The organism is Cellulomonas wangsupingiae, assembly GCF_024508275.1.
Classification (GTDB): Bacteria; Actinomycetota; Actinomycetes; order Actinomycetales; family Cellulomonadaceae; genus Cellulomonas; species Cellulomonas wangsupingiae.
The window spans coordinates 3,099,087-3,156,339 of the sequence record NZ_CP101989.1 but is presented as its reverse complement, the minus strand read 5'-3'; the positions used below and the strand labels follow the sequence as shown (position 1 = coordinate 3,156,339).

Below are 57,253 nucleotides of genomic sequence, written 5' to 3'. Positions count from 1 at the left end.
CCGGGCGAGCGGCGTGCCGCGGGCCGGGCTGCCGGACGCGCCGTACATCACGTCGACGGCCGCCCGCACGAAGCCCGCGCGCTGGTACGTGTGCACCGCGACCGTGTTCTCCGCACCGGTGTAGAGGATGACCGTGCGCAGACCCCGGTCGCGCAGGTGCGCGAGCCCCAGCGACGTGAGCGCGCGACCCAGGCCGAGGCCCTGCGCGTCGGGGTCCACGCCGACCACGTAGATCTCGCCGACCTCCTCGCCCGGAGCGCCGTCCGGGGCGTCGCCGGGCGGGTGGACCTTCGTCCACACCGACCCGAGCAGCTGGCCGTCGCGCTCCACGAGCAGGAACCCGGCCGGGTCGAACCAGGGCTCCTGCTCGCGTGCCCGCAGGTCCGCGGACGTCATGCGGCCCTGCTCGGGGTGGTACGCGAACGCGCGGGCGTTCACGCGCCGCCACGCGTCCTCGTCCTGCCCGGGCACGAACGTCCGCACCTGCACGCCCTGGGGGAGGGCCGCGTCGGCGGGCGGGTGCTCCGTGAGGTCGAGCGCCATCCGCCACAGCTCGCGCACCACGGACATGCCCGCCGCGGCGGCCGTCGCACGGGCCGCGGGCAGGTCGCCGTGGGCCCACACCTGCAGGCGGCGCCCGGGGACGGCGGCCGCCTCGGTCGCCGCGTCGGCGAGCAGGGCCCTGGCGACACCGCGCCGGCGGTACGGCGGGTCCACGACGAGCTCGGCCCGCACCGTCGTCGAGCTGCCGACGTCGAGCTGCGCGTAGCCGACGAGCGGCGCCTGCCGGTCGTCGTCCGGCGGGTCGTCCGTCGCCCGGGCGAGCAGGTGCACGACGGGCGCCTCCTCGTCGGCGAGCCACAGCAGCGGCTGCTCCGACAGGGGCGCGACGCCGTCGCAGCGCGTCGCCGAGCGGTGCAGCGCACGCACGGCGTCGGCCTGCGCGGGTGGCAACGGCCCGGCCACGGCCGTGACCGACGCCGGCATCTCGAAGTCGGACATGCGCCCATCCCACCACGAGCACCCGACCGGCGGCCGCCCGGCCGGGTGATCCGCCGCGGGCGGTGCGCACGCGGGACCGGTCCGGGGCCGCGGACCGTCCGCGGCAGCGGGTAGCGTGGTCGCGTCATGGACCACCCTCCCGTCGCCACCGCAGCCTCGGGCGGGCGACGTGCGCGGCGGGGTCCGCGCGGGCCCCGGACGGTCGACGTCGACGTCGTCGTCATCGGGGCCGGCCAGGCCGGTCTGTCGACGGCCTACCACCTGCACCGCACGGGGCTCGTCCCCGTCGGGACGGCCGGGTGGGAGAGCGCGCGCGGCACCTTCGTCGTGCTGGACGCCGGGCCGCGCCCCGGCGGCGCGTGGCAGCACCGGTGGCGGTCGCTGACCATGGCGGACGCCCACCGGGTGCACGACCTGCCCGGCATGCCGTTGACGGTCGCCGACCCCTCGGAGCCCGCCGCGGACGCCGTGCCGTACTACTTCGCGCAGTACGAGGAGGCCTTCGGGCTCAACGTCCAGCGTCCCGTGGCGGTCACCCGCGTCGAGCGCGCGCCCCGGCCCGACGACGACCCGGGGTACCTCGTGACGACCCGGCACGTCGAGCACACCGACGAGGTCGTCGTGTGGTCCGCGCGCGGCGTGGTCAACGCGTCGGGGACGTGGGGCAAGCCGTTCTGGCCGGCGTACCCCGGCCGCGCGGTGTTCCGCGGTCGCCAGCTGCACACGCGCGACTTCCGGAGCGCGGCCGACCTGTCCGACGGGCACGTCGTGGTGGTCGGTGGGGGCACGTCGGCCGTCCAGCTGCTGCTGCAGATCGCGCAGGTCACGACGACCACGTGGGTGACGCGCCGGCCCCCGTCGTGGGTGGACGAGGAGCTGACGCCCGAGCTCGGCCGTGACGCCGTCGCCCGTGTCGACGAGCGGGTGCGCGCCGGCCTCCCGCCGCAGTCGGTGGTCTCGGTCACCGGTCTGCCGCTCACGCCGGCGTACCGCGACGGCATCGAGCGTGGGGTGCTGCGGGCGCGTCCCATGTTCACCCGCATCGTCCCCGACGGGGTGGTGTGGGAACCGTCCGGGGACGGGGTGCGAGGTGACGTCGGTGACGTCGTGGGCGGCGAGGGTGGTGCCGTCGGCCAGGTCGGTGCGGCTGGTGAGGGTCGTGCGGTCGGCGAGGGTGGAGCGGCCGGCGAGGGTGGTGCGGCTGACGAGGGTGGTGCGGCGGGCGAGGTCGGTGGCTGGGCGGACGGGCCGTCGGTCGTCGACGCCCGCACGATCCTGTGGGCCACCGGCTTCCGCGCGTCGCTCGACCACCTGGCGCCCCTGGGGTTGCGCAGCCCGGGCGGCGGCATCGCCATGGACGGCACCCAGGTCGTGGGCGAGCCACGGCTGCAGCTCGTCGGGTACGGCCCGGCCGCGTCCACGATCGGCGCGAACCGCGCGGGCCGCGAGGCGGCCCGCCGCCTGCGCCGCGCCCTGGGCTGGTAGCAGCCCGGCATGCCCGGCGCGCCCGCACACGATGACCAGTGGTCATCGCGGGGACCTGCTGGGTGACCAGTGGTCAGTTGGGGGGTGCTGTGGCGGCCGGGAGGGCTCCCAAGTGACCAGTGGTCATCGTGCGGATCTGCTGGGTGACCAGTGGTCAGTTGGGGGTGCTGTGTCCGCCGGGAGGGCTCCCGGGTGACCAGTGGTCATCGTGCGGGTCTGCTGGGTGACCAGTGGTCAGTTGGGGGGTGCTGTGGCCGCCGGGAAGGCTCCCAAGTGACCAGTGGTCGTCGTCAGGACCCCCCGGGATGACCAGTGGTCAAGGGCGTGTCAGGCGCCGGGCCAGACGGGTGCGCCCGGCTGCCGTGAACGTCGACGCGGCCAGCAGGTCGAGCCACGGCCGGACGCGTTCCGGGACGTGCTCCCGGCCCAGGGCGTCGTCGATGTCCCGCAGGACGCTCACCGGCCGGTCGCGCAGGTCACCCGACGCGTAGCCGCGCCGGGTCCAGCCGATCGACGTCAGCGCACGGTCCCGGCGCAGGTCGGCCGCGTGCTGCTGGGCGTCCCGGTGGACCGCGCCGTCGTACTCGTGGAGCGTCGTGGTCCCGGTGATCCACAGGTCGCCGCGCGCCACGAGCTCGCCCGACGCGCGGTGCACCGGGTGCTGCGGCACCACGTCGGCCCCGAGCGTGACGTGCATGAGGCGCAGCAGGGACTCCCAGGGGGACTCGCTGCGCCCGTCGGCGAGGGCGACGGCGCGGCGCAGAGCGACGACACCGCGTCGTCGGGGCGCGCACACCGCCTCGATGTCCGGCACCGTGCACCCCGATCGCAGGGCCGAGTCGACGAGGACGACGAGGTCGAGCAGCGCGAGGTCGCGCGCGCACGCCAGGAGCGTGTGCGGCGCCACCGCCACGCGGAGTCCGTCCCGCTCCAGGACGGGGACCGGTGAGGTGGTCCGCGTGACGCGGACCCCGGGTCGTCGTGTCCGGTGGTCGGCCTCGGCCTGGTCCACGAGCACCGGCAGGTCGGGCGGCACCTGCGGCAGCCACCAGCCGTGCAGGCCGGCGGCAGTGAGGTGGGAGAACGCCGCGGAGGCCGGCAGGACGTGCTGCCAGGCGTGCAGCGCGGTCAGTCCCGGCGGGTGGTGCAGGCCGCGCGCGACGGTGGTCCACCGTCGTCCTGGTCGACGCCCCGGGTGGACCGTGAGAGCACGGGCGGGCGGCAGGAGATCGCTCATCCCGCGACGGTGCCGGATCACGGGCCTCGGCGGCACCGGCGGGACCACGTCGGTGGAAGGAGTGCCCAGGAGAGGTGCCGGAGGGCGGCTCGACGCCGCACCGGCGTGCGCCACGCGTATCGGCCCCGCCCTCGGGGAGGGCGGGGCCGATACGGGTCCCGCTGTGGCGGGGGTCAGCGGCAGGCCACCGCCACGGTGCCAGTCGGTGCCGTGCCCGAGCCGATGAACCCGTAGGTCGTGGTCTGGCCGGCACCGAGGTTGCCGTTCCAGGCGGCGTTGGCGGCCGTGACCGCGCTGCCCGAGCCGCTGAACGTGGCGCTCCAGCCCTGCGCGACCGAGGCGCCGGCCGGCAGCGTGAACGACGTGCTCCAGCCTGTCAGGGCCCGTGCGCCGGCGGTCACGTCGACCGTGCCCTGGAACCCACCCGGCCACGAGCTGGCGACGGTGAGCCGCGCGGTGCAGGCGGCGCCCGGGGTGGGCGTCGGGGAGGCGCTCGGCGTGGGCGACACGCTCGGCGTCGGCGAGACGCTCGGCGTGGGCGACACGCTCGGCGTCGGCGACACCGTCGGCGTCGGTGTCACGCCGGAGAAGTACGTCGCCGTCCGGGCGGTCGCCTTGATGCCGTTCGCCCCGTCGAAGATCAGCCGTCCCCAGGCCGTCTTCTGGGCGGGGTCGAACGCGGTCACCATGTCGAGGTACTCCACACCACCGCCGTTCCCCGACCACGACCAGCCGTAGTAGCCGATGCCGCGCTCGACGGCCTCGCGCATGATCGTCGCCTCGTCGGGGTCGCCGTCCGAGTGGTCGTGACCGAACTCGCCGATGACCAGCGGCAGCCCTTGGGCCTCGAACGCGTCGAGGTACGCCGTGATGGTCGACGCCTGCGCGTACACGCCGTACATGTGGACCGAGAAGAGCGTGTTGCCCTCCGGGTCGGCGGCGGCGACGGTCGCGGCCGTGTCGCGCATCACGCCCTTCCAGTCCTGGCCCCAGTTCGGCGCGTCGACGACGATGTTGTGCCGCAGGCCGGCGGCGCGGACCTTCCTGATCGCGTTGGCGGTGTCGGTCGTCCACCCCGTGACCTGCGGCTCGTTGTTGCCCGTCGGCTCGTTCCCGATGTTGATCTGGATGAAGTCCTCGTTGCCCTGGAGCACGGACCTCAGCGAGATGAAGTAGTCGGCGGCCGTGTCCAGGCTCACGGCGCCCGACTGCTCGCCGTAGCCGGTCGTGTCGTGGTTCTCGAGCATGCAGACCAGCTGGTTGGCCTTGCACAGCGCGATGACGTTGGCGACGTCGGCCGCGTCGTTCCTGGTCCAGCGGTCGCCGCCGGACAGCACGACGCGCAGCGCGTTGGCGCCCGCGGCGCGGATGGCCGGGATGGCCCTGGGGGTCTCGGCCGTGTACCAGGTGTGGGCGTGGCTGACGCCGCGCGCGACGAACGGCGTGCCGTCCTGCTCGACCAGCCGGGAGCCGGAGATGTGCAGGCCGACGGGGTCGGCCGCCGCGGCGGCCGTGGCGGCGGCGGTGATGCCGCCGAGTGCCAGGAGCGCGGCGCCACAGGCGGCGGCCGCGCGCAGGGAGGTGCTCTTCATCGACGTCCTCGTTCCGCGAAGGTGTCCGGGCGCACCCGGTCCGGCGTCCGTGTGCGCGGCGGGTGCGGCCGTCAGACAACCAGCAGCCCCGGACCCCCTCCATCGGTGAAGCGTTTCGCCGCCGGATCGCCGGGAAGCGCTTCACGGGCGCACGAGGACGGCCCGGCGGCGGGTTCCGCGCCGGGCCGTCCTCGTGCGGTCGAGCTCAGTCCGCGGACACCGCGGCCGGCTTCGCCAGGCCCTCGGCGATCAGGTCCATGACGGAGGAGTCCGCGAGCGTCGTCGCGTCCCCGACCTTCCGGTGCTCGGCCACGTCGCGCAGCAACCGGCGCATGATCTTGCCGGAGCGCGTCTTGGGCAGCTCGGCGACGACCAGGATCTGCCGGGGCCGTGCGATGGGCCCGATCTCCTTGGCGACGTGGGCGCGCAGCGTGTCCTGCACGGTCGCCGCGTCCGCGTCGGCGGCCTGCGTCGCGTCACCGCGCAGGATGACGAACGCGACGACGGCCTGGCCGGTGGTCTCGTCCGTGGCACCGACGACCGCCGCCTCGGCGACCCACGGGTGCGAGACGAGCGCCGACTCGATCTCGGTGGTGGACAGCCGGTGGCCCGACACGTTCATGACGTCGTCGACGCGGCCCAGCAGCCAGATGTCGCCGTCGTCGTCCTTCTTGGCACCGTCACCGGCGAAGTAGATGTCCTTGAACCGGGACCAGTACGTGTCCTTGTACCGCTCGGGGTCGCCCCAGATGCCGCGCAGCATCGCCGGCCACGGCTCGGTCAGCACCAGGTAGCCGCCGCCGCCGTTCGGGACCGGCTTGGCGTCGTCGTCGACGACGTCGGCCGCGACGCCCGGCAGCGGCACCTGCGCCGACCCGGGCTTGGACACGGTGACGCCCGGCAGCGGGCTGATCATGATGGCCCCGGTCTCGGTCTGCCACCACGTGTCGACGATCGGCGTGCGGTCGCCGCCGATGACACGGCGGTACCACATCCACGCCTCGGGGTTGATGGGCTCGCCCACCGACCCCAGGACGCGCAGCGAGGACAGGTCGAACTGCCCCGGGATCTCCTCGCCCCACTTCATGCACGTACGGATAGCGGTCGGGGCGGTGTACAGGATCGTGACCCCGTACTTCTGCACGATCTCCCACCACCGTCCCCGGTGCGGCGTGTCGGGCGTGCCCTCGTAGATGACCTGCGTGGCGCCGTTGATGAGCGGCCCGTACACGACGTACGTGTGTCCGGTGACCCAGCCGATGTCGGCCGTGCACCAGTAGACGTCCGTCTCGGGCTTGAGGTCGAAGACGTTCAGGTGCGTGTACGCGGCCTGCGTCAGGTACCCGCCCGTGGTGTGGAAGATGCCCTTGGGCTTCCCCGTCGTGCCGGACGTGTACAGGATGAACAGCGGGTGCTCGGCCTCGACGTCGACGGGCGTGTGCTCGGACGACGCGACGTCGACGGCCTCGTGCCACCAGACGTCGCGGCCGGCGGTCCACTCGACGGGCTGCCCGGTGCGCCGCACGACGAGCACGTGCGCGACGCTGGGCGCCCCCTTCGCGAGCGCCTCGTCCACCGCGGGCTTGAGCGCCGACGGCTTGCCGCGGCGGAACCCGCCGTCGGCCGTGACGACGAGCTTGGCCTCGGCGTCGAGGATGCGTGAGCTGAGCGCCTCGGCGGAGAACCCGCCGAACACGACCGAGTGCGGGGCGCCGATCCGCGCGCACGCGAGCATCGTGACGACGGCCTCGGGGATCAGCGGCATGTAGATCGCGACGCGGTCGCCCGTCCCGACACCGAGGGCCGTGATCGCGTTCGCGGCCTTGGAGACCTCACGCTGCAGGTCGGCGTACGTCAGCGAGCGCGTGTCGCCGCCCTCGCCCTCGAAGTGCAGCGCGACCCGGTCGCCGCGGCCCTGCTCGACGTGCCGGTCGACCGCGTTGTACGCGGCGTTGAGGCGTCCGTCGGCGAACCAGCGCGCGAAGGGCGCGTCCGACCAGTCGAGGGTCTGCGTGAACGGGGTCGACCAGCTGATGAGGTCGCGCGCCTGGTCCGCCCAGAACCCCGGACGGTCGGCGTTGGCCCACGCGTACAGGTCGGCGGTCGCGTTGGCCTGGACGGCGAACTCCGGCGACGGCGGGAAGCGGCGCTCCTCCGACAGCAGGTTCTCCAGCCCTTGGGAGCCCGGGGCTGCCTCGGTCGACGTGGGGGCGGCAGACGAATCGGTCACGTTGTCTCCTACGCAGCGGCTTCGGTGCGACGGGTGGGGCTGACCAGTGCGGTCTTGGTGACGGACCTTAGTCCCGGTCGTGGTCCGCGCGCACCGTGCAGTCGTGCCGAGCCGCCGCTCCCGCCGTCAGGCCGCGCGGTTGCGCTCGCGGAACGTGCCCAGCCGGACGCCGTGCCGGCGGCCCAGGGCGATCGTGACGCCGGCCGTCAGGAGCAGCACGCCGGCGACGATCGTGGTGCCCGACGTCCCCGCGACCGTGACCTGCGTGACCGTGAGGTCCCACGCGTCCGCGTCGACGATCTCGAGCGTGGTGGCGCGTGCGACGCCGGGAGCGTAGAGCTGCAGCCCGCCGAGGACGCCGAGCAGCAGCCCCGCCGTGACGGGGACGGCCGCGGTCCACAGCCCCAGCAGGAGCAGGGCCGCGAGCAGCACGGCGCCGACGCTGACGAGCACGATGCCGAGCAGCTGGAGCGACGCGTCCCAGCCGTCGACCTGCACCTCGAGGATCCGGCTCTGGCCGACCAGCAGGACACCGACGGCGAGCGGGGCGAGCACGAGGCCCACGAGCACGCCGAGGACGTGCGTGCCGGCGTGGGGCGTGCGCGGCGCGTTCGGCTCGGGGAAGAGCTCGCCGTCGCCGTCTCCCGCAGGCGCCGTCCCGGTCGGGGCCGGGGAGTCCGCGCGCGTCGACGCAGCCGGGGAGGCGGCCGTGGACGCGGGCGTGGCGTGCCCGGCGGCCGGTCCCCGGCCGCCGTCGGACGCGTCGGGGGCGCCGGACGTCGCCGGCGCCACGACCGGATCCGGGGAGCGACGCTCCGGCCCGTGCCCCGTGCCGGCGCCGGTCTCGTCCGGCTCCGGCGGGGTCGGCGCGGGCCGCTGCACCGCGTGGCGGCCCGTGTCGGCGCCGGGCTCGCCCTGCTCCGGCTCCGGCGGGGCCGGGGTGCCGTCGCGCCCCGTCCCGTCTCCGGTGTGCTTCGGGTCCGTGGTGCTCACGCGTGCTCCTCGGGTCGCGGCCGCGCGTCGTGCGACGCCCTGCGAGGCCACGTTATTGCCCGGGTCGGCCGCCCGCCGTTCGGCGCGCGGCCCGTGCGTCAGCGCGGTACGGGAGCGGCCTGCGGCTGCGCGGGGAGCAGGGGCCCGGTGGACGGCCCCGGGCTCGTCGCGGTGGCGGCACCCGCGGTGGCGGCACCCGTGGCGACGTCGTCGCCCGCGACCGAGGCGACGGCGGAGCCGGCGCCCGGGCGGTGCTCGTCGGCGCCCGGCGCGGGCCGGGACCCGTAGGCGTAGGCCGCCCCGACCAGCAGCGCGCCGCCGATCGTGTTGCCGAGGCCGACCGCGGCCACGTTCCGGGCGAACTCCGCGACGGTCGCCTCGGGCAGCCCGGCGTACAGGCCGAGGGAGAACGTCGTCATGTTGGCGACGACGTGCTCGAAGCCGGAGGTGATGAAGACCAGCACGCACGCGAAGACGGCGACGATGCGGGCGGTCTCGCTGGTGAGCCGCCCCCAGCACCACACGGCGAGGCACACGAGCAGGTTGCACAGGATGCCGCGGACGACCAGCTGCAGCGTCGTCGCCTCGGCCTTGTGCGCGACCATGCGCGCGATCGCGTCGCCGCCCGCGGTGCCAGGGACCAGCAGGCCGGAGACGTGCAGCAGGCCGGCGAAGGCCATGGCCCCGAGCAGGTTGCCCGCGAGGCACGCGAGCAGCGTGACGGCGGCGCGGCCCCAGGTGATCCGGCCGAGCATGGCGCCCTGGGTGAGGATCATCATGGCGCTCGTGGCCAGCTCCGCCCCCGCGACGAGGACGATCGTCAGGGCGATGCCGAAGACGGCCCCGTTGACGAGCGGCGCCCACGGCGACCCGGCGGCGACGAGCGGCCCGCCCGCGGTCACCATGATGAGCACACCGATGCCGATGTAGGCGCCCGCGAGCATCGTGCGGACGAGGAACAGGCCGGGCGTGCGGGTCAGGGCGACCTTGTGCACGGCGCTGTCGGCCTGTGCGGCGACGGCTTCGGGGATGGTGAGCACGGTCTATGGTCTGCCCAGGCAGGGGCACCTGTCTGGGACGAAAGTTCCCCCTGCGCCGTGCAGTTGGCGTCGATCCGGTAACGACCGGATCGACCTCCTTGACCGGCGCGCGAGGGGCGCATAGCGTCCCGGCACATCGGCAGATGTATCGTTAATACTCGAACTTCGGCCGATGACCCGGAGGCTCTCGGCAAGGGTGTCGACGAGCCGCCGGGCCGGGCCGGTGACGCAGAGCAGCGGATCGCTCTACGGCGGCGGTGTTCGTCCCTATACTTCAGCGCCCGGGTCGTCGCCTGGGACGGATCTCGACGAGGAGAACCCTGATGGCACGTGCGGGAAATCTGGCAGGACGGCGGACGCGCAAGGCGCGCGCCGCGGGGGCGCTGACGTTGGTGGGCGCGCTCGCGCTCGCCGCGTGCGGCGGGGGCGGCGGCGAGGACACGGCCGCAGGCGACGGTGAGGGCGCCGAGCTGGAGTGCTCCGCCGAGAGCGTGGCGGACGAGCAGTGGAAGGCAGCCGAGCCGCGCGAGTTCTCGCTGCTGTGGACGGACTGGGCCGACTTCCCGATCAAGGACTCGTGGGAGTTCTTCGACGAGATCGAGGAGCGCACCAACGTCAAGCTCAACCTGACGAACATCCCGTTCAGCGACGCGACCGAGAAGCGCAGCCTGCTCATCAGCGCCGGTGACGCGCCGCAGATCATCCCGCTCGTGTACACGGGTGAGGAGCGCCAGTTCGCGGCCTCCGGCGCCGTGGTGCCGCTGAGCGACTACGCCGACTACATGCCCAACTTCCAGAAGTACGTGGACGAGTGGGACCTGCGCGACATGGTCGACGACCTCCGGCAGGAGGACGGCAAGTACTACATGACGCCGGGTCTCCAGGAGGTCTCCGTCCCGACCTTCACGCTGATCATCCGCAAGGACGTCTTCGACGAGGTCGGCGCCCCGGCGCCCGAGACCTGGGAGGACCTCCAGGAGGGCATGGAGCTCATCAAGGCCAAGTACCCGGAGAGCACGCCGCTGGCCGACGGCTTCGAGGGCCAGTCGATGATCAACTACGCGGCCCACGCCTTCGGCACGGTCGGTGGCTGGGGCTTCGGCGACGGCGCCTGGTGGGACAAGGACGCGAACGAGTTCGTCTACGCCGCGACCACCGACGGCTACAAGGACATGGTCACGTACTTCGCCGGGCTCAATGAGGCCGGGCTGCTCGACAGCGAGTCCTTCACGGCTGCCGACGACGGCGGCGGCACGGTGACCGAGAAGTTCGCGGAGGAGAAGGTCTTCGCGGCTTCGGGTGGCTCGTGGACCGTCCAGGAGTTCGCGACGGCGCTCGACGCCGCAGGTGTCACGGACTACGAGCTCGTCCAGATCGCGCCCCCGGCCGGTCCGGCCGGCGACTTCGTCGAGCCGCGCAACTTCTGGAACGGGTTCATGCTCACCAAGGACGCGGTGAACGACCCGAACTTCTGCGACCTGCTCCACTTCACGGACTGGCTGTACTACAACCCCGAGGCGCGCGAGCTCATCCAGTGGGGTGTCGAGGGTGAGCACTACACCAAGGACGCCGAGGGCAAGTACACCCTCGAGCCCGACTTCACGCTCGCGAACCTCAACCTGAACCCGTCCGGCACGATCGACCTCAAGAAGGACCTCGGTTACGCCAACGACGTCTTCGCCGGGTCGACCGAGTCGCGCGCGCTCAAGGAGTCCTACAACGTCCCGGCGTTCGTCGAGTACATCGACTCGGTGCAGTCGACGCGCACGCCGCGGGACCCGTTCCCGCCGCACCCGCTCGACGAGACCGAGCTCGAGCAGGCCTCGCTGCTGAGCACCCCGCTCAAGGACACGGTGGACACGGCGACCCTCGGGTTCGTCCTCGGGCAGAAGGACCTCTCGGAGTGGGACGCCTACGTGTCCGGGCTTGAGGGCCAGGGCCTGTCGAGCTACATGGATCTCATCAACGGCGCAGCAGAGCGCGCCGCAGGGAACGACGGCTGAGCCCAGGCTCGACGAGGTGCAGCGGGCCGGTCCCTTCGCGGGGCCGGCCCGCCGCACCACCGATCCGCCCACGAAGGAGTGACATGAGCGCGGCACACGCGACGGGTGACGTCCTCGGGACCTCGGTCCAGGCGTCATCCGGAGGGAGGGTTCCGTCGTCGGTCGACGGCGAGGACCCGGGTAGTAAGGAACGACCTCGAGCACGGAAGATCGGTTGGCGGCACACGCTGCGCCGCGACTGGGTGCTCTACGCGATGGCGCTGGTACCGGTGCTGTTCCTGCTGGTGTTCCGGTACGTGCCGATGTTCGGCAACATCATTGCGTTCCGGCGGTTCCGGGCGGGCGGCAGCATCTTCGGCGACGAATGGGTCGGGATGCGCTATGTCGAGCTGTTCCTCAACGACCCCAACTTCTGGAACGTCTTCGGCAACACGGTGATCCTCGGTGGGCTCACCCTGATCTTCTGCTTCCCCCTGCCGATCGTCCTCGCGCTCCTGCTCAACGAGGTGCGCAAGACGGCGTTCAAGCGAGTCATCCAGTCGATCTCCTACCTGCCGCACTTCCTCTCGGTCGTCATCGTGGTCGGCATGCTCATGCAGCTGCTGTCGCTGCAGGGCACGGTCAACCAGATCATCGAGGCGATGGGCGGGGAGGCGATCCCGTTCCTGCAGCGTGCCGAGTGGTTCCGCACGGTGTACGTCGGCTCCGAGGTCTGGCAGACCGTCGGCTGGGGCACGATCCTCTACCTCGCGGCCCTCACCACGGTCGACGCCTCGCTCTACGAGGCGGCCCGGATCGACGGCGCCAACCGGTGGCGCCAGACCTGGCACATCACGCTGCCGGGCATCCGCCCGACGATGATCACGCTGCTCATCCTCAACATCGGGCTGTTCCTCAACGTCGGGTTCGAGAAGGTCCTGCTCCTGTACAACCCGCTGACCTACGCCACGGGTGACGTCGTCTCGACGTACCTCTACCGCGTGGGTCTGGTTGCCAACAACTTCAGCTATGCGACGGCCATCGGACTGTTCCAGGCGATCATCGGCCTCGTGATGATCCTCACCGCGAACTTCGTGTCGCGCCGAGTGGTAGGAGCAAGCCTGTGGTGACTCAGAGCGCACTCACGTCGACGCCGTCGGTCGGCGGCGGTGTGTCCGTCGGACCGCGCGACTCGAAGAGCTACAGAGCGTTCACGTGGTTCAACGGCACGTTCCTCGTGCTGCTGTGCGGCTTCATGCTCTACCCGTTCGTCACGGTGCTGGCGCAGTCGTTCAGCAGCGCCGGCGCGGTCAAGGCCGGCATGGTCAACGTCTGGCCCGTCGGCTTCAACCTGACCACCTACAAGGTGGTCATCGAGAACGACCTCTTCTGGTCGTCGTACAAGAACACCGTCGTCTACACGCTCGTCGGCACGACGATCGCCATGGTGCTGACGACGCTGCTCGCCTACGTGCTCGCGAGGCGCGCACTGCGCGGGCGGAACGTCCTCATCGGCCTCGCCGTGTTCACGATGTTCTTCAACGGCGGCCTCATCCCGAACTACGTGCTCATCCAGACCCTCGGGCTGAAGAACACGATGTGGGCGGTGGTGCTCCCGGGAGCGATCTCGGTGTTCAACCTCCTCGTCATGAAGTCGTTCTTCGAGAACATGCCCACGGAGCTCGAGGAGGCCGCGCAGATCGACGGGCTCGGCTGGTGGGGGATCTTCCGGCGGATCGTTCTGCCGCTGTCGAAGGCGGTCATCGCGACGATGATCCTCTTCTACTCCGTGGCGATCTGGAACGACTGGTTCGCGGCGTTCCTGTACCTCGACAAGCAGGAGCTCTTCCCGGTGACGCTGTACCTGCGCAACATGATCGCAGGCGCCTCGTCGACGGCCTCCCAGGGTGCGGCGGCCTCCGGGTCCAGCACGTCGGAGATCGCCGCGAACATCCAGGCGGTCACGATGATCCTCACGATCATCCCCGTCCTGTGCATCTACCCGTTCGTGCAGCGGTACTTCGTGTCCGGCATCATGCTCGGCTCCGTCAAGGGCTGATCGCCGTCGTGGGCCACGGGTCGGACGTCCGACCCGTGGCCCACTGCTGTGTCCGCAGCGCGCGGTCGTGCGGTGGGCGTCAGGGCGTGCGGCGGCGCAGCGCGGCGATCTCGCCGGTCTCCGGGTGCGCCGTCGCGTGACCGGCCTCGGCCTCGGCCGCGGCACGCACCGCCGCAGCCACGGCCGTCGTCGCCTCGGCGTTGAAGACGCTGGGCACGATGTACGTCGGGTTGAGCTCGTCCGGGTGGACGACGGACGCGAGCGCGTGCGCCGCGGCCAGCAGCATCGACTCCGTCACGGTGCGTGAGCGCGCGTCGATCAGCCCGCGGAAGACCCCCGGGAACGCCAGGACGTTGTTGATCTGGTTGGCGAAGTCCGAACGCCCCGTGCCGACGACCGCCGCGTGCTGGGCGGCGTCGTCCGGGTCGACCTCGGGCCGGGGGTTGGCCAGCGCGAACACGACGGAGTCGGGCGCCATGCGCGCCACGTCGTCGCCGGTGATGACGTCGGGCGCGGAGAGGCCGATGAACACGTCGGCGCCGACGACGGCGTCGCGCAGCGTGCCGGTGACGCCGCGGTGGTTGGTCGCCTCGGCGGTCCAGCGCAGGGACGGGCTCAGGCCCGGACGGTCGCGGTGCACGACGCCCTCGACGTCGGCGACGACGACGTCACGCACCCCCGCCGCCAGCAGCAGCTTGAGCACGGCGGTGCCCGCGGCACCGGCGCCGGACATGACGACCCGCACGTCGCCGATGTGCTTGCCCACGACCTGCAGCGCGTTGCGCAGGGCGGCGACGACGACGATCGCGGTGCCGTGCTGGTCGTCGTGGAAGACCGGGATGTCGAGCCGCTCGCGGAGCCTGCGCTCGATCTCGAAGCAGCGGGGAGCCGAGATGTCCTCCAGGTTGATCCCGGCGAACGCTGGGGCGATGGCGACCACCGTCTCGACGATGAGGTCCACGTCGGTGGTGTCCAGGCAGATGGGGAACGCGTCGATGTCGGCGAACCGCTTGAAGAGCACGGCCTTGCCCTCCATGACGGGCAGCGCCGCCAGCGGGCCGATGTCGCCCATGCCGAGGACCGCGGTGCCGTCCGTGACGACGGCGATCGTGTTGCGCTTGATCGTCAGGCGTCGCGCGTCCTCCGGGTGGTCGGCGATCGCCTGGCAGACGCGCGCGACGCCGGGGGTGTAGGCCATCGACAGGTCGTCGCGGTTGCGCAGCGGCACCTTCGACTCGATCGAGAGCTTGCCGCCCAGGTGCATGAGGAACGTGCGGTCGGAGACGCGCTGGACCACCACGCCCTCGAGGCCCTCGAGCGCGCGCACGACGTCGGCCGCGTGATCGGTGTCGCGCGTGGCGCACGTGACGTCGACGGTCATCGTCTCGTGGAACGAGGCCGTGACGTCGAGCGCGGTGACGATGCCGCCCGCGCGCTCGATGGCGGTCGTGAGGTCCGAGACGGCGGTCGGCCGCGCTCGCACCTCCAGCCGGGCGGTGATGGACGACGAGACGGACGGCGCAGAGACCATGGGGGTCATTGTGGAGGTTGGGCCTGGTTGTCCGCCTTCCGGCGCGCGTAGCATCTGCGGGTGTCGATCCCCCCTTTCGTCCTGGCCCTGCGTGAACGCGTCGGGCACGACATGCTCTGGCTGCCCGGGGCCACCGCGGTCGTCCTGCGCGACGACGGCCCGCGTCCGCGCGTGCTGCTGGTGCGCCGGGCCGACACGGGGGAGTGGACCCCGGTCACGGGGATCGTCGACCCCGGGGAGGACCCGGCGGTCGCCGCGGTGCGGGAGGTGCGCGAGGAGGCCGACGTCGTCGCCGTCGCGGAGCGGCTCGCGCAGGTCAGCGTCATCGGCCCCGTCGTCTACGACAACGGCGACCGGTCGCAGTACCTCGACCTGACCTTCCGGTGCCGGTGGGTGTCGGGGGACCCGTTCCCCGCGGACGGCGAGAACACCGACGCGCGGTGGTGGGACCTGGACGACCTGCCCGCGATGTCGCCGTCGATGACGTCGCGTCTGCAGGCGGCGCTGCCGGCGCGCGGTGAGGCCGAGTTCGTCGCGTGAGCCGGGCACCGGCGGACGCCCTCGCGGGTCTGGCGGAGCTGCCGGGGGTCGGTGCGGCGGTGGACGCCGCGCGGGGGGCCTGCGAGGAGCTGCGCTGGCACGAGGCGTTCCGGCGCCGCTGGCGCGAGGTCCGTGCCGAGGCCGGGCTGCGCGCGGCCGCCGCGTCGGCCGCCCTCGACGGCGCGCCCGTGGGCGTCGAGGTGCTGCGCGCCTGGGCGACGGGGGGCGGCGCGCCCGGCGGGGGTGTCGACGCGGTGGCGGCGGGCGCCCTGCGCGCGCAGGCGGTCGTCGAGGCGCAGCTGCCGGACCTCGGCGCCCGGGGCGGGGGCGTGACCACACCGCTGCCCCAGGTGCTCGCGCGCGTGCACGCGGCGGCCGCAGCGGGGCTGCTGCCGGACACGGAGGTCGGCCGCCCGCGGACCGGTGCCCCGGGTGACCTGCGGGGCCTCGGGCCGGCGCCCGCGCCGGACGTGGCCGCCGGACGTGTGGCCGGTGTCCTGCGGGACGCCGCCGGCACGAGGGCGCCGGCGCTCGTCACCGTCGCCGTCGTGCACGCGGAGCTGCTGACCGCGCGGCCGTTCGCCGCTGCCAACGGCGTGGCCGCGCGCGCGACGGCCCGTCTGCTGGCCGCGCGCACGGGCCTGGACCCGACGGGCACGGTGCTGCCGGAGCCTGTGTGGCAGGAGACGCCGCAGGCGTACCAGGCCGCCGCGGCGCGGTACGCCACCGGGGAGGCCGACGCGGTGGCGGGCTGGGTCGTCGGCTACGCGGACGCCGTCGTGCGCGGGGCGGCCCGGGCACGGGCCGTCGCCGACGAGGTGCTGGCGGGCCGGCGCGCGGAGGGCGCGGGCTGAGTCCCGCCCCCGAACGCGAGCGACGGCGCCCTTGCGGACGCCGTCGCGCGTACCGACGACCGCGAGAGTGATCAGGCGTGCATCTCCATGGTCGCTCCGGGACCAGCCCGGTCGACCCGCCACTAGGGGGGTGATCCTGCGCGTGGGTGCTCTCGCGGTCGTTCGGCGTGGCAATGTCCTACACCCGCGTCGGCCGGCTGCGCAAAGCGAGAACGCATCGGCGCAGGGGACGTGGCCGGCACGGTCGCATGGTGAGAACCGGGGGTCGTCAGGCGGGACGGCGGCGGCGCCACCACCACAGGGCCGCGCCCGTGAGGGCGAGCACCGCGACGACGGCGCCCGTCGTCACCCGCACCTGCGTGTGGAGCCGACGCAGCGGGACCGGTCGGCGGAACGCCAGGACCTCCCAGCCGCGCTCGTCGGCCAGACGGCGCAGCGCACGGTCCGGGTTGACGACGTGCGCGCGCCCGACCGCGGAGAGCATGGGGGCGTCGGTCACGGAGTCCGAGTACGCGAAGCTCTCGTCCAGGTCGTACCCCTGGCGCGCGGCGAGCTCGCGGATCGCGACGGCCTTGTTCTCGCCGTAGGCGTAGAAGTCGATGGCTCCGGTGTACCGGCCGTCGGCCACGGCCATCCGCGTGGCGATGACCCCGTCGGCGCCGAGCATCTCGGCGATGGGCTCGACGACCTCCGCCCCGGACGCGGACACCACGACCACGTCCCGCCCGGCTGCCCGGTGGGCGGCGATCAGCTCGACCGCCTCGGCGTAGACCATCGGGTCGATGGACTTGTGCAGGGTCGCGCGGACCACGCCCGACACGGTCTCGACGTCCCAGCCGACGACCGTGCGGGACAGCTGCGCGCGCAGCCGCTCGGTCGCGACCTCGTCGGCGCCGCCCAGGAGGTACGCCAGCTGGGCGTAGGCGGTCGCGACCACCGAGCGGCGGGTCAGCAGGCCCTCGGCCAGGAAGCTGCGGGAGAAGGCCGTGGCCGAGGACGTCGCGATGATCGTCTTGTCGAGGTCGAAGAACGCGGCCGCACGCCGGCCGCGCGCGTGCGCGGCGAGTGACGGTGCGGCGGGCTGCTGGTCGGCCATGGGCTGCGCGGCTCCGGGAGGCGAGGACGCTGACCTGCGCGAGCGTAGCGGTGCGGTCCGACACCGCGCGCGGTCCCTCGTCAGCCCGGGGAGTCGTGGTCGTGGCCGCCCGGCAGGTCGGCGCAGTCGATCTCGGCCGGGGGGTGCGCCCGGAGGTAGTCGCGGGCGCCCGTGTCCCCGTGCAGCAGGCGGCGCAGCGGCGCCCAGTGGTCGCGGCCGATGAGGACGGGGTGGCCGGGGCCGAGGCCGAACGTCGCGCGCCGCAGGTCACCCGGTGCGACGGGCCCCGCGGTGACCCGGCGCACCGCGCGCGCGTCGAGCTCGGGGAGGTCGACGAGCGTCACGACGACCGCGACCGTGGGGGACGCGGGCGTCAGGCCGGCCAGCCCTGCGGCCAGGGACGCTCCCATGCCGCGCCGCCAGTCCGTGGCCACGACGACCTGCGCGGCGGGAGGCACGAGGGGGAGTGCCTCGTCCGCCGCCGCCCCGAGGACCACGCGCACGGTCGCGCACCCGCCGCCGAGCAGGGCGTCGTGCGCGCGGTGCAGCCACGGCACGCCGTCGCGCGTCGTGCACAGCGCCTTGGGGTGACCCATGCGGGTGCCCGCGCCGGCGGCCAGGACGAGCCCGAGCAGGTGCTCAGGCACGCCCCGCCGCCGGGCCGAACCGTGCCAGCACCCACTGCTCGAGGAGCTGGGCGATCGTGTAGAGCACGAGGGAGGCCAGCGTGACGACCACGACGAGCGCCCACACCTTGGTGTTCTGCGCGCGGCCCACGGCGGAGACGACGCCGTACCCGATGCCACCGCCGGTGGCGAGCCACTCGGCGATGAGCGCACCGGTCATCGCGCCGGGCACGGAGATGCGCACGGCCGCGAACACCGCGGGCAGCGCCGCGGGGAGCTGGACCAGGCGCAGCACGGTCCGGGGGCCGCCACCGAGCACGGTGACGACGTCGCGCATCTGGGGCGACGCCGAGCGGAGGCCCAGCACGATCGTCACCAGCGCGGGGAACAGCACGACGATGCCGCTCATCACCGCGACCGACGCGACGCCCCGGCCGACGAGCAGGACGATGACCGGCGCCAGCGCGATCAGCGGCACCGACCGGAACAGCATCGCGACGGGCATGATCGCGCCCTCGGCGCTGCGGGACAGCACGATCGCCGCGGCCAGCACGAGGGCGGCGAGCATGCCGGTGACGAACCCGATCGACGCGTCGGTGAGGGTCTGACCCAGCAGCGCGAGCACCTCGGTGCGGTGCTCGCCGGCGTCGGCGTCGGTGACGAGGTACTCCCAGACCTCGCCGGGGCCCTTGCCGACGTACGGGGAGACGTCGAGCACGGCGAGCAGGGTCGTCCAGGTGACCAGGACGACGACGGTCGTGACGAGCGCGTCGAGCAGCACGCGCCCGACGCGCCGCCACGCGAGGTGGGTGCGCCCGCGCGGGGCGCCGTCGGGGGCGCGTCCGGGGCTGTCGACGGCGAGGGCGGTGCTCACGACGCACCCCCGTCCTGGCCGGTGCGGGCACCGCCGGACGACCAGGGGGTGGCGACCCGCGCGAGCAGCGCGAACAGCCCGTACCCGGCGCCGGCGACCAGGCCGCAGACGAGCGCGATGCCCCACGCGCGCTCCGCGTTCATCGACTGACCCGCGTTGACCAGCGCCGGGCCGACGCCGCGGTCGACGCCGCCGATGTACTCGCCGAGGATCGCGCCGAGCAGCGCCGCGGGGGCGGCGACCTGCAGGGCGCCGATGATCCCCGGGAGCGCGGCGACCAGACGCACGCGGACCAGCTGCTGCCAGCGCCCGCCACCGAACACGCTGACGACGTCCAGGCTCGCGGGGTCGGCCGAGCGGAACCCGAGGACCGCCCCGACCACGGTGGTGAAGAACACCGACAGCCCCGCGAGGACGACGGCCGTGCCGGACGGCTCGCCCGCGGGCGGCGGGCCGATGACGATGTAGAGGATCGGGGTGATGGCGACCAGCGGCAGGCAGTAGCTGATGACGGCGACCTGCATGATCAGGCGCTCGAGCGCGGGCACGAGCAGCACGAGCGACGCCAGCGCGAGCGCCAGGCCGTTGCCGACGAGGAAGCCGCGCACGGCCTCCTCGAGCGTGACCGACAGGTGCGTGACGTAGAAGCCGATGCCGTCGCGGGCGAACCCCTGGGCGACGCCCAGGGGCGTGGGCGTGGTCGTGCCGGCGAGCACGGTGGCGGCCGCGAGCCACCACACGGCGACGATGCCGACGACGCCGAGCGCCCCGGGTGCCCAGCGGCGGGCGAGCCGGCCGACGGCGCGCGGCGCAGAGGCCGGGGCCGGGGCCGGTGCGAGGTCCGTCGCGAGGCTCATGCGCCCGGTCCCGCCGGCTCGTCGTCCACGCCCGCCGCCGTGCCGCCGAACAACAGCTCGGAGGCGTGGTCGTGCAGCGCGTGGAACTCCGGCGTGCGCATCATCTCCGGGGTCCGCGGGCGCGGCAGGTCCACCTGGACGACCTCCTTGACGCGTCCGGGCCGAGGGCTCATGACGGCCACCTGGTCGGACAGGAAGATCGCCTCGGAGATCCCGTGGGTCACCATGAGCGTCGTCGCGGGCTTCTCGGTCCAGATGCGCAGCAGCTCGAGGTTGAGGCGCTGGCGCGTCATGTCGTCGAGCGCGCCGAACGGCTCGTCGAGCAGCAGCACCGACGGCTGCACGACGAGGGCCCGCGCGATCGACACGCGCTGGCGCATGCCGCCCGACAGCTGCGCGGGCTTGGCCTTCTCGAAGCCCTCGAGCCCCACCAGCCGCACGAGGTCCGCCACGAGCGCGTCGTCGACGGGGGTGCCGGCCACCTCGAACGGCAGCCGGATGTTGGCCACGACGCTGCGCCACGGCAGCAGCGCGGAGTCCTGGAACGCGATGCCGAGCGCGTGCTCGGCCCGCAGCTCGACGGGGGTGCGGCCCTCGACGAGCGCCGACCCCGTCGTGGGCTCCTCGAGCCCGGCCAGGATGCGCAGGATCGTCGACTTGCCGCAGCCCGACGGTCCGAGCAGCGACAGGAAGCTGCCCTTGTCGGTGAAGAGCGTGGTGTCCTGCAGCGCGGTGACGTGGCGACGGCCCGTCGTGAAGGTCTTGCCGAGGCGGTCGAGGCGCACGCCGGTGCCCAGCGAGCCCGCGGGGGCTCGCCGGGCACCGGCGTCGTGCTTCACGTGGGTCACGGACGCGGCCTCACTTCGCCAGCTCGGGCTGCTCCTCGAGCAGCTCGGTGAGCAGGGACAGGTCGAACAGGTCCTCGGCCTCCAGCTCGATGCCGGCCGCGGCGAGCGTCTTCAGGTTCTGCTCGATCAGCGCGTCCGAGATGGTGAACAGGCCGTTCTTCTTCGTCTCGTCGGTGACGATGAGCGTCTCGGCCTGGATCGTGGCCTGCGCGATCTCCTTGGTGAGGTCGAGCTCGAGGTCCTTGCCGTACTCCTCGACGGCCAGGCGCGCGCCCTCCTCCGGGTCCGCGACGGCGTCCTTCCACCCGCGGATCTCCGCCTCCAGGAAGGCCTTCACCTTCTCCGGCTCGTTCGCGATCATCTCGTCGGTCGTGACCACGGACTCCGCCACGAACGGCAGGCCGTTGTCCGCGAAGAGCAGGTTGGTGACCGGGTTGCCCTCGGACTCGACCGTGATCGACTCGTTGGTCACGTAGGCGAGGAAGCCGTCGACCTCGCCGTTGACCAGGGGGGACGGGTCGTACTCGACCGGGACCTTCGTGACCTCGGCCGGGTCGATCTCGTTGATCGCGAGCAGCGCGTCGAACAGCGCCTCGTTGGGGCCGGCCTGCACGCCGATCCGCTTGCCCTTGAGGTCCTCCGGCGTCGCGATGTCGCCGCCGTCCTTCAGGGACAGGATCGTGAACGGGTTCTTCTGGAACGTCGTCCCGACGATCTTCAGCGGTGCGTCCTCCTCCGCGACGACCTGGCCCACCGACACCGCGTTCGACAGGCCGAAGTCGGCGCCGCCGGACAGGACGATCGACTCCGTGGCGCCCGGACCCGCGTTGAGCGTCACCGACGAGAAGCCGGCGTCGGCGAAGTACCCCTTGCTGTCCGCGAAGAACTCGCCCGCGAACTCGGCGTTCTTGATCCAGGAGAGCTGGACCGTGATGTCGCCGAGGTCAGCGGCGCCGTCCTCGTCCCCGCCGCCCTCGGCGTCGGCTCCCGAGGAGCAGGCGCCCAGGACGAGCGCGAGGGCGGCGCCCGCGGCGGTCAGCCCGGCGAGGCGGGTGCCGCGGGTGCGGCGGGGGTGCTGGGGGAGGGTCATCGGCACTCCATCTGGGGGACGGGCGCGAGCGGGTCGCGCGGTGCGTGAAACAGGTGTTGCGCGCGGTGACGCTACGGACGGGGCGTGTCGGGCCGTGTCGCGGTCTGTGTCCCGGGTGTAAACGCGCCGTCCCCGGGGTCACGGTTCGGTCTCGGTCAGCTGTCCAGGAGGCCGAACGGGTGGCGGGTCAGTACGCGGTGCGCGCGGTGTGCGTCAGCCAGGCGTCGAAGGGGTGCGTGGACTCCGGCAGCCGCAGCGCGGTCACGCGCGTGCGGTCCCACGTGACGCGGTCGCGCGCCAGGAGCTCGTAGAAGACCGAGTCGTCGAAGCCCCCGCGGCCCGCGTCGTGCCGGTCGGCGCTGAACACGACGCGGTCCACGCGCGACCACAGGCAGGCCGCGAGGCACATCGGGCACGGCTCGCACGACGTGTACAGCGTCATCCCGTCCAGCGCGAAGGTGCCCGCCGCGCGGCACGCGGCACGGATCGCCTGCACCTCGGCGTGCGCCGTGGGGTCGAGGTCCCGCGTCACGCGGTTCTGCCCCACGGCGACCTCGACGCCCTCCGCCACGACGACCGCACCGAAGGGGCCGCCGCCGTCGGCGACGTTGGCGGTCGCCAGGTCCACGGCACGACGCAGCCAGCGCGCGTCCGCGGGCGTGTCGGTGTCCGTGCGCGGGTCGGGAGCGGTGCGGGGGTCGGCCGGGGCGGCGTGCCGGCCGGCGGTGGCGACGGGGTCCACGACGATCGACATGGCAGGTCCTCTCGTTGTCCTGCCGTCGATGGTCCGTCCCGGCTGTTTCGCCACCGTTACCCCTGCGCGCCGGTTCTCGAAACAATCATTTCGTAACGTCGCGCTCATGCTCGACCAGGCCGCGGAGATCTGCCGCCGCCTCGACGCCGGTCAGCGCGTCGCGGCGGCGACGCTCGTGCGCGTCGAGGGCAGCGCACCGCGGGCCGTGGGGGCGTCGTTCGTCGTGGGCTCGGACGGCACCGTGGCCGGCAGCGTGTCCGGCGGGTGCGTGGAGGCGGACCTCGTCGAGCGGTGCCTCGCCGTGCTCGACGGCGGGCGGGCCCACGTCACGTCGTACGGGATCGGCGACGACCTGGGCGAGCCGGGCCTCATGTGCGGCGGCACGATCACCGTGCTGGTGCACGAGGTGTCCGCGCTGCCGGCGAGGGCGCTGCACCAGGTGCGCCGCGCGGCCGAGGGCCTGGACGCGTGCGTCGCGCTCGACGCCGACGGCGGCGTGTGCACCGACGAGCCGCTGGTCACCCTGCGGACTCCGGCTGCCCACCCGCTCCTCGTCGTGGGTGCCGGTGAGCACGCGGTCGCGCTCACGCACCTGGCCGCTGCGTGCGGGTTCGCCGTGACGGTGCTCGACCAGCGCCCCCTGTTCGCGACCAAGGAGCGGTTCCCCGACGCCTACGCCGTCGTCCGCGACTGGCCCGACCGGTGGCTCGGGGCGCACCCGCTGACGGCCGCGCACGCCGTCGTCGTCCTGACGCACGACCAGCGCGTCGACGTCCCGACTCTGGTGACGGCGTTGGCCTCGCCGGCCCGGTACATCGGGGCGATGGGCTCGCGCGCGACGCACGCCCGACGCGTCGAGGCGCTGCGGGCGGCGGGGGTGACCGACGCGGCGCTCGCGCGGCTGCGCTCGCCGATCGGCCTGGACCTGGGCGGGTCGACGCCGGCCGAGACGGCGCTGTCGATCCTGGCGGAGGTCGTGATGACCCGCCACGGCGCGACGGGCCGACCCCTGTCGACGACGGCCGGCCCGGTCCACGGTCGCTGACCCGCCGCGCCGGCCGCGAGACCGGGCTCAGGTCGCTCATGACGGCTCATCACCCACCTCAGCCCGGTCTCGCGGGGTGGCCGTCTCGCCATGTGGGCGGGCGGTCAGCGGAGGGTGTCGGCGGTCAGAAGGCGGCGGCGCCAGACGACGTCGAGGGCCGGATTGCCCGACGGGCTCGGGTCGACGCGCTCCACCGTGAAGCCCTCGCGCTCGTAGAAGGCCGCCGCCCGGGTGTTCGCGGCGACGTGCTCGACGCACAGGTCGGTGACCTCGGGCGGCAGCCGGCGGACGAGGCCGTCGATGAGCCGTGGCCCGAGCCCGTGGCCCCGGAACGCCGGGTCGACGTACAGCTTGTACACGACGTGGTCGGCGCCGTACCGCCCGCGCTGGCCGACGCCCACGCACGCACCGCCGACCTCGGCGACCACCACGCAGCCGGCCTCGACCCCGACGGCGACGTAGGTCGGGCTCCACCAGTCGCGGACCTGCGCGTCGGCCGCCTCGGCGCCGATCAGCGGGGCGTAGTGCGGCCGGACGTGCTCCTGGCCGAACGCGCAGATCGCCGCGACGTCCCCGGGACGCGCGTCGCGGACGAGGGGGACGGTCGCCGGGGGCGTCGACGGGCTCGTCACGGCGTCTCGACCGGCGCGACCGGCTGACGCAGGATCGTGCGCAGGCGTTCCGGCGCCGTGCGACGGGCGTCGCTCAGGTAGATCTCGTGGTGCTTGCCCGTCATGCGTAGGCCGTGCGCCGGGATGAACTCGTGGTGCATCGCGTCGAGCACCGGGGCCTCGGCGTCGTAGGGGCCGACGTGCAGCGTCTGCACCGCGAGTCCCTCGTCGAAGGGCTCCAGGCGGATCGCGTCGAGGACGGGTGCGCCGCCCTTGCGGGCCACGGCGGCGCGAGCGGTCTCGACGTGCTCGGCGGTGATCCAGTCGGGCACCAGGCTGAGCAGCGTCCAGTCCCACCGGGACTTGTCGCGCCGGTCGGTGAACGCGGCCATGTCGTCGGACCACCACAGGCCCTCGAGCGGCGGGACCCCGTAGTCGCGGCCGAGATCACGCTTGCTGAGGAACTTCAGGGTGTAGGCGAGCGGGTAGATCGACGTCAGGGTGTCGCGGTACGCGTCGGACGAGTTCGGGTCGCCGTGCCCGTCGACCATGAGGTACCGCAGGGGCGGGACCGTGACGACGTCGAACCGGCCGCGCGCCGCGCGGTACGTGGGTGTCTGCTTGACGAGGTCGACCTTCACGTGGGCACCTCCGCGTCCGGACGTCGTCGCGGGCCGGGTCAGGGACTGCATCCAACCCGGCAAACCGTAGACCAGGAGCTTGCAGACCGTCCGCTGCCGCCGGGACGGCGCAGATGCCCAGGACGTTCCTTCGCACGCAGGTGCCCGCCGCGAGGGCGGGGCGATGTCTCGCTGGGTTGGCGCTGGCACGGAGGGCGCAGTCTTCGCGGGCGGCTGTCATCCGAGGCGTGGGCAGTACCAGAGTGGCGTTGCCCAGGTCGGGTGAACCTCAGTGCACCTGCTCGCCGATGGGCTCGGCTCACCTCGCCTATGCCCCCCGCGCCAGACGCCAGACCCGGTCCTTCGTCATCGGGATCTCGTGCGGGCGGACGCCCAGGGCGTCGCGGACCGCGTTGGCCAGCGCGGGTGCGACGGGGTTGTACGGTGCCTCGCTCATGGACTTCGCACCGTGCGGGCCGAGCCCGTCGCGGGTGCGGGCGAGCAGGACGCGCGTCGGGGGGACGTCGGCCATCTGCGGGACGCGGTAGCCGCGGAGCGCGCGCGTGACCACGATCCCGTCGCGCAGCACCGTCTCCTCCAGCAGGGCCGAGCCGATGCCCTGCGCGACACCGCCCTCGATCTGGCCGCGCAGCTGCTCAGGGTTCAGCACGACGCCGGCGTCGGCGGCCTGCACCGACTGCAGGATCCGCACGGTGCCGGTCGCGGTGTCGACGGCGACGCGGAACCCGTGGACGTTGAACGCCACGGAGCGCGGGCTGCCGTGGTGCGAGCCGTCGGCGGATCGTGGGCCGAGCTCGGCGAACGTCACGAGCCGGTCGCCGACGCGCACCCCGTCCGGTCCGACGACGGGGGCGTCATGCGACGTCGGTGCGCGACCCGACGCGACCCCCGCCTCGTGGGCGCCCTCGACGATCCCGCGGGCCGCCGTCACCAGCTCCTCGCGCAGCAGCGCCGCCGCCTGGGCGACCGCGCGCCCGGCGACGACCGACCCCGTCGACCCGTACGCACCCGTGTCGTACCCCGCGCGGTCGGTGTCCGACTGCCGCAGCCGCACCCGGTCCGGCGTGGTGCCCAGGGCCGTGGCGACGAGCTGCACGTGCACGGTCGACGTGCCGTTGCCGAACTCGGCGGTGCCGACCGCGACCTCGTAGCAGCCGTCCGCGGCGACCGAGACGGTCGCCGTCGAGTGGTGACCGCGCGGCGGGATGGTCGCGATCATCGCGACCGCCATGCCCTCGCCCACGCGCCACCGCTCACCCACGGGCACCAGCGCGGCGTCGCCCGCCCGCGTCGTCGCCAGCGCGTCCTCGACGAGGTCGAGGCACTGCGTGAGCCCGTAGGACGGGGTGTCGTCGCCCGGCTCGACCAGCCCGTACCCCAGGTCCGTCGTCGTGTCGGCGTGGTTGACGAGGAACTCGTCGCCGGGGCGCACGACGTTGCGCCGCCGCATCTCGAACGGGTCGATCCCGACCTCGCGCGCCAGCTCGTCGACCGCCGACTCCAGCCCGAACATCACCTGCCCCAGCCCGTACCCGCGGAACGCGCCGGACGGCAGCTGGTGGGTGTACACGGCCTCGGCGTCCACGCGCTTGGCCGGGCACCGGTACTGCGCGACCGACTCGTGGATGCCGTGGAACAGCACGCCCGGCGCGTGGTTGCCGTATGCGCCGGTGTCCGAGAGGACGTCCAGGTGCATCGCGGTCAGCCGCCCGTCCGCGTCGGCGCCCAGCGTGACCTCGACGCGCATCGGGTGCCGGCAGGGCGCCAGCGCGAGCTCGTCCTCGCGGGTCATCTCGTACTGCACGGGCCGTCCGGTGCGCAGCACGGCGAGGGTCACGAGGTCCTCGGTGAGCACCTCCTGCTTGCCGCCGAACCCGCCGCCGACGCGCGCCGCGACGACCCGCACGCGCTCGCGGTCGAGCCCGAACACGTGGCACAGCTCCTCGCGCACGAGGAACGGCACCTGCGTGCTCGTGCGGACCACGAGCCGGCCGCCGTCGTCCAGCCAGCCCACCGCCGCGTGCGTCTCCAGCGCCGTGTGCGACACGCGGGCCGTGCGCCACGTGCCCCGCACCACGTGCGCCGACGCCGCCAGCGCGGCCGCCACGTCCCCGACCTCGCCATGGCTCGCGGCCACCACGTTGCGGGCCGGGTCGGCGATGCGGGACGCCGCGGCGTCCTTGTCGCCGTGCACCAGCGGGGCACCGGGGCGGCGTGCCTCCTCCGGGTCGAGGACTGCGGGGAGCGGCTCGTACTCCACGTCGATCAACGCGCACGCCGCCCGTGCGAGCGCCACCGAGTCCGCGACGACGGCCGCGACGCGCTGGCCGTGGAACCGCACGACGTCGTCGAGGACACGCGTGTCGTCGGGGTCGTCGGTGCGGTGCTGGTGGCGGCCCGTCGAGAAGAGCACGTCGGGGGAGTCGCGGTGGGTGAGCACGAGGTACACGCCCGGCAGCGCCTCGGCGCGGGTGGTGTCGATCGCGACGATGCGCGCGTGCACGTGCGGCGAGCCCAGCACGGCCAGGTGCAGCAGCCCGGTCGGCACCTCGTCGAGCGTGAACGGCTCGCGCCCGCACACGATCCGCCGCCCCGCGGGCACGGCCACCGGGTCCCCGACCCCGCCGTCGCGCACGACGTTCGCCTTGCCCGCCAGCGCGTCGCGCACCGCCCGGTACCCGGTGCACCGGCACAGGTTGCCCTTGAACCGGCGGACCAGCCCGTCCTCGTCGAGGTGCACGTGTCCGGCGTCGTCGGCCAGGGCCGTCGCGGTGACGACCATGCCGGCCGTGCAGAACCCGCACTGGAACCCCTGGGCCTCGACGAACGCCTCCTGGACGGGGCTCAGCGCGTCGGGCGTACCGAGGCCGGCGGCCGTCGTGACCTCGGAGCCGACCGCGCGAGCCGCGGGCAGGAGGCACGAGTGCCGCGCCTGCCCGTCGACGAGCACGGTGCACGCGCCGCAGTCCCCGGAGTCGCAGCCCTTCTTCACCGCGACGTGCCCCTCCTGGCGCAGGAACGTGCGCAGGCACTGGCCCGGTGCGGGCGTCGCGGTGACGTCCTGGCCGTCGACCCTCATGCGGTCACCTCCTCGACGACCTCGTGCGCGAGCAGGGTCGTCACGGCGCGCCGCCAGTCCGGGGCGCCGTGCACGTCGTCGTACCACTCGAGCCCGGCCAGTACCCCGCTGACCTGGGTCGACGTCGGCAGCGAGGCGAACCGGTGCTGGACCGGGCGCGGCGTCGCGGCCGTCACGGTGAGCGTCACGGTGCCGTCGGCGTCCCGCCGCGCGACCACCAACGACGCCGAGCGGCCGACGGCCGTCAGCGACACCTGCCGCACCGCCGCCCGCGCCCGCAGCGCGTGCCCGGGAACGTCGAACGCGCGCAGCACCTCACCGGGCGCCAGCGTCGTGCAGCCGGGGCCGACGACGAGGTCGGCGACGGCCGAGCGGCGCTCACCACCGTCCGGCGTCCAGACCACGGCGACCGCGTCGAGGGCCACCAGCAGCGCCGTCATGGCACCGGCGGGCAGCGCCATCGCGACGTTGCCGCCGACCGTCGCCTGCCCCTGGACCTTGAACGACATGAGCAGGGCGTCCGCGCAGGCACCGACGAGCGGCCACGCGGTCCACGCGGGGTCGGGGGTGTGCGCGGCCAGCTGCTCGACCGTGCACGTCGCGGCGACGCGCAGGCCGTCGCGGGTGCGCTCCAGCGGTTCCCACCCGAGCGTCGTCAGGTCGACGAGGCCCGTGACCCCGGGCTGCGGCTCGGAGAACAGCCAGGTGCCGCCGGCGAGCAGGCGCTCACCGGGCGCCAGGCGCAGGTCGGCACGCGTGCGGGCGGCCCGCAGGGACTCCACGGCGAGGTCCATCAGCGCGCCTCGACCTCTCCGAGCGTGCGGTACGCCGAGTCGATCGCGGCGACGCGCTGCTCACCCGTGCGTCCGCGCCGGGCCAGGACCGCGTCGGCGAGCGCGGCGACGACGGACGACGCGGCCGCGTACGAGTCGAACGCACCGCGGGCCTGCACCGGACACTCCAGCCACCACGTCGCGTGGGCCGCCAGGGCACGCGCGGTGGGGTCGGCCAGCAGGACGACGGGCGTGCCCGCGGCGTGCAGCCGCTCGGCCAGCGCGCGCACGCCCGGCGGGCGGCGGCGGAACGCGACCAGGACCACGGCGTCCTGCCCGGACAGGTCGACGACGTCCTCCGACCACGACTGCCCGGGCTGCGGCAGCAGCGTGACGTGCGGGCGCACCTGCGTGAGCTGCTGACGCAGGTGCAGCGCGACGGGGTAGCTGTTGCGCAGGCCCACGACGACGACGCGCGGCGCGTGCGCGAGCAGGTCGGCGACCGCGTCCACGTGCACCGCGAGGCTCGCCGCGGCCACGCGCACGGCGGCGCTCTCGGCGTCGGCGTGCGCGTCGAGGTCCGGCGTGGCGCCGAGCGTCACCGGCAGGCCGTGGCCGCGCAGGCGCCGCAGGTGGTCGCGGACCTGCGTGAAGTCGTCGAAGCCCAGGCTGCGGAACAGGCGGCTCATGGTCGCCTTCGAGACACCCGCGAGGGTCGCGAGCTCGGCGGCCGAGTACGTCGCGAGGTCGCCGAAGTGCTCGAGCAGCACGTCGGCGCCCTTGCGCTCCTGGGGCGGCAGGTCCGCGTAGCGGGCGACGACGCGCTCGTCGAGGCGCAGGCCGTCGAGGTCCGGTGCGGCCGGCGCGGCAGGTGCGGCAGGTGCGGACGGTGCCGGTGCGACGGCGGGGACCGTCGTCGTCACGCGCGTGCCTCCGCGTCGGCCTGTGCGGAACCGGCCCGGGCGGCGTGGGCCTGTGCGGCGTGGGCCGCTGCGGCACCGGTCCGCGTCGCGACGGTGCGCGCCGCGGCCGTCAGCGCGTCCAGCCCCGCGGCGACGTCGGCCTCGCGCACCGACTCGTCGGGGTGGTGGCTGATGCCGTCGCCGCAGCGTAGGAACAGCATGCCGACGTCCGTCACGGCGGACACGGCCATGCCGTCGTGCCCCGCCCGGCTCCACACGTCGAGCGGGTCGGTGTCACCGGTCGTCGCGACGCCGTCGCGCAGGGCGTCACGCAACCAGCCGGCGCACGGGGTGGCGGGGGCCTCGTACAGGTCGGTCACGCGCATCGTCAGCCCGCGCGCCGCGCAGACGTCGGCGATCCCGGCCAGCAGGGTGGCGCGCATCGCGTCGCGCTCGCCGTCGGTCGCGGCCCGCAGGTCGACGGAGAACACGGCGCGGCCGGGGATGACGTTGACGGCGCCGGGCTCCACGGCGACCTGCCCGACCGTCGCGATCGCCCCCGAGTCGCGCACCGTCCGCTCGATCAGCACGATCGCCTCGGCGGCCCCGACGAGGGCGTCGCGTCGCCGCGGGTACGGCGTCCCACCCGCGTGCCGCGCCTCCCCGACGACCTCGACGCGGAACCGCTGCGCACCCGCGATGGTCGTGACGACGCCCAGCGAGCGGTCCGCCTCCTCGAGCAGCGGGCCCTGCTCGATGTGCGCCTCCAGGTAGGCCACCAGCTCGCCGGGCCGACGCGCGGCCGTGCCCACCAGCGCCGGGTCGAGGCCGAAGTCGCGGGCGGCCTGCTCGAGCGTCGTGCCGTGCGCGTCGCGCAGCGCCCACCAGGCGTCGTCCCACGTGCCGGCCAGCGCGCGGGACCCCAGCAGCGCAGTGCCGAAGCGCGCGCCCTCCTCGTCGGTGAACCCGACGACCTCCAGCGCGCACGGCCACGCCGGGAGCTCGTCGCGCAGCCGCTCGGCGGCGGCGACGGCCAGCAGGACGCCGAGCATGCCGTCGTACCGGCCCGCGTCGGGCACCGTGTCGAGGTGCGAGCCGAGCAGCAGCGCCGGCAGGCCCGGCTCGCGTCCCTCGGCGCGTCCGCACAGGTTGCCGGCCTGGTCGCGCCACGTGCGCAGCCCGGCCGCGGCCATCCAGCCCTCGACCAAGCCCTGCGCCGCGGCGAGCGCGGGCGTCAGGTGCGCGCGGTCGAGGTGCTCCGCGTGCTCGCTGCACCCGGCGAGCGCGTCGCAGCGTCGCAGCACCTCGGCGGCGGACGTCACGCGGCGTACACCTCCTGCGCGGCGGTCACGCCGCCACCCGTCGGGACGGCCACGCCCTGCGTGCGCAGCACGTGCTCGAGCGCCGCGAGCGTGGTCAGCACCGCGTCCTTGCGCGCGTTGACGCCCATGGTCCCGATGCGCCACACCCGCCCGTGCAGCGGGCCGAAGGACGTGCCGATCTCGATCGCGAAGTCGTCGAGCATCGACGCGCGCACCGCGTCGGCGACGACGCCCTGCGGGACCTCCACCGCGACGACGTTGTGCATCTTGTGCGCGACGTCGCCGAACACGCCGAGCCCGAGGCCCTGCACGCCCGCGAGCATCGCCTCCCCGGCGACGCGGTGGCGCTCGATCGTCGCGTCGAGCCCGTCCTCGACGAGGATCCGCGCGCACTCGTGCGCCGCGTACAGCATCGAGGTCGCCTCGGTGTGGTGGTTGAGGCGGCGCGGGCCCCAGTAGTCGAGGAGCTGGGCGAGGTCGAGGTAGTTGGAGCCGATGACGGTGCCGCGCGGCTCGTCGTCGTCCGTGCGCAGGCCCTCCTCGACGTGCCGGCGCGCACGCACGGCGTCACGCGCCCGGTCCGACAGCGTGGCCGGTGCGCTGCCCGACGGCCCGCCCAGGCACTTCTGCAGCCCGGCCGTGACGACGTCGAGGCCCCAGTCGTCCGTGCGCACGTCGTTGCCGCCCAGGGACGCGGTCGCGTCGACGTACAGCAGCGCGTCGTGCTCGGCGCACACGGCGCCGAGGTCCGCGAGCGGCTGGCGCATCGTCGTGGAGGTGTCGCCGTGGACGACCGCGACGAGCCGGGGCCGGTGGGCGCGCACGGCGTCGGCGACGCGCTGCGGGTCGACGACCCGGCCCCACGGGGCCTCGACCGTCTCGACGACCGCACCGGCACGCCGGGCGATCTCGACGAGCAGGTGGCCGAACCGCCCGAACACCGGGACGAGCACGCGGTCCCCGGGCTCGACGAGCGACACGACCGCCGCCTCGATCGCCGCGCGGGCCGTGCCGTCGACCAGCAGCGTCGCGTCGTTGGCGGTGCGGAACACCTCGCGGTAGAGGTCCTGCGTGGCGTTCATGTACCCCGTCATCACCGGGTCGAACTGCCCGACCAGCGGTGCGGACATCGCGCGCAGCACGCGCGGGTCGGCGCTGATCGGGCCCGGCCCCATGAGCAGGCGGTGCGGGGGGTTCAGGGTCATGGGCGGCACGCTACGAAACGGCCGTTTCACCGAGGTTTCGGCCAGGTGCGCCCTGGGTCACGCGCGCCTCAGCAGCCGGCCGGTCCCGGCGGTCACGGCACCGTCCCGCACGACGACCCGCCCCCGCAGCACCGTGGCGGCGACCGAGGCGGACAGCTCGACGCCGTCGTACGCGCTGATCGGGTTCCGGTGGGCCAGCGTGCGGGCGTCGACGTGCCACGGGGTGCGCGGGTCGAGCACCAGCACGTCCGCGTCCGCGCCGGGTGCCAGCCGGCCCTTGTGGCCGAGCCCGACGAGGTCCGCCGTGGACGTCGACATCCACCGGCTGACCTGCGCGATCTCGATGCCGCGGGCCGCGGCGCCGTGCGCGACCGCCTGGAACCCGACCTGCAGGCCCGCGACCCCACCCCACGCCTGCTGCAGGTCCCCGTCGCCGCGCAGCTTCTCCTGCGCCGTCGCGGGGGAGTGGTCGGTGACGACGACGTCGATGACACCCGCGCGCAGGCCGTCCCACAGCGCCTCACGGTTGCCCGCGTCGCGGATCGGCGGGCAGCACTTGTGCGCCGGAGACGCGTCGGGGATCGCCCCGGCGTCGAAGGTCAGGTAGTGCGGGCACGTCTCGACCGTCACCGGCAGACCCTCGGCGCGCGCGTCGGCGAGCAGGTCCAGCGCGCGGGCGCTCGACAGGTGCAGGACGTGCACGCGGCAGCCGGTCGCGCGCGCACCGGCGACGACGCGGGCGATCGCGGCCGTCTCGGCCTCGTGCGGACGCGACGCGACGAAGTCCCGGTACGACCCGCCCGGCCGCACCGGGGCGCCCGCGAGCACGGTCGGGTCCTCGGCGTGGACGATGACCAGCCCGTCGAACGCCGCCACCGTCCGCAGGGCCGCCTCGAAGCCGGCGGGGCCGAGCGGCGGGAACTCGTCGACGCCCGACGGCGACAGGAAGCACTTGAAGCCCATGACGCCCGCGTCCCACAACGGACGCAGGTCGTCGAGGTTGCCGGGCACGGCACCGCCCCACAGGGCCACGTCCACCGACAGCTGCCCGGTCGTCGCGCGGCGCTTGGCGGCCAGGCCGGCCGTGGTCGTCGTCGGAGGGATGCTGTTGAGCGGCATGTCGACGAGCGTCGTGACCCCGCCGAGCGCCGCCGCCCGCGTGGCCGACGCGAACCCCTCCCACGCCGTGCGGCCCGGCTCGTTGACGTGCACGTGCGTGTCCACGACGCCCGGCAGGACGTACGCGTGGTCGGGGGCGGTGAGCACCGGGCCCTCGACGGGTGCGTCGTACGCGTCGACGGCCGACACCCGGCCGTCGACGACGCGCAGGGTCGCGGGGCGCAGCGCCCCGTCGACGAGCACCTGGCGCCCGCGGACCGCGGCGACCAGGTCACCGGGCGCGGGGCTGCTCGTCGCCGGCCGGCCGGCCGGGGCCGTCGTCGTCATCGAGGCCGCCTCAGACGAACCCGGGCACGGACGCCCACACGTGCGGCACCGGCGGATCGCCCTCGCGTCGCACGTCGGCCTCGATGAGGCCGTAGGGACGGTCGGCGGCGTAGAAGACCTCGTTCGGGTTGTCCAGGCCGAAGGGCTCGAGGTCGACGAGGAAGTGGTGCTTGTTGGGGCACGACAGCCGCACCTCGGCCACGTCGTCGCACGCCTCCAGGACGGCCCTGCCCATCTCGAAGATCGTGTGCTGCAGCGCCAGCGAGTGCACCTGCGCGAACGTCGCCAGCAGCAGGTCGCGCACCACGGGGTAGCGGGCCTCGAAGTCCACGTCCGGGTCCGCCCACCGCCACCACGCGGTCACCGAGGTCGCCAGGACGCGGTCCTTGGTCTCCGGCAGCGTCGTGTACGCGTCGCGCGGGAAGCCCCAGAACTCCGAGCCCGTCGACTTCAGCACCGTCGCCCCCGTGAAGCCCGAGACCACGTGGACGTCGTCGCCGTCGACCTGCACGACCGTGCGGCGCGTCTCGCGGCCCGTGCGGACGAACGCGTGGTCGTGCGGCTCGCCGTCCACCGCGATGCGGTCCCACGCGTGCACGTCGGCCGCGAACCGCCCACCCGTCACCTGGTCGAACCCGTCGACGAAGTGACGTGCCAGCCGCAGCAGGAACCGCTCGGGCGACCCGACGCCGAACTGCCGGGCGAACGCGTACACGGTGTTCTTCTGCGTGTCCGTGGCGACGACCTGGGCGTTGTCGCCGGTGGTGTGGCAGGCCGCGAAGTCGCCGCGCAGCTGCGTGGTGACCGTGAGGTCCTCGATCTCGTGCACCGGGGTGTCGCGCGTGACCCGCACGAGCCGCACCTCGGCCTTCCCGTACTGGTTCGATCCCAGCACGACCTCTCCCACGGCCATACGTCAGCTCCCTCGGTACGTCGTGCAGGCGAACGGGCTCAGCAGCAGAGCCAGGTGGTAGTGCGGCTCGGCGTCGTCGACGAGGACCTCGAGGTGGACCGCCGCGTGCACCGTCGCGACCCCCGCGGCCGCGAACCAGGCGGCCGTGGCGTAGCGCAGGACGTACGTGCCCGTCGCGAGCGTGGCGGCCCAGCGCACGCGACCGTCGTCGTCGGTGCGACGGCTCTCGAGGACCGTGCCCTCTGCGTCCAGGAGCGTGACGTCCAGGCCGACGGCGGGCCGGCCGGCCACCGCGTCGAGCACGTGGGTCGAGCAGGTGGTCATGCGACGGGCTCCGTGGCGCGCGCGTGGACGCCGTCGACGGCCGCGGCCGTGACCAGGCCCGTCAGGCGCAGCGCGGCGATCTCGCGCAGCTGCTGGGCCGTGACCTCCGCCTCGGTCAGGTCGTCGTGCGTCAGGCGCTGCTCGAGCAGCGCGAGGATCTCGGCGCTGCTGCGGCCGGCGGCACGCACGAGGTAGACGCGGCCGAACCGCTCCTCGTACCGCGCGTTGCCGTCGGCCAGGCGGGCGGCCACGTCCGCGTCAGACGCCTCGACCCCCGACTGCTCGCGTGCCGACATCGCGGCCGAGCGCCCGGCCGACCGGTGCCGCTCACCGATGCGCGGGTGGTCGGCCAGCGCCCGCTCCACGTCCGCGTGCGACCAGGCCAGCGCCTGCTGCGCGGCGTGCTCCCGCAGCGCCGCGACCGACCGGTACGGGCGCCCCGCCACGACCGCGTCGGCCCACCACGGCACGTCGGCGCACGCCCGCACGAGCGCCTGCGCGTCCGCGGACGGCAGCGTGTCGAACTCCTCCAGCAGCATCCACGTGTCCTCTCACCTGCGGCCGACCGTAGGCGGGCGATGTGTCACCGAGGGAAACGGTTGTTTCAGCAGCGTGAACATGTGCGCACCCGGTGGTCGGGGGCCGGCGTCCGCGACGTCGCGTCGCGCGGGCGCGGGTCACAGCCTGGCGGCGAGCTCGCGCGCCAGGGCGAGCAGCGCGCGGTCCCGGCCGGGTGCGGCCAGGAGGCAGGCGCCCACGGGGAACGGTGCCCGTCGCCCCGGCTCGGGCAGCGCCCCGCCCTCCGGTGCGTGAGAGGTCGACCCGGCCTCGTGGCGCGTGGGCAGGACGACGGCCGGCAGGCCGCCGAGACCCGCGACGCACGTCAGGCGCAGGGTGGCGGCGCGCACGGCCTCCAGCTCGGCCGGGACCGGCCGCGGGGCGACCGACGCGGCGGCCGGGACGACGAGCACGTCGTCGCCGAGGAGGTCGAGCACCTGCGCGCGGATCGCGTCCCGGCGCTCGCCGGCGGCCCCGCCCGTGGCGTCGTCGACGCGGGACGCCACGGCGAACCGGCCGGCGACGTCGGACCCCAGGGCGCCCGGGTGCGCGCGCACCCAGGCGCCGTGCGCCCGCCACGCCTCCCACGCCTGCCGCACGCGGAACACCTCGGCCCACGCGTCGACGTCGACGGTCCGCCACGCGTCGCTCGCCGTCGCCCCGGCGGCGGCGGCGAAGGCGCCCACCCGCGCGGCGACGTCGTCCTGCGCGAGCGCCAGCAGGTCAGGGCTGACGAGGAGGCGGGGCGACCAGGTGCCGGCGGCGAGGTCGGGCGGGAGGAGCACGTCGCCGACGGCGGCCAGGAGGTCGGCGTCGCGCGTCAGCCAGCCGACCGTGTCGAACGACGGAGCGAGGGGCACCACACCGGTCGTGGGCACGGCTCCGTGCGTCGTGCGCACCCCGTACAGGCCCTGGTACGACGCCGGGACGCGGACGGACCCGCCGGTGTCGGTGCCCAGCCCGACGTCCGCCTGCCCCAGCGCCACGGCTGCGGCGGAGCCCGAGGACGACCCCCCGGGCACCCGGCCGGGCGCCCGGGGGTTGGGCGGGGCGCCGGTGTGCGTGTTGGTGCCCGCGAGGGAGTACGCGAGCTCGTCGGTGCGTGCGATGCCGCGCACGTCGGCCCCCGCCGTCAGGAGGCGCGCGACCGCGGGGGCGTGCGCCGGCTCGACGTCCGCCCCGTCGAGCCACGTCGGGTTGCCGACACCGACGCGCTGACCGGCCACCGCGTAGAGGTCCTTGACCGCGACGGTGCGCCGCGCCAGCGGGCCGTCGGCGCTGCCCGTGACGAGGGGGTCGCCGAGGACGCGCCACACCCGGGGGTCGAACGCCGGCGCCGGCGCGTGCACGTGCGCGGCCGCCACCACCCAGCCCTCGGCGGTGCGCTCCCACAGCTGGGTCTGCTGACCCCGGCCGCCGCGCAGCAGCTCGGTCACCGCGACGACCAGCGCGTGGTCGTCGTCGGCCGTGCGCACGTGCACCTCCACGAGCCGACGCTCCGGCGCCCCGCCGCGCGCCCCGCGGAAGGCCGCGATCTCGTCGTGCCCGACCAGCAGACCGCCCGCGTCGCCCCGCAGCGTCTGCGGGCCGGGGGCGAACAGCCGGTCGAGGGCGTCCAGGTCGTCCGTGCCGAGGGCCCGCTCGTAGGCGCGGACGGCCGCGAGCAGGCCGGGCGGGGGGTCGGTCCTCATGCGCGCGTCCCCTCCGGCTCCTCGAGGTCGGCCAGCCGGATCCGCGCGTGGACGCCCGTCACCCGGTCGACCACCTGGGACACGTCGAAGTCCGTGGCGGCCGACAGGTACGCGAGCGCGTGGGCCCGGTCCATGCCGAACCGCGCCTGCAGCAGGTCCAGCGCGGCGCGCACGCACTTGCGCAGCGCCTCGTCGAGGTCCGCGTCGAGGCCCGTGGGGACGAGGTGCTCGGCCGTGCGCAGCAGCGGCCCGGTCAGGGGACCGAGCTCTGCGACGGCGTCGGGACGGGGGAGCAGGTCGAACCGCAACGTGACCCGCAGCGACGCCTCCAGCGCCGTCAGCGCCACCTCCCCGTCCCCCTGCGCGAAGTGCGGGTCGCCGACGTACGCGAGCGCGTCGTCCACCTGCACCGGCAGGTACAGCGTCGCGCCGGCCTGCAGCAGGTTGATGTCGAGGTTGCCGCCGTGCGCTCCCGGTGGCACGGAGTGCGGTCGCTCGTCGCCCGCGACGGCGACGCCCACGATCCCCGGGAACGGCGCCAGGGGGAACGACACGGTGCGGTCGCTGCCCGCCGCCCGGGGCATCACGGCCCGCGTCCCGCGCTGGTCCAGGCGGGCCAGGACGCTGACGACCTCGGCGCCGTCCTCGGGCATCTCGCCGGGCAGCGCACCGCGGCCGTGGCGGTTCGAGATCACCCCGTAGGGGACGCGCGGCAGGGTCTCGACGACCGTGACCGCGAGGACGTCGCCGGGCCGGGCACCGCGCACCGCGACGGGCCCGGTGACGACGTGAGGACCGTCGACGTGCGGATCGTGGGGGTGGTCGGACGCGGCGAGCGCGATCGCGTCGGCCAGGACGTCGGTCAGGCCGTGCGCACCGAAGAACGCGCGCGGGTCGCGGCCCTGGTCCTCCAGCAGGCCCTCGTGGCTCAGCGTGTCGATCGTGACCTCGGTGCCGGGGTCCACCGACAGGACGGGCGTGTCCGTGGCGCAGGGCAGCCGGCCCCACAGGACGTTCCCGGGGGTCGACGGCAGGTAGGTGGCGGCGCGGACGGGGCCGGTACCGGGGTCGAGCAGCATGGTCGGGGACTGTAGGGGGCCCGGGTGTCCGGCATGTTGCGCCGTCACCCGCCTGTGGACGCGGGAGCCCCGCGCGGCCGCGGACGCGTGCCGAGCCGTCCCCAGCCCTCCGCACGCTCGGCGCGTCCACAGATGTCGACGGTCGTCGCCCGCGGCCGGTCCCGGGACGACAGAGTCGGCCGACGCGGGGGTCCACCCGCGACGGACGGAGGCATGCCGTGGAGCGAGGTCGCAGGGCACTGGTGGTCGGGGTCGTCGGGGCGGCCGGCGGGGTCGGGGCGTCCACGCTGGCCGCGCTGCTCGCGCGCCACCTGTCGCGCACCACCTCCACCGTCCTCGTCGACCTCGACCGGGGCGCCGGCGGCCTCGACGTCGTCGTGGGCGTCGAGGAGGTGGACGGCGCGCGCTGGCCGGACCTGCGCGGCGCCGGCGGGGACGTCCGCGGAGCCGACGTCGTCGCGCTGCTGCCGCGCTGGGGCTCGTGCGCCGTGCTCTCGGCCGATCGCACCCGGCCCGCGCCCGTCGACGCGGGCGTACGTGTCGACGTCCTGCACGCTCTGGCCTGCGAGGTCGGGGCGTTGGTCCTCGACCTCGACCGGGGCACCGTCGTCGACGGCGACGCGCCCCTGGCCGCGTGCGACGCCGTGGCCGTGGTCGCACGCCCCGACCTGCGCAGCGTCGCCGGGGCCCTCGCCCTGCGGCCGCGCCTCGACGAGGCCGCGACGGCGTGCGGGCTCGTCGTGCAGGGGGGCCCGCGCGCCTCGCTGGCCGCGGCCGACGTCGCCGACGCCAGCGGGCTCGACGTCTGGCACGTGGCGCGTCGCGACCGTGCCCTGGCGACGCGCGCCGAGCGGACCGGACCGGGAGGGCGGGGTCCGGCGGCCCGCTCCGCTGCGGCCGTCGCCCGCCGGCTCGGGCTCCCGGCGTGAACGACGGGCTCGTGCGGGCGGGGGCGGCCGGCGTGGGCGGGAGCAGGGTCGTCGGCGGGCTGCGCAGCGCTGCGCCCGCCCGTCGTGCCGTGCCGGGGGCGGTCCTCGCGCGCGTGCGCGAGGCGCTGCGCACGCGCCCGCCCGACCCGGCGGGTCTCGCGGCCCTGGTCGACGGGGCCCTGCGCGCCCACGGCACCCTGCTGGGACCCGTGCCGCTCGCCGAGACGGTGCGCGCGGTCGCGGACGAGGTCTTCGGGGCGGGGGCGCTGCAGGAGTGGCTCGACGACCCGGCGGTCACGGACGTGCTGGTCAACGGGCCGTGCGACGTCTGGGTCGAGCACACGGGTGCACTCGTCCGCGTCGACGTGGACCTCGGGGGTCCCGCGGACGTCCGCGCGCTCGCCGTGCGCCTCGCGGCCGCTGCGGGACGCCGGCTCGACGACGCCGCGCCGACGGCGGACGCACGGCTGCCGGACGGCACGCGGCTCCACGCGGTCCTGCCTCCGCTCGCTGGGCCGTGCACGGTCCTGAGCCTGCGCGTCGTGCGGCCGCGCGCGTTCACGCTGCGTGATCTCACGGCAGCCGGTGCCGTCGCCCCCGCGCTGGTGCCCGTCCTGCACGGTCTGGTCGGCTCGCGCGCCAACCTGCTGGTGTCCGGCGCCACCGGAGCCGGCAAGACGACCTTGCTCGCGGCCCTGCTGTCGCTGGTCCCGCACGACGAGCGCATCGTGCTGGTCGAGGAGGCCGGCGAGCTCGTCGCGGACCACCCGCACGTCGTGCGCCTGACGACCCGGCCGGCGAACGTCGACGGTGCCGGTGGGGTCGACCTCGCGGACCTCGTGCGGCAGGCGCTGCGCATGCGGCCGGACCGCATCGTGCTGGGCGAGTGCCGCGGCGCCGAGGTGCGCGACGTCCTGGCGGCGCTCAACACGGGTCACGAGGGCGGGTGCGCCACGCTGCACGCCAACACGGCGGGCGACGTCCCCGCACGTCTCGAGGCCCTCGCCGCCCTCGCCGGCCTCGACCGCGGTGCGCTGGCGGCCCAGGCAGCCAGCGCCGTCGACGCGGTGCTGCACGTCCGCCGCGTCCGGCGGGCGCCCGACACGGGGCGCCGCTACCTGGCCGAGGTCGCCGTCGTCGACCGGCGGGACGACGGCGCCCTGCGCGTCACGACGGCCGTCGAGGTCACCGAGCACGGCGCCGTGCGCACCGGCGCGGGATGGGAACGGCTCGCGGCGCGTACCGGGGTGGGCGCATGAGGCGGCCGCGTGCCGGCGGTGGCCGGTGAGCCTGCTCGTCGGCGTGCTCGTGGCGCTCGCGGTGTCCGCGCTCGCCGGTCCGTGCCCGCGCCGAGGGGTCGTCCGGGGGTCGCGCGGCGGTGGGTCCGCGGGGCCGCCCGGGGTGCCGGTGCCGGTCGGTGACGGGTCCCGCCGGCGTCGGGGGCCACGGCCGTGGTCGCGCCACAGGGCGTCGGCCCCGTCCCCGGGCGACGACGACCTCGCCGGCCTCCTGCACGCGGTGGCGGCGCAGGTGCGCGCAGGGCTGCCGCCGGCGGCGGCGTGGCGCGCGGCGCTGGGTGCGGGCGTCGACGGTGAGGTCCCGGCCGCCGAGCTCCTCACCGCCGTCGTGGGGGACCGGGGCGGTGAGCGGTCACGGGTCCGGGCCGTCGTGGCCGGCGCGCACGTCGCCGCCGAGACCGGGGCGCCGCTGGCGGACGTGCTCGAGGACCTGGCGGAGGCAGTCGCCGCCGACGCCGAGCAGTCCGGCGAGATCGCGGCGGCGCTCGCCGGTCCGCGCGCCACCGCCCGCGTGCTCACCTTCCTGCCGGCGCTCGGCCTGCTGGTCGGCGCGGCGATGGGCGCCCGCCCCTGGCAGGTCCTGACGGACGGCGCCCTCGGCAGCGTCCTGGGCCTCGTGGGCGTGGGCCTGGTCGTCGTCGGGAGGCTGTGGGTCGGGGCCCTGCTGCGCCGCGCAGGTGCGCCGTGACGCCGCTCGTCGTCGGGGTCGTGGTCGCCGCGGCGCTCCTGGTGGCGCGGCTTCCCTGGAGAGCTGGCCGACGCGCGGTGCCGCGTGCGAGCATCCGCCCCGCGGCCGGTGGGCGCCCGGTGGCGGGCGGCTCGCAGCCGGCTGCGTCCCGTCGCCGGGTCCGTGCGCGCCGAGCGCCCGACGTCCTCGACCCTGCCTTCGTGCTGGACCTGTGCGCCGCCGCGGTCCGCGGGGGTGCCGCCGTGCCCGCCGCCCTCGCCGTCACGGGACGGCATCTCGGCGGCACGGAGGGCGACGCCCTCCTCCAGGTGGGGACGGCGCTGAGCCTAGGTGCGACGTGGGACTCCGCGTGGGCCGGTGCGCCGGCGTCCGTCGCCGCCCTCGGCCGCGTGCTCGGCGTGGGCCGCGAGGCAGGCGCGTCACCAGGTCCGCAGCTGCGCGCCGCTGCCGCCCGGCTGCGTCGTGAACGACGAGCGCGCGTGCGTGCGGCCGCCGGTGCGCTCGGCGTGCGGCTCACGCTGCCGCTGGGGCTGTGCTTCCTGCCGGCGTTCGTCCTGCTCGGGCTCGTGCCCGTCGTCCTCGGGCTGGCCGGGGACCTGCTCGGCGGCAGCGGGTGAGGGCTGCGCGGTGGCTGCCCGTCGTGGCGGGCGTCGGAGCGACGGCGAGCCGCCCACAGCGACCGGTCGTGTCGGCCCCGTCCCCCGATCCGTCGGTGCGGCCGTGCCGCGGGGCGCGCGACGGCGACGCTCGTGGTGGGCGCCGGACGGTGCCCCGGGCCCGCCACCGCGCGGGCCAGGTCGACGACGAAGGAGCAGATGACGATGGGACGAGCGGTGACACATCACGCGGCGGGCACGGCGCGGGTACGGCGGGCGTGGCAGCGGACGGTCGCGAGCAGCTCGCTGCCGCAGCGGCTGCGTGGCCTGAACGACCGTGCCGGCGACGCCGGCATGGCCACGGCCGAGTACGCGATCGCGACGCTCGCGGCCGTCGGCTTCGCGGGCGTGCTGGTCGTGGTGCTCAAGGGGAGCGAGGTGAAGGGCCTGCTCACCGGCATCGTGCGGCAGGCGCTCGGCGCGTGAGCCGGCGGTGCCGCGGTCGCGCCGCGCTCGCGGCTCGACGCGCGGGCGTCCTGGGCGACCGCGGCGCCGTCACCGCGGAGCTCGCCGTGGGTCTCGTCGCCGTCTCGGTGGTCCTCCTGGCGTTGCTCGCCACGGGTGCGGCCACGCTCACGCGGCTGACGTGCCTGGACGCGGCGCGTACCGCCGCGAGGGTCGCCGCGCTCGGGGAGCCGGACCCGGTGGTCGTCGACGCGGCCCGCCACGTGCTCGGCGACCGCGGCGGTGAGGTCGCCGTGCGGCGCGCGGACGGGTGGGTGACCGTGACGGTGAGCGCGCCGTTCACCGGGTGGTCCGCCGGGATGCGGGCGCGCGCTGCCGCGACGGCGTGGGCCGAGCCGTGAGCCGCCCGGGACCGGTGCGGGAAGGTCGACACCTGGCGGGTCGACGCCTGGCGGGTCGACGCCTGGCGGGTCGACGCCTGGTCGGTCGACGCGGTGGCCGGCGCGACGAGCCGCACGACGCCGGTGCGGGATCCGTCCTCGTGCTGGCCGTGATCGCGGTCGCGGGGACGCTCGTGGTCGCCGCGGCACTGGTCGGCTCCGCCCATGGCGTGGCGGCACGCGCTGCCGTCGCGGCGGACCTGGCCGCGCTCGCGGCCGCGCAGCACGCCGCCGACGGGGACGGCGCCCCCTGCGCCGCCGCCGGGGAGGCTGCCCGCCGGAACGGTGCCGTGCTCACGTCGTGCGTGACCGGCGCCGGCGGGGTGGTGACGGTCGAGGTGCAGGTCGCGGCGGCCGCCGGAGCCGTGAAGGACAGCGCACGGGCCGGGCCGCGGCCAGCCGCACCCGCCGGGCGGCGCCCCTCAGGAGGGCGCCGCGTCCGCGGCATGGCCCAGCACCGTGGTGAGCAGCCGCAGCGCCCCGGACTTGTCGAGCGGCTCGTTGCCGTTGCCGCACTTGGGCGACTGCACGCACGCCGGGCAGCCCGTCGCGCACGGGCAGGCCGCGATGGCGTCGCGCGTCGCCGTCAGCCAGACGGGCCCGAGCTCGAAGCCGCGCTCGGCGAAGCCGGCGCCCCCGGGGTGGCCGTCGTGGACGAAGACCGTCGCGTGGCCGGTGTCGGGGTGCACGAGCGTGGACAGGCCGCCGAGGTCCCAGCGGTCGCACGTCGCCAGCAGGGGCAGCAGACCGATCGACGCGTGCTCGGCCGCGTGCAGGGCGCCCGGGGCGACCTCGAGCGTGACGCCCGCCGCCTCGAGCACCTCGGGCGGTGCGGTCCACCAGACGGCGGTCGTGCGCAGCGTCCGCGCCGGCAGGTCGAGCTCGTGCGTCGAGAGCACCTGGAGGTCCGGGATGCGTCGGCGCTGGTAGCCGACGACCTGCGTCGTGACGTCCACCTGCCCGTAGCACCAGGTGACGGGCCCCCACGGGACCTCGCGCTCCACGTCCACCACCGTCGTGGACGTGATCCAGCTCGCCCACGTGCCGTGGTCGACGTCGCGCCGTGTGGCCAGCGCGACGCCGTCGTCGAGGTGCAGCGCGTCCACGACGTAGGTCGCGCCGAGGTGCACGTACACGGCGCCGGGGTGCACCTTCGCGTCCGCCGACGCGGCGTCGACGGTGCCCAGCAGCCTGCCCGTCGCGGTCTCCACCACCCGCACCGGGTCACCGCCGGCACCGCGCAGGTCCGTCATCCGGCTCGCCGGCTCGGCGTGGGTCCAGTACCAGCCCGACGTGCGCCGACGCAGGATGCCGCGCTCGGTCAGCTCCGTGAGCAGGTCGAGGGCGCGCGGCCCGAACAGGTCGAGCTCGTCGGCGCGCAGCGGTCGCTCGGCGGCGGCGGCGCACAGGTGCGGCGCCAGGACGTACGGGTTGCCGGGGTCGAACACGGTGGCCTCCACGGGGGCGTCGAGGGCCGCCTCGGGGTGGTGCACGAGGTACGTGTCGAGCGGGTCCTCGCGGGCGACGAGCACGACGAGCCCGTCGGCGCCGGCGCGTCCCGCGCGCCCGGCCTGCTGCCACAGCGAGACCCGGGTGCCCGGCCACCCGGCGATGAGCACGGCGTCCAGGCCCGAGATGTCGACGCCCAGCTCGAGCGCGCTCGTCGTCGCCAGCGCACGCAGGTGACCCGACCGGATCGCGCGCTCGAGCGCGCGGCGCTCCTCCGGCAGGTACCCGCCGCGGTACGACGAGACGAGCGGCGGCAGCGTGGGGTCGACCGCCGCGAGGTGGTCGCGCGTGGCGGCGGCGACGGACTCGGCGCCGCGCCGCGACCTCGTGAAGGCGAGGACCCGCGCGCCGGCGGCCACCAGGTCCGCGAGCAGGTCCGCGACCTCGGCCGTCGCGGTGCGACGGGGACGGTCCTGCGGGACCGCGACCAGACGCTCGCCCGTGCCCAGCGGCCCCGAGCCCTCGGGGCGGGCACGCGGGCCGGCCTGCCCTCCGTCAGCTGCGGTCGGGTCCGTCTGCGCGTCCTCGGCCGTCGCCCCGTCGCCCCGGGCGGCGTCGTCACGGGGCGGCACGGCCACGACGGTCGCCCACGGGTCCTCGGCCGGCAGCAACGAGGCCCACGGTCCGTCACCCCCGGGCAGCTCCGGCGGTTGCCACAGCACGACGGTCTTGCGCCCCGCGGGCGACGTGTCCGCGGTCACGGCGTGCACCTCGTCGGCGGGCACCCCCAGCAGCCGCGCTGCGCTCGCCGCGGGGTCGGACGTCGTCGCCGACGCCAGTACCACCACCGGTGACGCCCCGTACGACGCGGCGAGCCGCCGCAGCCGCCGCAGCACCAGCGCGACGTGCGCACCGAAGACCCCGCGGAAGGCGTGGCACTCGTCGACCACGACGAATGCGAGCGACGCGAGCACCCGTGACCACGTCGCGTGGGCGGGCAGCAGCGCGAAGTGCAGGAAGTCCGGGTTGGTCAGCACGACGTCGGCGTGCTCGCGCACCCAACGGCGCTCGTCACGCGAGGTGTCACCGTCGCACGTCGCGACGCGCACGTCCCGCGTGCCGGCGGCCCCCAGCAGGCGCTCGAGCCCGGCGAGCTGGTCGGCGGCGAGCGCCTTCGTCGGGCTGAGGTACAGCACCGTCGGCCTGCGCCGTACGGACTCGATGGCCCCCGGGTCCGGCACGGCGCCCGTGGCCCCGCGGCGGACCGCCGAGAGCGCGGGCAACCAGAACGCGAGGGACTTGCCCGAGCCCGTCGACGTCGCGAGCACGGTGTGCCGGCCGGACCAGGCGGCGTCGGCCGCGTCGACCTGGTGCTCCCACGGCCGCTCGACGCCGAGCGCCCGGTACCCCCGGACGAGGTCCGCGTCCGCCCACGCGGGCCAGTCCGCCCGGGTGCCGTCACGCCCCGGCAGGTGCCGTACGTGGGTCGCGCGCTCCGCCCGCCGACCACCGGCGAGCAGCACGTCGAGCAGCTCGCCGGGACCCACCCCCCGATCCTCCCACCACCCCCGGGTGCGCCTCACCCCGACGGGAGCTCGCGTCGGGTGCCACGAGGTCGATGCCTCCTGGTGGAACCCCCGGAGGAGCCCCGGTGGGCGCCGTCCGCACACCTCTGCTCGTGAGAGGTCGATCCGGCAGGACCGGACTGCTCTCTCGCGGCGGGGGCGGACTGGATCGTTCTCTCGCGGCGGGGGCGGGGTGGGGTGGGTGACTGGATTGCTCTCTCGCGCGGGGGGTTGGCTGGGTGGGTGACTGGATTGCTCTCTCGCGTGGGGGTGGGTGGGGGAGGATCGGGGGGTGGGTGTGATCGACCTCAACGCGGACCTCGGCGAGGGTGACGGGCCGTGGCGGCTCGAGCCGGCGGCTGACGACGCGCTGCTCGAACTCGTGACCAGCGCGAACGTCGCCGCCGGGTACCACGGCGGTGACGCGACGACCATGGCGCTCACGTGCGCCGCCGCGGTCGCCCGCGGGGTCGCCGTCGGCGCGCACCCGTCGTACGACGACCGTGCGGGCTTCGGGCGTCGGCACGTGGGCGTGGCACCGGAGGTGCTGCGCGCGCAGGTCGCGTACCAGGTGGGGGCGCTCGTCGCGGTGGCGCGGTCCGTCGGGGCGCGCGTGACGCACGTCAAGCCGCACGGTGCCCTGTACAACGCGGTCGTGCACGACGAGGGGCAGGCCCGGGCCGTCGTGCAGGCGGTGCTCGCGGTGGACCCCGCGCTGACGGTGCTCGGCCTGCCCGGGTCGCGGGTGCTCGCGCTCGCGGCCGCGGCGGGCCTGGCCACCGCCACCGAGGCGTTCGTCGACCGCGGCTACCGGCCGGACGGCACCCTCGTGCCGCGCGACCGGGTCGGGGCCCTGGTCACCGACCCCGACGAGGCCGCCGACCGGGCGGTGCGGATGGCCGTCGAGGGCACGGTGACCGCGGTCGACGGGGCCGTCGTGCGTCTCGCGCCGCAGTCGCTGTGCGTGCACTCGGACACCCCGGGCGCCGTCGCGATCGCGACGGCGGTGCGGGCGGCGCTGGCGGCGGCGGGCGTGGACGTCCGCCCTTTCGGCGGTGCCTGACGTGCCACCCCGGCTGCTGCCCTACGGTGACGACGGCATGCTGGTCGAGGTCGACGACCTCGACGCGGTCCGGTCGCTCGACCGGGCGCTGCGCGCGGCGCTCCCGCCGGGGGTCGTGGACGTCGTCCCGGCGGCCCGCACCGTCCTGGTGCGTGGCGACGCCCGGCGACGTGCCGCGTGGTCGGCGGCCGTCGCCGCCCGCGCGACCTCCGGTGACCGGGGCAGCGGGACCCGCCCGGACAGGGTCGTCGACGTCCCCGTGGTCTACGACGGCGAGGACCTCGAGGACGTCGCACGCGTGACGGGCCTGTCCGTCGAGGAGGTCGTGGCCCGGCACGTCGCCGGGGGGCCGAAGGGCTACCGGGTGGCGTTCGGCGGGTTCGCACCGGGGTTCGCCTACGTGGTCGGCCTGGACCCGCGGCTGCACGTGCCGCGCCTGGCGACGCCGCGCACGCGGGTGCCTGCCGGTGCCGTGGCGGTGGCCGGCGAGTTCACGGCGGTCTACCCGGCGGCCTCGCCGGGCGGGTGGCGGCTGCTGGGCACCACGACCGTCGTGATGTTCGACGCGGTGCGCGGCCGCGACGCCGCGGCACGGCTCGCACCCGGGGACGTCGTGCGGTTCGTCCGCCACCGGGCGTCGGCGGTCGTGGGTGCCGCGCCACCCGCCCCGCTCGCACCGGACGCGGACGCGGGCTCGGCGGTAAGGACGCGTGGCGAGGTGGCGGCCGGCGGCCCGGCGGGCCGGTCCCCAGCCGTCGGAGGCGGTGTCAGCGTGCTGGCCACGGGCCCGCTCGTGCTGGTGGAGGACCTGGGTCGCCCGGGGCTCGCCGACGTCGGGGTGCCGCGCTCGGGTGCTGCCGACCCGGCCGCCCTGCGGCGCGCGAACCGGCTCGTCGGCAACCGCGCGGACGCGGCGGGTCTGGAGGTCGTGCTCGGCGGGCTGGTGCTGCGCGTCGAGGTGACGACGGCGCTGGCGGTCACCGGTGCGCACGCCGCTGCGGACCTCGACGGGGTCCCCGTCCCGCACGGTGCGGCGATCCGCGCACCGGCGGGTGCGACGCTGACGCTCGCCCCGCCGCGCAGCGGGCTGCGCTCGTGGGTCGCGCTGCGCGGCGGCGTCGGCGTGCCGGCGGTGCTCGGGTCGCGGTCCGCGGACGTGCTGTCGGGGCTGGGGCCGGCGGCCGTGCGCGCGGGTGACCTGCTCCCGCTGGGACGGGACGTCGACGGCTTCCCCGAGCTGCCGGTCCCGGACGGTGCCGCGGCTGACCCGGCGGTGGGCGGGGTGGCGGGGCACCCGGGTCCGGTGGTCGTGCTCCCCGCGCTCGACGGACCCCGGCTGGACCGCCTGGACGCACCGGGCCGCGCCCGCCTGTGGTCGACGGTGTGGGCCGTGTCGCCCGCGAGCAACCGGGTCGCGGTGCGCCTCGCGGGTGAGCCGTTGACCCGCGGCGTGGCCGACGAGCTCGCGTCGGAGGGCCTCGTGGCCGGGGCCGTGCAGGTGCCGCACGACGGCCGACCCCTCCTGTTCGGGGCCGACCACCCCGTCACGGGCGGCTACCCGGTCGTGGCGGTGCTGACGACGGCCGGCCGCGCGCTGGCCGCACAGCTCCAGCCGGGACAGCGGGTGCGGCTGACTCGAGCGGTGTGACGCTCCGCCGGTGGGCGTCGACCTGCGAGGCGGTCGGGCTGCTCGACGGCCGCGAGCGCCTGCTCGACGCGCGCTGACGCCCGTCCGATTCACCCGGTGGACGGGACCTAGGTCCGTCTCTTCCTGCCTCCTGCGCGCTGAGGCGTGGCAGATGTGGGCGTGTCGCGCGTGTTGGGCACAACATCTTGTGTCGTGCGCTGTTCTCTGGTGGTCCACTCGCAGGACGCAGAGACGTGAAGGAGCGCACGCATGTCGCAGCAGGACCGGCCCGCCAGCCCCGTCGTCGTCGAGGTCGCCCCGACGATCGACGAGTACCTCGACCGCAGCGACTGGCGGGTCAACGCCAACGCCAACCAGGGGTACTCGCTCGGCGGTCTGATCCTCAACACGGCCGGCAAGGTCGTGGCCAACTACTGGCTGAGCGAGGTCTACCCGCCGGAGGTGGGACGCGCGCACCGCGACGGCGACCTGCACATCCACGACCTGGACATGCTGTCGGGCTACTGCGCCGGCTGGTCGCTGCGCACCCTCCTGCAGGAGGGCCTCAACGGCGTCCCCGGCAAGGTCGAGGCGCGCCCGCCCAAGCACTTCAGCGCCGCGATCGGGCAGATCGTGAACTTCCTCGGCACGATGCAGAACGAGTGGGCCGGGGCGCAGGCGTTCAGCAGCTTCGACACGTTCATGGCGCCGTACGTGCGGCTCGACGCCCTCACGTACACCGAGGTGCGCCAGGGGATCCAGGAGCTGATCTACAACCTCAACGTGCCGTCGCGGTGGGGCACGCAGACGCCGTTCACGAACCTGACGTTCGACTGGACGTGCCCGGCCGACCTCGCCGACCAGACGCCGTTCGTCGCCGACGAGCCGTGCGACTTCACGTACGGCGACCTGCAGGCCGAGATGGACATGATCAACCGCGCGTACATGGAGGTCATGACCGAGGGCGACGCGTCGGGTCGCGTCTTCACGTTCCCGATCCCGACGTACAACATCACGAAGGACTTCCCCTGGGAGTCGGAGAACGCGCAGCGGCTGTGGGCGATGACGGCCAAGTACGGGCTGCCGTACTTCCAGAACTTCATCAACTCCGACATGGAGCCCGGTGACGTGCGCTCGATGTGCTGCCGCCTGCAGCTGGACCTGCGCGAGCTGCTCAAGCGCGGCAACGGCCTGTTCGGCTCCGGTGAGCAGACCGGGTCGATCGGCGTGGTCACGATCAACTGCGCGCGGCTCGGGTTCCTCCACCCGGGCGACGAGGCGGGTCTGCTGGCGGACCTCGACCGGCTGCTGGACCTCGCCCGCACGTCGCTGGAGCTCAAGCGCGCGACCATCCAGGGGCTCATGGACGACGGGCTGTTCCCGTACTCGCGGCGCTACCTCGGCTCGCTCGACAGCCACTTCTCGACGATCGGCGTCAACGGCCTGAACGAGATGATCCGCAACTTCACCGGCGGTCTGGACGACATCACCGACGAGCGCGGGCACGCGATGGCGCTGCGCGTCCTCGACCACGTGCGGGCCCGCATGGTCGAGTTCCAGGAGGAGACCGGCAACCTCTACAACCTGGAGGCCACGCCCGCCGAGGGGACGACCTACCGGTTCGCCAAGGAGGACCGCAAGAGGTTCCCGACGATCCTGCAGGCCGGCACGCCCGACCACCCGTACTACACGAACTCCTCGCAGCTGCCCGTGGGCTTCACCGACGACCCGTTCGAGGCCCTCGAGCGCCAGGACGACCTGCAGACGCGGTACACCGGCGGCACGGTGCTGCACCTGTACATGTCGGAGCGCATCTCGACCCCCGAGGCCTGCCGCGAGCTGGTCCGGCGGGCCCTGACGCGCTTCCGGCTCCCGTACCTGACCGTCACGCCGACGTTCTCGATCTGCCCCGCGCACGGCTACCTCTCGGGCGAGCACCCCCTGTGCCCGACGTGCGAGGAGGACGGCGTCGTCACGACGTGCGAGGTGTGGACGCGCGTCATGGGCTACCACCGCCCGGTCAGCTCCTTCAACATCGGCAAGCAGGGCGAGCACGCCGACCGCCTGCCGTTCCTGGAGCCCGCGGGGGCGCGGGCATGACGTCCGACGACTGCAGGGACGCCGCGGCGGCGTCCCTGCAGATCGCCGGGCTCACCGCGCTGTCCACGGTCGACTGGCCGGGCCGGCTGGTCGCCACGGCGTTCCTGCAGGGCTGCCCGTGGCGGTGCACGTACTGCCACAACAGCGCGATCCTCGACCCGTGCCTGCCCGGCGTGGTGCCGTGGTCGACGGTCACCGACCTGCTGTCGCGTCGACGCGGTCTGCTCGACGGGCTCGTGCTGTCCGGCGGCGAGCCCACGCGCCAGGCCGGTGTCGTCGCCGCGGCGCGCGAGGTGAAGGACGCCGGCTTCCTCGTCGGGCTGCACACCGCCGGCGCCTACCCGGCGCGGCTGCGCGAGCTGATCCCGCACGTCGACTGGGTCGGCCTGGACATCAAGGCCCCCGCCCGCCTGTACCGGGCCATCACGCGGGCGGGTAGCGGCACGACGGCCGCCGACAAGGCGTTCGCGTCGCTGCGGATCGTGCTCGACAGCGGCGTGGACGTCCAGGTGCGCACGACCGTCGACCCGACGGTGCTCACGCGCGGCGAGGTCGCCGAGCTCACGGCCCTGCTGGCCGACCTGGGCGTCCGCGACCACGTGCTGCAGGACGTGCGGCCCGACGGCACGACCGACGAGTACGCCCGGGCGCTCGCGCGCGTGCCGCGTGAGCGGCTGCACCGGGGCTGAGGCGCGTCAGCCCAGGGACACCGGCCACGGTCCGTACAGCAGGTGGACCTCGGGCCGGCCCCGGTCGGGACCGTCCGTCCCCTCCGGCTCGGCGAGGAGCAGGTCCACCGCGACCCACACCTCGTACCGGCCGACGGGCAGAGGCTCGTCGATGCCGTCACCGCACTGCCGCGGCTCGACCGTCTTCTCCCAGGTGATCGACGCACCGGGCGCGAGAGTGGCGTCCCGCGCGTCGTCGGTGCGCACGGGCACGGAGACGACCCGGCCCCCGCGCGTCAGGAGCACCGTCGGGTCGCCCGTCGAGCCCGCCACGGTGGCCGTGCCCTCGTTGGTCGCGGTGACCGTGAGGCGCAGCGGCTGGTCGGCGGCCACCCGTGCGGGCACGTCCGCGTCGAGCGTGACGGGGAACGGGTTGCCCGTGGGGCCGGAACGCGGCACGAGCATCGCGGCGTCGGCGCCGCACGCCTCGGGCGCGGGGACGGACGCACCGTCGTCGGCGACGTCGAGCGTCGTCGTCGCCGACGTCCGCGCGGTGCGGACCGCGCCCGCCGGGTCGACCCACTCGACCGTGTGCGTGACGACCGCGTCGTACACGCCCGCGGGCACCACCGGGTCCCCCTCCCCGATCGGGTAGGAGCCGCAGGACACGAGCTCGACGCCCAGGTCGACCACCAGCGGGAACGGTGAGACCTCGGTGGGCGCCCCGCCGGCCTGCGGCACGCGGGCGTCGCTCTGGACGGCGACCACCTCCCCGCCGCGCACCAGCGAGACGTCGGTGGCCACGAGCCGGCCCTCGGTCGCGACGTCAGGGGCCACGGACACCACGGAGGTGAACCGCCACGACCGGTCGGAACCCACGTCGGCCCCGGGGTCCACCGCGGCCACGGCGGCCGCCGCCGGGTCCGTCGTCCCCAGCCAGGTGTCCGCGGGGCCGTCGTCGACCCGCACGTCGTCCGGGCGCAGGCCGCACCGCACGAACTGCGGGGGCCAGTCACCGGCGGGCGCGGCCACCGGGACGGCGGTGCCCTCGAATGCCTGCGGTGCCAGCATGGCGACCGCCCCCAGGGTCACGAGCACCACGCCGCCTCGTGCCGCCGCCCGCGCACGGCGCCGCCGGCGCACGCGGGCGCGGACGCCGTCGACGGGCACCTCGTACGTCGCGGCCTCGCCCTCGTACTCCTCGAGCGCACCGTCCAGGGGATGCGGCTGCCGGTCCGTGCTCATCGTGACCCCCGTGAGTCGACGGTGACCTGCTCGTCGTCGTCGGGCACCGGCCCCAGCCGCTCCGCGAGCTTGGCCGTCGCGGTCGAGAGGTACCGCTTGACCGTGCCGTCGGCCAACCCCATGCGGGCCGCGACCTCCGGCACCGTGAGGTCCTCGACGTGCCGCAGGACCACGGCCACCCGCTCCTGCGGCGCCAGCGTGGCGAGGGCGGCGTGCACCGCGGAGCCGGTCGCGACGGACGGCGCCGGGTCGCGCGACGTCTCGTCGCCCGGCACGTGCAGCAGGTGCCGCACCGCGCTCCACCGCTGCCGCCGTCGCCACGTGTCGAGGTGCCCGCGCAGGATCGCGGCACGGACGTACGCCTCCGCGTGCGTGACGTCGGTGCCGGCGCGGACCCGGGTGAACGTGCGCACGAGGGCGTCCTGGACGAGGTCCTCGGCCGTGCGGCGGTCGCCGCACAGCAGGTACGCGTAGGCGAGCAGCGCGCGGCCGCGCTCGCGCGCGAGCAGGCCCAGCGTGTCGCCGTCCGCGTCCTGCGCCACAGCCACGCCTGACCTCCCTGGTCGCCGGCTCGCCCGGCTGGTGACGGGGGAGCCCCGTCACCAGCCTCGACGCGCGAGAGCCCGGGAACGTTGTACCGGTGGGCCGTCGCGAGGGGCCGGCGACGCGCGGTCGCGTCAGGACGTCGGCGTCAGGACGTACACGACCGACGGCTCACCGTCCGCCGCCTGCGACGCGATGATCCGCACGGACCACCCCGGCACCTCCACGCCGACCCCCCACAAGGGCTCCCCGAACGGCGGGCCGAGGAGCTCGCCGGCGTCGTCCGTACGCAGCGCGACGCGCTCGAGCAGCCCGGCCGCCACGTCGACCCGGTCGTCCCCGGGCGTGACGACCTCGGCGGTCCACCCGTCGCCCTGCCGGTGCGCCGCGACCAGCCGGCCGTCGACCAGACGGACCCGGCCGGGGAAGTCGTCCGGCAGCTCGTCGACCGTCGGCGTGTCCGGCGCGACCGTGACCTGCCACGGGCCGGACGAGCCGCGCACGGTGCCCTGGGAGTCGACCGTGGTGGCCCACACGTCGTACGTCCCGGCCGTCAGGGGCCCGGAGCCGTCGCAGGCCGCGAGGTCGAGGGCGACGGCCTGCACGGCACGCACGGTGCCGTCGGTGCCGTCGAGCGCCTTCCACGTCACGTCCGCCGCGGGTACCAGCCCGTGCACCGGCCGGTCGTCGACCGGCACCGACGGGTCCAGGTCGGCGAGGCGTGTCCGCAGGACCTCGTCGGTCGTCGTGGGGGTCGCGGCGAGCGGCTCCTGCGCGGTCCCGACCACGACGTCGTCCTGCGCGACGAGCAGACGGAGCCGCGACGGCGCCGTCATCCCCGCGGGCACCTGCGTGATCGCGACCCGCAGGTCGGCCGTGCCGCCCTGCCACGTGCCGAGCCCGACGCCCGCGGCCGGGTGGACCGACGACACCCCCGTCGCGTCCCGGTACCCGAGCTCGACGTCGAGCACGTCCTCGCCGTCCGTGGGCAGCGTCGTCACCGACGACGCGCACGTGCCGGGCGCGGCCTGGGGGTCGGCGGCCGGGACCACGTCGAGCGCCAGCTGCGGCCCCACGACCGCCACCGCACCGACCGTGCCGGCCGCGACCGCGGCGGTCGTGGCGGCGCGCGCCGCACGCCGACGGCGCACCCGCCCTGCCAGCCGCTGCACCGTCGCGGGGCCGGTCGTGGCGCCGAACGACGTCGCGTCGCCGGCGGCGTCCGCGATCTCCTGGAGCGCGAGATCGAGCCGTGTGCTCATCGTGACCTCCGGGCGGTGACCAGGACGTCGTGGTGGGTGACCTCGTCCTCGTCGCCGGCCAGCGGCCCGAGACGGGCCTCCAGCGTGCGCGTGGCGTCGGACAGGTAGCGCTTGACGGTCCCGACCGACAGCGAGAGCGCGTCGGCGACCTGCGCGACCGTCATGTCCTCGAAGTGGCGCAGCACGATGCAGGCGCGCTCGCGGGGCGGCAGCACGGCGAGCGCCTGCTGCACGGCGATCCGCGTGGTGACCACGGGTTCGGGCCCGGCGTGCGGCCCGTCCGGCGGTGTCGGTTCGGGGACCGCGGCCAGGTGGCGGATGGAGGCCCAGTGCCGCCGCCGACGGAAGCCGTCGACGTACGTCGTGAGGATCGCGCGCCGCACGTAGGCCTCCGCCGAGGCGATCTCGCGCGTGCCCCGGCCGCGCGTGAACGTGCGGACCAGCGCGTCCTGGACGAGGTCCTCCGCCTCCCGCGCGTCACCGGTCAGCAGGTACGCGTACCCCACGAGGGCGCGACCACGGGCGCGGACGAGCTCGTCCAGCGCGTCCTGCCACGGGGTCACGGGGCTCCTGTCGTCGGGCGGACGGCGGGGACCGGTGCCGCCTCACCCATGGTGACGGACGAGGAGCCCGAAAGGTTGGGGTCCGAGCCCTGGTCCGCACGACGGGACCCGAGGGCCGGGTCCCCGACCACCCCAGCGCGGGATGCTTGAATGCACTGCAGACGTACACGCAGGGAAGGGATCGATGGACGTACAGGTGAGCGTGGAGGACGTGGGGACGCGGGCGGTCGTGCACGTCGCGGGCGAGATCGACGTCTCGTCGGCCGTCCGGCTGCGCGAGCGGCTCTCGCTGCTGATCGCCGAGCAGCACACCGACCTCGTCGTCGACCTCACCGGCGTGACGTTCATGGACTCCACCGGGCTGGGCCTGCTGGTCGGCACCCTCAAGCGGGTGCGGATCGCCGGTGGCCGGCTGGTGCTCGTCGTGGCCTCGGAGCGGCTCCTCAAGGTCTTCCGCATCACCGGCCTGACGCAGGTGTTCACCATCCACGACACGCTCGAGGCCGCGCTCGCCTCCTGAGGGCGGCGTCGCACCGCGCCCGCGAGCCCCGCGGCGGGCCGCCGGGAGCAGACGTGCCGTCGCCGCCCGCACCGACGACCGCTGACGCGCGACCGTGTGGCGGACGGGTGCGACCTGCGTCACACCCGCCGCTAGACTCACCGGGTCGTCGGCAACGGGGCCGGACGACGGGCGTGCTCAGGGGGATCGCGCCGGTGTGTCGAGGAGGATGCATGGAGCTCGGGACCACGAGCATCACGATCGTCGCGGTGATCGCCGTGATCGGACTGGCAGCCCTGGTCGTCGCGGCGGTGCTCCGGCGCCAGGTGCTGGCGGCCGGCGAGGGCACGGCCTCGATGCAGCAGATCGCCCAGGCGGTGCAGGAAGGCGCGTCGGCGTTCCTCAGCCGCCAGTTCCGCACGCTCGCGCTGTTCGCGGCGATCGTCTGCGCCCTGCTGTTCCTGCTGCCGGGGGACAGCGGGGTGAAGATCGGGCGGTCGATCTTCTTCCTCGTCGGGGCCGGGTTCTCCGCGGCCATCGGGTTCCTCGGCATGTGGCTCGCCACGCGCGCCAACCTGCGCGTGGCCGCGGCCGCGTCGCAGCCCGGTGGGCGGGCGGAGGGCGCCAGGATCGCGTTCCGCACCGGTGGCGTCGTCGGCATGGCCGTCGTCGGCCTGGGGCTGCTGGGGGCCGCGCTCGTGGTCCTCCTCTACCGCGGCGAGGCGCCGGCGGTGCTCGAGGGCTTCGGCTTCGGCGCCGCGCTGCTGGCCATGTTCATGCGCGTCGGCGGCGGCATCTTCACCAAGGCCGCCGACGTGGGCGCGGACCTGGTCGGCAAGGTCGAGCAGGGCATCCCCGAGGACGACCCGCGCAACGCCGCGACCATCGCCGACAACGTCGGCGACAACGTGGGCGACTGCGCGGGCATGGCGGCCGACCTCTTCGAGTCCTACGCGGTCATGCTGGTCGCGGCGCTCATCCTCGGGCGTGCGGCCTTCGGCGAGGAGGGCATGGTCTTCCCGCTCATCGTCACCGCCGTGGGGGCGCTCGTCGCGGGCCTCGGCATCGCCATCACGCGGGTGCGCGGCGAGGAGAGCGGCCTGACGGCCATCAACCGCGGCTTCTACGTCTCGGCCCTCGTCGGCGTGCTGCTCGCCGCCCTCGCCGCGTTCGTGTACCTGCCGGCGTCGTTCGCGACGCTGACGGGAGGCACCGCGGGCCTCGAGAGCCACGGGGGCGACCCCCGGCTGATCACGTCGGCGGCCGTCCTCATCGGTGTCGTCCTCGCCGGGGTCATCCTGTGGGTCACGGGCTACTTCACGGGCACCACGAGCAAGCCGACGCTGCACGTCGCCCGGACGACGCTGACGGGTCCGGCCACGGTCGTCCTGTCCGGCATCGGCGTCGGGTTCGAGTCGGCCGTCTACACCGCCGGCATCATCGCCGCCGCGATCTGCGGGGTCTTCCTCCTCGCCGGCGGCTCGGTGCCGCTGGCGCTGTTCCTCATCGCACTGGCCGGCTGCGGGCTGCTGACGACGGTCGGCGTCATCGTCGCGATGGACACGTTCGGCCCCGTGAGCGACAACGCGCAGGGCATCGCCGAGATGTCGGGCGACGTGTCGGCCGAGGGCGCGCAGATCCTCACCGACCTGGACGCCGTGGGCAACACGACGAAGGCCGTCACCAAGGGCATCGCGATCGCCACGGCCGTGCTCGCGGCCACCGCGCTGTTCGGCTCCTACGCGGCCGCGGTGCGCGAGGCGCTGGACGCCGTCGTGGGCGACGTCGGCGGTGACCTCGTCGCGGCGATGATGTCGTACGACATCATCAGCCCGATCACGCTCGTCGGCGTGATCCTCGGCGGCGCGACCGTGTTCCTGTTCTCGGGCCTGGCGATCGACGCCGTCACGCGCGCCGCCGGCGCCATCGTGTTCGAGGTGCGCCGGCAGTTCCGCGAGAACCCGGGGATCATGA

At 75.1% G+C, this 57,253-nt stretch carries 51 protein-coding genes and 1 pseudogene (2 of these 52 only partly in view); 20 read left to right on the top strand and 32 right to left on the bottom strand.

The window, feature by feature from the left end; genetic code table 11:
• A protein-coding gene (mshD, locus tag NP075_RS14610) for a mycothiol synthase (RefSeq protein WP_227565268.1) crosses the window boundary here: on the bottom strand, positions 1-1,002 show its 5' portion. 54 nt of this gene lie to the left of the window's left edge; 1,002 of the gene's 1,056 nt are visible here — the first part of the coding sequence; it begins with the start codon at positions 1,000-1,002; the stop codon falls past the left edge of the window.
• Positions 1,003-1,128: 126 nt separating this feature from the next.
• Between mshD and NP075_RS14605 the strand changes: the two genes are divergently transcribed.
• The gene (locus NP075_RS14605) at positions 1,129-2,487 is read left to right on the top strand and encodes an NAD(P)-binding domain-containing protein (protein WP_227565269.1); all 1,359 of its coding nucleotides are present in this window, start codon (positions 1,129-1,131) and stop codon (positions 2,485-2,487) included.
• 316 nt (positions 2,488-2,803) lie between these two features.
• Here the strand turns inward: NP075_RS14605 and NP075_RS14600 are convergent, their stop codons facing one another.
• The 5 genes from NP075_RS14600 to NP075_RS14580 all read right to left on the bottom strand — a co-directional run bounded on the left by NP075_RS14600 (position 2,804) and on the right by NP075_RS14580 (position 9,579).
• Positions 2,804-3,724: a hypothetical protein gene (locus NP075_RS14600; protein WP_227565270.1), complete on the bottom strand. Its 921-nt coding sequence runs from the start codon at positions 3,722-3,724 to the stop codon at positions 2,804-2,806.
• Between the two features lie 173 nt (positions 3,725-3,897).
• Positions 3,898-5,316 carry a cellulase family glycosylhydrolase gene (locus NP075_RS14595; RefSeq protein ID WP_227565271.1) on the bottom strand — a complete coding sequence of 473 codons (1,419 nt, stop codon included), beginning with the start codon at positions 5,314-5,316 and terminating at the stop codon, positions 3,898-3,900.
• 205 nt (positions 5,317-5,521) lie between these two features.
• Entirely contained in the window at positions 5,522-7,546 is a 2,025-nt protein-coding gene (acs, locus tag NP075_RS14590; RefSeq protein WP_227565272.1) for an acetate--CoA ligase, read from the bottom strand.
• A 126-nt stretch (positions 7,547-7,672) separates the two neighbouring features.
• Complete coding sequence (locus NP075_RS14585) at positions 7,673-8,539, bottom strand: hypothetical protein (protein WP_227565273.1); 867 nt, start codon at positions 8,537-8,539, stop codon at positions 7,673-7,675.
• A gap of 98 nt (positions 8,540-8,637) precedes the next feature.
• The gene (locus tag NP075_RS14580; RefSeq protein ID WP_227565274.1) at positions 8,638-9,579 is read right to left on the bottom strand and encodes a formate/nitrite transporter family protein; all 942 of its coding nucleotides are present in this window, start codon (positions 9,577-9,579) and stop codon (positions 8,638-8,640) included.
• A gap of 323 nt (positions 9,580-9,902) precedes the next feature.
• On the opposite strand from NP075_RS14580, the gene NP075_RS14575 reads away from it, so the two are divergent.
• The 3 genes from NP075_RS14575 (at position 9,903) to NP075_RS14565 (ending at position 13,620) form a co-directional block, all read left to right on the top strand.
• Positions 9,903-11,582 carry an ABC transporter substrate-binding protein gene (locus NP075_RS14575; RefSeq protein ID WP_227565275.1) on the top strand — a complete coding sequence of 560 codons (1,680 nt, stop codon included), beginning with the start codon at positions 9,903-9,905 and terminating at the stop codon, positions 11,580-11,582.
• Positions 11,583-11,665: 83 nt separating this feature from the next.
• The gene (locus NP075_RS14570; protein ID WP_227565276.1) at positions 11,666-12,691 is read left to right on the top strand and encodes an ABC transporter permease; all 1,026 of its coding nucleotides are present in this window, start codon (positions 11,666-11,668) and stop codon (positions 12,689-12,691) included.
• Complete coding sequence (locus NP075_RS14565; protein WP_227565277.1) at positions 12,688-13,620, top strand: carbohydrate ABC transporter permease; 933 nt, start codon at positions 12,688-12,690, stop codon at positions 13,618-13,620. Before NP075_RS14570 ends, NP075_RS14565 begins: the two co-directional genes overlap by 4 nt.
• Positions 13,621-13,699: 79 nt before the next feature.
• Here NP075_RS14565 and NP075_RS14560 read toward each other — a convergent pair whose 3' ends face one another.
• Positions 13,700-15,151: an NAD-dependent malic enzyme gene (locus tag NP075_RS14560; RefSeq protein WP_227565278.1), complete on the bottom strand. Its 1,452-nt coding sequence runs from the start codon at positions 15,149-15,151 to the stop codon at positions 13,700-13,702.
• A 60-nt stretch (positions 15,152-15,211) separates the two neighbouring features.
• On the opposite strand from NP075_RS14560, the gene NP075_RS14555 reads away from it, so the two are divergent.
• Positions 15,212-15,691, top strand: coding sequence for an NUDIX hydrolase (locus tag NP075_RS14555; RefSeq protein WP_227565279.1), 480 nt, complete (start codon positions 15,212-15,214; stop codon positions 15,689-15,691).
• Positions 15,688-16,545, top strand: coding sequence for a cell filamentation protein Fic (locus NP075_RS14550; RefSeq protein ID WP_227565280.1), 858 nt, complete (start codon positions 15,688-15,690; stop codon positions 16,543-16,545). Before NP075_RS14555 ends, NP075_RS14550 begins: the two co-directional genes overlap by 4 nt.
• A 268-nt stretch (positions 16,546-16,813) precedes the next feature.
• Here NP075_RS14550 and NP075_RS14545 read toward each other — a convergent pair whose 3' ends face one another.
• The 7 genes from NP075_RS14545 to NP075_RS14515 form a co-directional block, all read right to left on the bottom strand.
• Positions 16,814-17,641, bottom strand: coding sequence for an HAD family hydrolase (locus NP075_RS14545; RefSeq protein ID WP_227565281.1), 828 nt, complete (start codon positions 17,639-17,641; stop codon positions 16,814-16,816).
• 80 nt (positions 17,642-17,721) lie between these two features.
• Positions 17,722-18,288, bottom strand: a complete 567-nt coding sequence (locus NP075_RS14540; RefSeq protein WP_227565282.1) for a nucleotidyltransferase family protein — start codon at positions 18,286-18,288, stop codon at positions 17,722-17,724.
• The gene (locus NP075_RS14535; protein ID WP_227565283.1) at positions 18,281-19,141 is read right to left on the bottom strand and encodes an ABC transporter permease; all 861 of its coding nucleotides are present in this window, start codon (positions 19,139-19,141) and stop codon (positions 18,281-18,283) included. The genes NP075_RS14540 and NP075_RS14535 overlap by 8 nt, the downstream gene beginning before the upstream one ends.
• Entirely contained in the window at positions 19,138-19,998 is an 861-nt protein-coding gene (locus tag NP075_RS14530) for an ABC transporter permease (RefSeq protein ID WP_227565284.1), read from the bottom strand. Before NP075_RS14530 ends, NP075_RS14535 begins: the two co-directional genes overlap by 4 nt.
• On the bottom strand, positions 19,995-20,846 hold the full coding sequence (locus NP075_RS14525) for an ABC transporter ATP-binding protein (RefSeq protein WP_227565285.1): 852 nt from the start codon (positions 20,844-20,846) through the stop codon (positions 19,995-19,997). Before NP075_RS14525 ends, NP075_RS14530 begins: the two co-directional genes overlap by 4 nt.
• A 10-nt stretch (positions 20,847-20,856) precedes the next feature.
• Positions 20,857-21,936, bottom strand: coding sequence for an ABC transporter substrate-binding protein (locus NP075_RS14520; RefSeq protein WP_227565286.1), 1,080 nt, complete (start codon positions 21,934-21,936; stop codon positions 20,857-20,859).
• Between the two features lie 187 nt (positions 21,937-22,123).
• Complete coding sequence (locus tag NP075_RS14515) at positions 22,124-22,690, bottom strand: nucleoside deaminase (RefSeq protein ID WP_227565287.1); 567 nt, start codon at positions 22,688-22,690, stop codon at positions 22,124-22,126.
• Between NP075_RS14515 and NP075_RS14510 the strand changes: the two genes are divergently transcribed.
• Positions 22,689-23,735, top strand: coding sequence for an XdhC family protein (locus tag NP075_RS14510; protein ID WP_227565288.1), 1,047 nt, complete (start codon positions 22,689-22,691; stop codon positions 23,733-23,735). The genes NP075_RS14515 and NP075_RS14510 overlap by 2 nt on opposite strands.
• Positions 23,736-23,839: 104 nt before the next feature.
• On the opposite strand, the gene NP075_RS14505 is transcribed toward NP075_RS14510, so the two are convergent.
• From NP075_RS14505 to NP075_RS14445, 13 genes are all read right to left on the bottom strand, one after another.
• The gene (locus tag NP075_RS14505) at positions 23,840-24,367 is read right to left on the bottom strand and encodes a GNAT family N-acetyltransferase (RefSeq protein WP_227565289.1); all 528 of its coding nucleotides are present in this window, start codon (positions 24,365-24,367) and stop codon (positions 23,840-23,842) included.
• A complete protein-coding gene (locus NP075_RS14500) occupies positions 24,364-24,987 on the bottom strand; it encodes a GyrI-like domain-containing protein (protein ID WP_227565290.1) in 624 nt (207 codons plus the stop codon). The genes NP075_RS14505 and NP075_RS14500 overlap by 4 nt, the downstream gene beginning before the upstream one ends.
• A gap of 307 nt (positions 24,988-25,294) precedes the next feature.
• Positions 25,295-28,066 carry a molybdopterin-dependent oxidoreductase gene (locus NP075_RS14495; protein WP_227565291.1) on the bottom strand — a complete coding sequence of 924 codons (2,772 nt, stop codon included), beginning with the start codon at positions 28,064-28,066 and terminating at the stop codon, positions 25,295-25,297.
• Positions 28,063-28,860 carry an FAD binding domain-containing protein gene (locus NP075_RS14490; RefSeq protein ID WP_227565292.1) on the bottom strand — a complete coding sequence of 266 codons (798 nt, stop codon included), beginning with the start codon at positions 28,858-28,860 and terminating at the stop codon, positions 28,063-28,065. The genes NP075_RS14495 and NP075_RS14490 overlap by 4 nt, the downstream gene beginning before the upstream one ends.
• On the bottom strand, positions 28,860-29,762 hold the full coding sequence (locus NP075_RS14485) for a MurR/RpiR family transcriptional regulator (protein WP_227565293.1): 903 nt from the start codon (positions 29,760-29,762) through the stop codon (positions 28,860-28,862). Before NP075_RS14485 ends, NP075_RS14490 begins: the two co-directional genes overlap by 1 nt.
• Positions 29,759-31,063: an allantoate amidohydrolase gene (locus tag NP075_RS14480; RefSeq protein ID WP_227565294.1), complete on the bottom strand. Its 1,305-nt coding sequence runs from the start codon at positions 31,061-31,063 to the stop codon at positions 29,759-29,761. The genes NP075_RS14485 and NP075_RS14480 overlap by 4 nt, the downstream gene beginning before the upstream one ends.
• Positions 31,060-32,268 (bottom strand): pyridoxal-phosphate-dependent aminotransferase family protein, encoded by a 1,209-nt coding sequence (locus tag NP075_RS14475; RefSeq protein ID WP_227565295.1) that lies wholly within the window; start codon positions 32,266-32,268, stop codon positions 31,060-31,062. The genes NP075_RS14480 and NP075_RS14475 overlap by 4 nt, the downstream gene beginning before the upstream one ends.
• Before the next feature lie 57 nt (positions 32,269-32,325).
• Entirely contained in the window at positions 32,326-33,714 is a 1,389-nt protein-coding gene (gene allB, locus NP075_RS14470) for an allantoinase AllB (RefSeq protein WP_227565296.1), read from the bottom strand.
• A gap of 10 nt (positions 33,715-33,724) precedes the next feature.
• Positions 33,725-34,627: a factor-independent urate hydroxylase gene (gene pucL / locus NP075_RS14465; RefSeq protein WP_227565297.1), complete on the bottom strand. Its 903-nt coding sequence runs from the start codon at positions 34,625-34,627 to the stop codon at positions 33,725-33,727.
• A gap of 3 nt (positions 34,628-34,630) precedes the next feature.
• Complete coding sequence (gene uraH, locus NP075_RS14460) at positions 34,631-34,951, bottom strand: hydroxyisourate hydrolase (protein ID WP_227565298.1); 321 nt, start codon at positions 34,949-34,951, stop codon at positions 34,631-34,633.
• Entirely contained in the window at positions 34,948-35,490 is a 543-nt protein-coding gene (uraD, locus tag NP075_RS14455; RefSeq protein ID WP_227565299.1) for a 2-oxo-4-hydroxy-4-carboxy-5-ureidoimidazoline decarboxylase, read from the bottom strand. The genes uraH and uraD overlap by 4 nt, the downstream gene beginning before the upstream one ends.
• Positions 35,491-35,628: 138 nt before the next feature.
• Entirely contained in the window at positions 35,629-37,200 is a 1,572-nt protein-coding gene (locus NP075_RS14450; RefSeq protein ID WP_227565300.1) for an AtzH-like domain-containing protein, read from the bottom strand.
• Positions 37,197-38,279, bottom strand: a complete 1,083-nt coding sequence (locus NP075_RS14445; RefSeq protein ID WP_227565301.1) for an acetamidase/formamidase family protein — start codon at positions 38,277-38,279, stop codon at positions 37,197-37,199. Before NP075_RS14445 ends, NP075_RS14450 begins: the two co-directional genes overlap by 4 nt.
• A gap of 218 nt (positions 38,280-38,497) precedes the next feature.
• On the opposite strand from NP075_RS14445, the gene NP075_RS14440 reads away from it, so the two are divergent.
• From NP075_RS14440 to NP075_RS14410, 7 genes and pseudogenes are all read left to right on the top strand, one after another.
• Positions 38,498-39,208, top strand: coding sequence for a CpaE-like family protein (locus NP075_RS14440; RefSeq protein ID WP_227565302.1), 711 nt, complete (start codon positions 38,498-38,500; stop codon positions 39,206-39,208).
• 59 nt (positions 39,209-39,267) lie between these two features.
• A complete protein-coding gene (locus tag NP075_RS14435) occupies positions 39,268-40,467 on the top strand; it encodes a TadA family conjugal transfer-associated ATPase (protein ID WP_255630214.1) in 1,200 nt (399 codons plus the stop codon).
• 25 nt (positions 40,468-40,492) lie between these two features.
• A complete protein-coding gene (locus NP075_RS14430) occupies positions 40,493-41,194 on the top strand; it encodes a type II secretion system F family protein (RefSeq protein ID WP_227565304.1) in 702 nt (233 codons plus the stop codon).
• Positions 41,191-41,811 carry a type II secretion system F family protein gene (locus NP075_RS14425; RefSeq protein ID WP_227565305.1) on the top strand — a complete coding sequence of 207 codons (621 nt, stop codon included), beginning with the start codon at positions 41,191-41,193 and terminating at the stop codon, positions 41,809-41,811. Before NP075_RS14430 ends, NP075_RS14425 begins: the two co-directional genes overlap by 4 nt.
• Before the next feature lie 216 nt (positions 41,812-42,027).
• Positions 42,028-42,276 carry a DUF4244 domain-containing protein gene (locus NP075_RS14420; RefSeq protein WP_256791138.1) on the top strand — a complete coding sequence of 83 codons (249 nt, stop codon included), beginning with the start codon at positions 42,028-42,030 and terminating at the stop codon, positions 42,274-42,276.
• Positions 42,273-42,656 carry a TadE family type IV pilus minor pilin gene (locus NP075_RS14415; RefSeq protein WP_227565307.1) on the top strand — a complete coding sequence of 128 codons (384 nt, stop codon included), beginning with the start codon at positions 42,273-42,275 and terminating at the stop codon, positions 42,654-42,656. The genes NP075_RS14420 and NP075_RS14415 overlap by 4 nt, the downstream gene beginning before the upstream one ends.
• Positions 42,566-43,075: pseudogene (locus NP075_RS14410) on the top strand (Rv3654c family TadE-like protein); the annotation flags it as partial. The gene NP075_RS14415 and the pseudogene NP075_RS14410, both read left to right, overlap by 91 nt.
• Positions 43,076-43,117: 42 nt before the next feature.
• Here NP075_RS14410 and NP075_RS14405 read toward each other — a convergent pair.
• Positions 43,118-45,691, bottom strand: coding sequence for a DEAD/DEAH box helicase (locus NP075_RS14405; protein WP_227565308.1), 2,574 nt, complete (start codon positions 45,689-45,691; stop codon positions 43,118-43,120).
• A gap of 310 nt (positions 45,692-46,001) precedes the next feature.
• Here NP075_RS14405 and NP075_RS14400 point away from each other — a divergent pair, with 310 nt between their 5' ends.
• The 4 genes from NP075_RS14400 to NP075_RS14385 all read left to right on the top strand — a co-directional run bounded on the left by NP075_RS14400 (position 46,002) and on the right by NP075_RS14385 (position 51,188).
• Positions 46,002-46,772, top strand: a complete 771-nt coding sequence (locus tag NP075_RS14400) for a LamB/YcsF family protein (protein WP_227565309.1) — start codon at positions 46,002-46,004, stop codon at positions 46,770-46,772.
• Position 46,773: 1 nt separating this feature from the next.
• Positions 46,774-48,420, top strand: a complete 1,647-nt coding sequence (locus NP075_RS14395) for a 5-oxoprolinase subunit B/C family protein (protein ID WP_227565310.1) — start codon at positions 46,774-46,776, stop codon at positions 48,418-48,420.
• Positions 48,421-48,669: 249 nt separating this feature from the next.
• Positions 48,670-50,499, top strand: a complete 1,830-nt coding sequence (locus tag NP075_RS14390) for a ribonucleoside triphosphate reductase (protein ID WP_227565311.1) — start codon at positions 48,670-48,672, stop codon at positions 50,497-50,499.
• Positions 50,496-51,188 (top strand): anaerobic ribonucleoside-triphosphate reductase activating protein, encoded by a 693-nt coding sequence (locus NP075_RS14385; protein ID WP_227565312.1) that lies wholly within the window; start codon positions 50,496-50,498, stop codon positions 51,186-51,188. Before NP075_RS14390 ends, NP075_RS14385 begins: the two co-directional genes overlap by 4 nt.
• Before the next feature lie 6 nt (positions 51,189-51,194).
• On the opposite strand, the gene NP075_RS14380 is transcribed toward NP075_RS14385, so the two are convergent.
• From NP075_RS14380 to NP075_RS14365, 4 genes are all read right to left on the bottom strand, one after another.
• Positions 51,195-52,412, bottom strand: coding sequence for a hypothetical protein (locus tag NP075_RS14380; protein WP_227565313.1), 1,218 nt, complete (start codon positions 52,410-52,412; stop codon positions 51,195-51,197).
• Entirely contained in the window at positions 52,409-52,960 is a 552-nt protein-coding gene (locus NP075_RS14375; RefSeq protein WP_227565314.1) for an RNA polymerase sigma factor, read from the bottom strand. The genes NP075_RS14380 and NP075_RS14375 overlap by 4 nt, the downstream gene beginning before the upstream one ends.
• A 129-nt stretch (positions 52,961-53,089) precedes the next feature.
• Complete coding sequence (locus NP075_RS14370) at positions 53,090-54,217, bottom strand: hypothetical protein (RefSeq protein WP_227565315.1); 1,128 nt, start codon at positions 54,215-54,217, stop codon at positions 53,090-53,092.
• Entirely contained in the window at positions 54,214-54,780 is a 567-nt protein-coding gene (locus NP075_RS14365) for a SigE family RNA polymerase sigma factor (protein WP_227565316.1), read from the bottom strand. The genes NP075_RS14370 and NP075_RS14365 overlap by 4 nt, the downstream gene beginning before the upstream one ends.
• Positions 54,781-54,976: 196 nt before the next feature.
• Between NP075_RS14365 and NP075_RS14360 the strand changes: the two genes are divergently transcribed.
• Both NP075_RS14360 and NP075_RS14355 read left to right on the top strand, forming a co-directional pair.
• On the top strand, positions 54,977-55,300 hold the full coding sequence (locus NP075_RS14360) for an STAS domain-containing protein (RefSeq protein ID WP_431355606.1): 324 nt from the start codon (positions 54,977-54,979) through the stop codon (positions 55,298-55,300).
• 212 nt (positions 55,301-55,512) lie between these two features.
• On the top strand, positions 55,513-57,253 hold the 5' portion of the coding sequence (locus NP075_RS14355; protein WP_227565318.1) for a sodium-translocating pyrophosphatase. The gene runs 551 nt beyond the window's last position; the window shows 1,741 of its 2,292 coding nt (coding positions 1-1,741); its start codon is at positions 55,513-55,515; its stop codon lies beyond the right edge, outside the window.

Bases quoted from the DNA above. Each gene is read 5' to 3' on its own strand.
- NP075_RS14605 (WP_227565269.1), top strand. From the start codon at position 1,129: ATGGACCACCCTCCCGTCGCCACCGCAGCCTCGGGCGGGCGACGTGCG.
- NP075_RS14600 (WP_227565270.1), bottom strand. From the start codon at position 3,724: ATGAGCGATCTCCTGCCGCCCGCCCGTGCTCTCACGGTCCACCCGGGG.
- NP075_RS14595 (WP_227565271.1), bottom strand. From the start codon at position 5,316: ATGAAGAGCACCTCCCTGCGCGCGGCCGCCGCCTGTGGCGCCGCGCTC.
- NP075_RS14575 (WP_227565275.1), top strand. From the start codon at position 9,903: ATGGCACGTGCGGGAAATCTGGCAGGACGGCGGACGCGCAAGGCGCGC.
- NP075_RS14570 (WP_227565276.1), top strand. From the start codon at position 11,666: ATGAGCGCGGCACACGCGACGGGTGACGTCCTCGGGACCTCGGTCCAG.
- NP075_RS14560 (WP_227565278.1), bottom strand. From the start codon at position 15,151: ATGGTCTCTGCGCCGTCCGTCTCGTCGTCCATCACCGCCCGGCTGGAG.
- NP075_RS14545 (WP_227565281.1), bottom strand. From the start codon at position 17,641: ATGGCCGACCAGCAGCCCGCCGCACCGTCACTCGCCGCGCACGCGCGC.
- NP075_RS14530 (WP_227565284.1), bottom strand. From the start codon at position 19,998: ATGAGCCTCGCGACGGACCTCGCACCGGCCCCGGCCCCGGCCTCTGCG.
- NP075_RS14520 (WP_227565286.1), bottom strand. From the start codon at position 21,936: ATGACCCTCCCCCAGCACCCCCGCCGCACCCGCGGCACCCGCCTCGCC.
- NP075_RS14510 (WP_227565288.1), top strand. From the start codon at position 22,689: ATGGCAGGTCCTCTCGTTGTCCTGCCGTCGATGGTCCGTCCCGGCTGT.
- NP075_RS14515 (WP_227565287.1), bottom strand. From the start codon at position 22,690: ATGTCGATCGTCGTGGACCCCGTCGCCACCGCCGGCCGGCACGCCGCC.
- NP075_RS14495 (WP_227565291.1), bottom strand. From the start codon at position 28,066: ATGAGGGTCGACGGCCAGGACGTCACCGCGACGCCCGCACCGGGCCAG.
- NP075_RS14490 (WP_227565292.1), bottom strand. From the start codon at position 28,860: ATGGACCTCGCCGTGGAGTCCCTGCGGGCCGCCCGCACGCGTGCCGAC.
- NP075_RS14475 (WP_227565295.1), bottom strand. From the start codon at position 32,268: ATGACCCTGAACCCCCCGCACCGCCTGCTCATGGGGCCGGGCCCGATC.
- allB (WP_227565296.1), bottom strand. From the start codon at position 33,714: ATGACGACGACGGCCCCGGCCGGCCGGCCGGCGACGAGCAGCCCCGCG.
- pucL (WP_227565297.1), bottom strand. From the start codon at position 34,627: ATGGCCGTGGGAGAGGTCGTGCTGGGATCGAACCAGTACGGGAAGGCC.
- uraH (WP_227565298.1), bottom strand. From the start codon at position 34,951: ATGACCACCTGCTCGACCCACGTGCTCGACGCGGTGGCCGGCCGGCCC.
- uraD (WP_227565299.1), bottom strand. From the start codon at position 35,490: ATGCTGCTGGAGGAGTTCGACACGCTGCCGTCCGCGGACGCGCAGGCG.
- NP075_RS14450 (WP_227565300.1), bottom strand. From the start codon at position 37,200: ATGAGGACCGACCCCCCGCCCGGCCTGCTCGCGGCCGTCCGCGCCTAC.
- NP075_RS14445 (WP_227565301.1), bottom strand. From the start codon at position 38,279: ATGCTGCTCGACCCCGGTACCGGCCCCGTCCGCGCCGCCACCTACCTG.
- NP075_RS14390 (WP_227565311.1), top strand. From the start codon at position 48,670: ATGTCGCAGCAGGACCGGCCCGCCAGCCCCGTCGTCGTCGAGGTCGCC.
- NP075_RS14385 (WP_227565312.1), top strand. From the start codon at position 50,496: ATGACGTCCGACGACTGCAGGGACGCCGCGGCGGCGTCCCTGCAGATC.
- NP075_RS14380 (WP_227565313.1), bottom strand. From the start codon at position 52,412: ATGAGCACGGACCGGCAGCCGCATCCCCTGGACGGTGCGCTCGAGGAG.
- NP075_RS14370 (WP_227565315.1), bottom strand. From the start codon at position 54,217: ATGAGCACACGGCTCGATCTCGCGCTCCAGGAGATCGCGGACGCCGCC.